A 49,694-nucleotide genomic window follows, 5' to 3' on the forward strand; every position below is an offset into this window, starting at 1 on the left:
AGCCGTTTCTGGATACAATTCTCCAGCAAAATTCCCAATCTTAGGCACTAAAAATATGCACAAAGCGAGAATTGGGATTCCAATAAGAATAACAGCTATCTTCAAAAAGAGTGTTTTTCCTCGTTTCGTAAACTGCACCTCACTTATTTAATGTCAGTTTTTACTTTACAACATAATTTATCGTTTTACAATAAATTAATATCGTTTTTGATAAAAATAAAAAGTATTTCTCATTACAAAGAAATGCTCTTAATTTTAAATGTTAAATTTACAACTTATTCAACAAAACTGCCCGTTAGCGGAGCGAAGGGCTGTAACGCTGCAACGCTTGCCAAATACAACTTATTTCTCTCAGCGACAATCGGTACAACTTTTATGGTGATCCGACAAGCCTGCCAACATATCGCGTTTGTTGGTGAAACCCCTAACCCAAAGAAAATCATTGCATTCGAGTTTACTCGAAGGTATATACTTGGTTCATGGAAAACTTATTAAGCATTCGACAAGTCGCTACTGTCACAGGTCTTAGTGTCCACACACTTCGCTATTATGAGAATATAGGTCTGCTATGTTCCATTGATCGCAATGAAAATGGGTATCGATGTTATTCTTCAGCAGACATTACTTGGATTGAGTTTTTAACTCGTCTTAAAGCCACTGGAATGTCAATTACCAAAATGCTAGAAATCGCCGAACTCCGGAGGCAGGGTGATTCAACTCTAACTGAACGGAGGATACTTCTCGAGGATCACTATGAAAAAGTTCAACAACACATGGTTGAACTTCAGGAAAATCTAAATTTGCTTGCACATAAAATCGTTATTTACAAGGAAATGGAGGACAATTTTGCAAAAGAGCATTAAATAAGTATATTTACGATAAAGTATCATACCATCTCAAGAAATATCATATCGGTGTGGAGCTGCCTGAAACCAGCAACACCAAATGATATTTTTGAGAGCGCATATCAATGGAAACCATTTCATTCCATTTATTGTTTATATAGGATTTAGATCAAATAGAGGAGATGATACCCATTCACATGAAAAAGCCATTTCTTACTTATATCATCGCTCTCGGCATATTTGGAATCATCAATACGGAACTTGGTGTTGTGGGCGTTTTACCGCAGATTACGAAGAATTTCCAAATCAGCGTTTCCCAAGCAGGTTTACTTGTAAGCATGTTTGCTCTTATCATCGCGCTTTCGGGCCCGTTTATGACATTATTATTTTCAGGAATAAATCGTAAAAAAATCTTAGCAGGTGTCATTGCCCTTTTTGCAATCTCCAATCTTGTTTCAGCATTCGCCCCTAACTACACGGTTCTATTAATTGTTCGTGTCCTACCTGCTTTTCTTCATCCCGTTTATTTCTCAGTTGCATTTGCGGCTGCTGCCAGTTCTGTCCCAAAAGAACAAAGTGCCAGGGCAGTGGGCAGAGTTTTTACAGGCGTAACTGTAGGGATGGTTTTAGGGGTTCCGATCACATCATTTATTGGGGATCAGTTTTCACTTGACGCTGCATTTCTCTTTTCCGCAATTATTAATGTTATCACATTTATCGGAATTATAAGTTGGATTCCATCCCTACCAGTAACAGAAAAACTGTCCTACGGGAAACAATTGAAAGTTTTGGTGAAACCTCAATTATGGCTTAGCATTGCAGCCGCTTGTTTCATTCTTGCAGCATTATACTCCGTATATGCCTATTTTGCTGAATATCTTGGAAAAGTAACGAACATGAATGGTAAAACAATAAGTGCCATGTTGATTCTTTTTGGGGCGAGCGGTGTTTTCGGTAACCTGCAGACAGCAAAGCTATTAAGTAAAAATATGATCAAAACTACCATTTATTATCCTTTGGTCATGGGAGTGATTTATTTATTGATATCTTATGCAGGGGCATATATCATTCCAATGACCGTTATTATCATAGTATGGGGGGCTATTTTTACCGGCGGTCTCATTGTAAGCCAAACTTGGTTAACTTCTGAGGCATCAGAAGCACCTGAGTTTGCCAACAGCTTGTTTGTATCCTTTGGAAATTTGGGTGTCGCATTAGGCACCGTAACAGGTGGCTGGTTTTTATCCCAACTGGGAATACAACGGATTATTTTTAGCGGTGCAATTTTTCTAATGCTTGCATTCATCTGTATTGGACTAAAAATAAAGCTTTTTGATCAAAAACAAGAGAAGATCTATCAATCAAACGATTGATAAAATGAACCAGCGGCAGATCAGGACGCAAAATAGTCCTAGACTGCCGCTGTTTTTAACTCGTCCCAATTACCCTTGTACTGCACACATTGTTCTTTCGTAAAAACTGAATGACAACAATTCCGCAAACGTATCCCATCTAGCCTTTGAGTCTTCAGTTCTGCTCCCTTTCTGATTCAATTATCGTTCTCGGTTAGCGTAACGAAAGGCTGCCTAGCGACAGCCCTTCTCAGTGTTGAACTATAGTTTTTCGTTAGTTGAATGAATCAGGAGCCCATGTAGAAATACCATCCCCGGGAGTGGCGATGACAAGCATCTCATTACCGGTGTATCCTTACTGTAACTGTGAAAACACAATGGATTTCTTCCCATAGCTAACTGTGATTCACTAAAAAGACGCTCCTTGCAGGAGTGTCTTTTCTCTTTTTAGACCAATTCTAATTAAGGCTTCATTCCGATCTGAACAAAGAAGAGCCTAAAGACTCAAAAATAGAAAGCAAGTCTAAATGGGGTCCCACCAGCAAAACGCGGATTAACAAAGTTAAGGGGGAATTTACCCAAAGAACATCTATTTTTACCACGATAAGAAGTCTTGCCGTACTGAAAACCCTTGCCAATCCTTCGTTCTCAGTCATTAACGAAATCGATCTGTCTGTTTGAGATATACCCCAAACTGATGTCAGACTGCAGTCTTAAAATCGTCTAGATAGGGTCGTTCTCGTCTTTTTCTGACGCCTCATTCACCGACTCTATGAGCCTAGCTGGACACATTGACGGCTCAGCGTTGTAAATCAGCGTTTTGTTGGCGATACCCCGTTATGATTATAAAAAAAGGGCAGGGTTTAAAAAGATTTAAGATTGTGGATATCTGCACTTATCTTTCATCGTATTGTTAATAATTAAAGACATGAAGGATTGAGAGATTGATAGAGGGGATGGCGGACGTAGCCCACCGGGAGGAGCTAGGAGGAATAGAACACCTTTGTATCCTAGCTGGTTCATGACCGATTTCACACTATCTAATTGACTGCCAACAAATATATGGGTTATGGCTTTTTCTGCGAACTCTTTATTTTCAGCATTCAACTAAATCACCTCAGCTGGCCACCACAATTACTTTATAGAAGTCTTCAATGCTCCACATTAGACTCAGAGGTTAACTGGTACACATGTATTTTAGCATGAAGCTCAAATGCGGTAAAAGCCAATTTATTGAGCTCCTTCGTAACGATCCCACGCTCACTTTGTGTTGCGGTTCTCCACGCTTTCTGTAACTGCAAATTTTTTAAAAACGCCGATCCGCACCTTGCAAAAACAACTTTTCTTGGGTACAATTTCCATAATAAACCTTGTAGGAGGAAATCCAATGCATCCTCAAAAAGTCCCCCGTTAAGCCCGAGGTCCTCCATCCATGTGTTAGTCGCTATTCACCCAAATTAATCAAAGGGAGATGCACGCTAATGCACATGAATGGACCTGTAAATATTACACGAAACGAAAGACTCCAGACCTGCCACGAAATTGCTTCGAGATTACGTGAGGTATACCGAGAACGAATCCTTGCCATTGGGGTCTACGGTTCTGTTTCCAGAGGTACAGACGGTCCTTTCTCGGACATTGAGATGTTTTGCGTACTAAATAAATCAAGCGAATCCGTAGATTTTAGCTATGAATGGTCGGCAGGGCCATGGAAAGCAGAAGTGGACGTCTGTAGTGCGGACATTCTCCTTAATTCCGCCTCTACTGTTGAGGGAAGATGGCCTTTGACGCATGGACCATTCTTTTCTCAACTTAGCCTGTATGATCCAAAAGGCTTTTTCCAAAAATTAAAGGAAGCTGCCTTAGCACCAACAAAGGAAGATTTCAGGCATGCAATCAATGAAGTCCTTGTAGGGGAAGTGTACGAGCTTATTGGGAAACTAAGAAATGTCAGTCTTAACGGCCCTCACACCTACTTGCCGTACTTGGCAATGGAGTTCGCCCAATACGGAGCGATGTTAGTAGGGTTGCACAACCAAAGACTTTTCTCGACTGGCTCAATGGTTCTACCGGAATCACTAGAACTGCCTAGTCGTCCAGAAGGATTCGACAATGTTGTTCGGATGGTTATGTCTGGAGAATTAGCAGAACCTTCAAAGATCGTTGCAGCTTGTGAAAATTACTGGAATGGCCTTGTGAATTGGGCAGCCGAACATGACTACGTAATTAGTACACAACGAATCCCCTTTTGATCTGCAAATGCGACACTTACATTAATATATTATGATTTTGATATGCCAAAGACCCCTTTCGCGAGGGGTCTTTTTTGGATGCGAATCATCAAGACTTGGTAGGATGTCGAATCTCTCCCCATACAGTATTCGCTGAACTACTAAACTCTCGTTAGTTCAACAAAAGGATGCTCCACGCCTTCGCTTAGGCTACGTCCTCCTCATTATATTCCATTTCGAAAATACTTTATTTTCACTTAACAGATTCTTCAAATCTGTTTTAGCATGGTCTCGGATGGACTCGTAAAAGGTTATGAAACTTACATCTCTTGATTTTCCTAGTCGAGGTCGACCATATACAATCATTCATGGAACCCCTTCGACCTTTGTTGGTTACTTGAACGCTTCATCAAATGCGCTTTCCATTTGCTCGGCCTCCTCGGATACTACGAAAAAGATATAGTTTCCTTTCTTTTTTAGGACATGCTTCTCAACGAGAAAATATTGGTCCGGACGATAATCTTTAAATTTGACCTCTTGCGCTTCTATTCTTTTCAATATTTTCTCTTGGATGCTCTCCAGTTGATTTGCATCCTTCACTTTAATGACAGTCAGTTCGTCGGCTTTTATATTGGTTACAGCTGTATAAAGAATAAAACTCTCTACTTCCTGAGGTTTGATTTGATACAACTTTTCCAGTTTATGCGTATCATCTTCTTTCAAGTTATCAAGCTTGACTGTCTGTTTAATATGTTTTCCCACTTCGAGGGCTGAAAGATGACTCTCTCCTTCTTCCTTGCTAGAACAACCTACTGAAGCACCGAAGACAATGATATATACGAATATGCCCATAAACCATTTTTGGTTGATATTTTCAAATTGCTTTATCATTCGATCCCCTCACTTATATTTTTAATTGAGGGATCTTCAAAAAATGTATTTACATTATATAGAAGCAGCATGTCATTAATCTGATTGTCAAATAGGAGCGTATTCAAATTCTTTTCATAGTATCTAAGGTCTACAACATAGATTTCACTAAAATGTGGCGCTAAAAAGGGAATAAAGCAGTTGGCATAAGAATCCTTGACCACGAGCAGCTTCCTGCCCTCTGGATTGCCCGTTGTTATTTTTACGAGCGGATAATTCCCATCTAAAAAGACAGTATATTTATCTTTTTTGCGGATATTATCCATCTCGTAGAGAGAATCCGTGCTTTGATTCTCATCGACATACTCTACTTTGTAAGCTACCTTCTCCTTCGGTGTAAAAAGTTCGATACTATCTGGATTTAAGTGTCTGAATCCGCTTTTGGAATAGAGCGAACCGTAGAATTCATCCGTCACCTTCGTAATGTTGAAATACGCCTCATCCTTAGGAGTAAAGCCCATTTGTTCACTCAACGCCCGATATCCATAATAAGCGCCTCTTGTGGTCCAATGGTGGTCCGTTTGATAGAAAATATACTCTTCTTTTTTAGAACTTAACGCGGGATATAGATTGAGAAATCGAATGTCTCCGCGGAGAGATTGTTTCACTTTATCGATATACATCAACTCATCGCTGTCCGCGACATAATCAGGGAGTTTATTGTCCAATACGCTGGCAGCCGTTGGCACGAGCATCACAAATTTACGTAGTGTAGGTGTGGCTATGTCGAAGGAATTGATCGCTCCTGCCTTTTCTTTCAAGTCCTCCGCTGCAGGTGGACTAAACTTCTGGATCAGGAATCCGTCCTTACCCAAGTAAACTCCGTTACTTTCCTTTTTCCCGAGAACCCGATCCGCATCTGATTTCACTCCGATCCACAAATTTCTTGCCATAAACTGGTCAGATATATATTTTTCATAATTAGAAGTGAATTTCCCAGAGACAAGGCTTTGAAATGAGAATTTCGGCAGCTGCTCCAAATTCCGATTCTCCGAATCTGAAAATATTTTATTCGGATTGAATAAATTGAGTACAAGTATAAGTGCTATAAACAATAAGAGTACTATGGCCATCAAGTATTTATTCAATTTATCATATCTTTTCAGAAAATCACCTCATTCTAAGGTGGCTAGCGTAGCAGCCATACGATTAAAATCTAAAGTATAAGAAAGGGTTGTAGGTTTCATTGACCAAATAAGCTGTTGAAAGAACCATTAAACTGACATAAATCGCCTGAGCCACGATAACGCCTGACATGTTCAACTTGTCTTTGAGGTATTGAAAAGCCCTTTGGGGAAGCGGTGTTGCGCAAATCGCCACAACCAGTAACAATCCGAGATTCGTCGATAAATAATACAGAGCCTGACGATCCGCAAAATCATGCGTGCCGAAACCAAACATCGTTCCGATGAATTCCATCGCTACAAAAAGATCTTCGAATTCAAAGAGTACCCACCCTACAATCACGATTATCAATGTATAAAGATGTCCTACAAAGCTAGGTCTATGCGTAAGCCATTTTAGTAGAAACAGCTTTTCAACCGTTACAAACAAACCAAAGTATAGTCCCCATAGAACGAAATTCCAACTTGCCCCATGCCATAATCCGGTCAGCAGCCATACCACGAACAGATTTCGAAACTGCTTCAGCTTCCCTACTCGATTACCGCCAAGCGGAATGTAGACATATTCACGAAACCAAGAGCCCAGTGAGATGTGCCACCTACGCCAAAACTCCGTTACGCTTTTGGATATATAGGGATAATTGAAGTTCTCCATGAAATTAAACCCAAACATCTTACCCAGCCCCCGTGCCATATCTGAATATCCACTAAAGTCAAAATAAATTTGGAAGGTAAAGGCCAAGATGCCGAGCCATGCTGAAAGCACCGTAAGATCGTCCATCGGCGTTACTTTCACACTCGTCCAAAGCAGTCCGATATTATTAGCAAGCAGCACTTTTTTGGCAAGCCCTCTAATGAATAATTCTGCGCCTTCACCAAACTGATCCAAAGCCACTTTTCTTGCAATCAACTGCTTGGAAATATCGCCGTATTTCACAATCGGACCCGCAACAAGCTGTGGGAACATCGTCACATAGGAACCAAAAGATATCATATTCTTTTGTGCAGCTACTTTATCCCGATAGACATCCACTATATAAGACATCGTCTGAAAGGTATAAAAGGATATTCCTATTGGAAGCGGCAGAGCTGTCACATGAATATTCAAGTGGAATAGTTGATTGATATTATCTACGACAAAGCCATAGTATTTGAAGAAACAAAGTATCCCTATACTAACGACCAAGGAATTGATAAATATCGCTTGAGCAATCCACTTATGACTTCTATACTTCTCGATCAGCAAACCGTTCATAAAGTCGAAACCCGTAGAAAAGATCATGATGAGTATATATAGCGGTTCACCCCATGCATAGAACACCAAACTTACGACGAGCAGGACAAAGTTCCGAAGAACCTTAGGTGAGACATAGTAAACAAGAATCGTCAGAGGCAGAAACAAGAAAAGAAATATAAGACTACTAAATACCAACGTTCATCTACCTCCTAAGCAAAACGCCTATTTCACTTGATCTTTCAAAAAGTCTAATAAAAGCGTGTAATATTCTTTTTTAAAATGGATGCCATCTGTATCGTGCAAGTTTTGATTATTTTGAAATACCGGAGATAAATCAATGAATTTCACCTGTTCCTTTGCAGCTAGCTCTTTCAGTCCCTTATTATAATCCTTGATATTTTTATAACGAGGTTCTTCCTTCTCGGCCTCCGCTGTAACCGGTGTAACCGATACTATCATGATGTTGGCATTTGGCAGTTTCCCCTTGATTTTATCGATCAATATCGCGTATTGCGTCATCGAAAATTCCTTGGGATTGTTAGTCGGCCATAAGATATCATCCGACCCCAAATGGATAAATACATTTTTCGGGTTTTTGCTTGCTAAAACATCGACGTCATCCAATGCGAATAATGCCGTTGCACCGGCTTTCCCCATCACATTCGCGTCATCCAAAATCTCGTGAAAGGACAGTCCTTCGGTAATCGAATCTCCCAAAAATACACTTGTTCTAAAGATGGATTTATAGGATTTATCCACTGTAGTGGTTGATTCATATTGTTGTTCATTTGCCCCAGAGGCCTGTTCGCCGTCTTGATTTCCGCAGGCTGCGAGGGATATAGTGAGTAAACCGATAAATAGCATGGCCATATATTTTTTTAACATTTCAAAATCTTCCTCTCTTTTTTAAGTTAAGCAACTGAATTTAGTTAGGCTATTCGCCTGTACCTTAAATACACATGTAGCAGAAACAAGCAATAGGATAGCGGATAAGGCAAGGATCATACTTTTTTTATAATTGGATCTCCTCTCTATGCAAACTCTATCTAGTTGAAATATTCATTTCATAGAGTTATTTTAATAGAGGCAGATGAAGATAAAGCGGAGTCGAAATAAAGATGAGGTGAAGATTACGCGAAAAAAAACCACTTTTCCAGACGTTAAAAAACACGTCATGAAAAGTGGTTATTAAGTATTTAAACTTGTTTCTTTAACCAGAAGAAAAACAAAACCCCGTCTTCTGTGTTCACCGCGCCGTATGACATACCATGTAACTCCAATATATTCTTAGAAATGGCAAGTCCTAATCCGGTCCCGCCTCGTGCTCGGTTGCGTGCCATATCTCCACGATAGAAGCGGTCCCATACTTTATCTAGTTGATCTGTGGGAATGTGAGCCCCCTTATTTTCAATACACACCTTAACCTGATCTTGTTCTTCATGAATTGAAATGAAAATGTGTTCTTGTTCTGGTGTATAGCGAATCGCATTCGTTAGAAAGTTGGTAAGAACTTGCTCGATCCGATGTTGATTCGCCATGACTTCAACGGTTGCAAGCTTGGTATGCACATGAAGTTGTTTACCGTTGAATTCCACAGATAGTTTTTCACAAATCTCTTCAATGAGTTTATCGATGCTAAAGAGATCCATCTTCATTGAATACGTGCCTGATTCAAACTTGGCCAACTCAAGCATATCCACAATCAACAGATCCATTTTATCCACTTCTTTGTCCATAGCTTCGAAATAATGATCTTTTTTATGTGTAGCAACGCCATCCTTCAGAATCGAAATACAACCTTTCATAACACTAAGAGGCGTCTTTAGCTCGTGAGATACCCCTGAAATAAATTCTCTTCGTGTACGTTCTAATTGCTTTTCTTTCTCAATGTCCTTCTGCAACTGTTCGATATAGGTATGCAGAGTTTGAGAAAGAGAATTGATACTTTGAGACAAGTCACCAATTTCATCATTGGATCGAATTGCAATCGTTTCCGAAAAATCTAAGCTTGCAATCCGTTTAGTCATCTTATTGATTTGCAGCAAGGGTTTCGCGATCTTTCTAGAATAGTAGAAAGCAGCAAAAACAATGAGAAACATAACTATAGCAATCAAGTACACATAATAATCTTGGAGCATCTGTACGGCTTCATCAACAGGTTGCAGCGAAGCTATCGAGAAAATATAACTGAATGTACCATCTTGCTCTTTGATCGGGTCAATGAACAGCTTGTATTTCACTTCGTTTTGCGTGAAATCAAGAATTTGCAAGGAATCATAGCTGTATTTCGTATCATCGAATATTAAAGCGGCTTGAAAATCCTTCAATCTGTCCATATACAAGCTATTCGTATAAATTAAACTTGAGGATTCACTTCCATTTGGGAATTGAACTTTGGTAATTGTACCGTTAAGTAAAATCTCAGGAGATATGGATTTAACTGTATTTGAATTTTCATTTTCCGTTTGAAGCTCGTATATCTTTTTGGAAATTTTCTCATTCTCCCAATACATATTGGATTCTTTTCCCACCAATTGTACAAGATAAGGAATTAACGCAAGGCCCTTCTTATATGCTGAAATAGAAACACGTGCTTTCGTGGTCAGAAGGAGTTTCGCTGAACTTGGAACACTCGTTATAATCTCATTAATGTTTATCAAATGATAGAGCGGAATGGTCATCGTTTTACCAGATGACTCCTTGTTAGATTTAATTGCATCCATCTTGACTTCCACATAGAAATCATTCACATTTTTTAAGTTACCTAGGCTATCTAATGTCGTAATCCATATATTATTTTGCCTATAAAAATCCTGCTCCAGCTTCTGAATTGTAAGTACATTCCCGCCACTTTTTAAATAATCATCTTTAAAAGATTGGATATTGGCTTTAATGTCATTCACTTTTCTGTTTGCGTAGTATTGCTTGAAAAATATCGTTTGCCCTAGATAAATCGTAGCTAATATAAATAGACATAACAGGGTGGTTAGCGTAAATAATTTAGATACAATGCTCATTCTCATGCATTACCCTCGAACTTATAGCCTGTCCTGACAATCGTAGTAATTAGTTTGGATTTATTCCCAAGCTTACTTCTTAGGTTACGGATATGGGTGTTCACTGTGCGATCATCGCCCTCGTATTCATAACCCCAAATTTTCGTGATGATCTGATCTCTTGAAATCACATTGCCTTTATTTTGCATGAGATAGGCTAAGATCTGGAACTCCGTATATGTCAGGTAGACATGCTCCCCCTCAATGGTTAGCGTACGAGAAGGGAAGTGCATCCGAATCCCAAAGGCAGTTAAGGCATCACTATTTGACTGCGATACAGAAGCATCCGATAGTCGCTCTTCCCGATTCCTGCTATCAATCAATCTTTTAGCTCTAGCTAATAAGACAGCTGGGCTATATGGTTTAGTTACATAATCATCTGCACCTAACTCAAATCCGAGCAAAGTATCATCTTCGTCTACTCGTGCCGTCAACATAATGATTGGAACATTGGATGACTTCCGGATTCGTCTACATACAGACCACCCATCTAATTCAGGCAGCATGATATCAAGAATAATCAAATGAACTTCATGATCTTGAAATAACGTTAATGCATCTTTCCCATCTACTGCTTCTAAAACCTGATAGCCTTCATTCAGAAGATAATCTTTAACTATTTCACGCAAAATATCTTCGTCTTCTACGATCAAAATTGTTTTTTGCATATAATTGCTCCTGCTATGTTTTTGGATAACACTAATACTGGGATAACTTATTTATATTTTTTCTTACTGAAAGGTTTTTATAAATTACTTATAACATAGCCAAATAAAGATTGTGTAAAGATAATTTGGGCTAGTTCAAATTTCAACTACAAAAAGGCATCGAAGTAATCTGTCCGTTAGCTCAATAAACAAGAGGACCTGCCGCGATGCTGGCCCCTCGATTATGGTTCTTCATTAGTTTAATGGTATAATTAACTGTAGATAATCTAAATTACAAATAGTGAGGCGGTAATTAGAATGGAAACAGTTAATCAAACAATAACGGTAGAAACCACGGTACATGCACCAGCTGAAAAAGTGTGGGAATATTGGACAGAACCACAGCATATAACGAAATGGTCTTTTGCTTCTGATGATTGGCATGCACCAAATGCCGAAAATGATTTAAGGGTTGGCGGCAAATTTCTTACAAGATTGGAAGCAAAGGATGGAAGCTTTGGATTTGATCTTGGTGGAGTTTATGATGAAGTGAGAATTAATGAATTTATCTCTTACACAATGGGAGATGGAAGAAAAGTTGCAATCACTTTTATTCGTCAAGAAAACGATACTAAGGTAATTGAAGCTTTTGAAGCAGAAACCACCAATTCCATTGAGATGCAAAAAGCAGGCTGGCAGGCGTTTCTAGACAATTTTAAAAAATATAGTGAAATTTCTAAATAAGATTAGGATATAGTGAATCGGACATGCAGCTTTAATCATAATTATTGAAGCATTAATTTAAACCTTCCGAATGGAAGGTTTTTTATGTTAAGAAAATTAAAGTTTAGAGACTAATCGCCGGGTGTTATAAACAATGCTCTGCCAGGACGTTAACTGCGGATCGTATTTGCATATAAAACACAGTATTGCGTTAAACTGCCCGATACTTTAATAAACGAAGAGGAGCTGCCGCGAAGCAAGACCCTCAACCCTCGTTAGATTCCTGTAGATGGATAAATTTCGGCTTTGTAAAAAAACGAGCGCCTCAGTACGATGGAAGTACGCTACGGGTCAAAAGCCCTTTATTCCATCATCCAGGAGGACGCTCTACTATGAAGTTTAAATCACAAGATAAGCAAAATCAACTCATTGAAAACATTACCGTTAATCACATTGTTGTTGGTGTAGACATTGCTCAGGAGGCTCATGTTGCTAGAGCAGTTAACTTTCGTGGAGTCGCTCTCGGTAATCCTTTAGAATTTAGTAATGACGAAGATGGTTTCAAATCCCTCGACAATGGATTCGCGACTTGTTAGCTTCATATAAGCTATCTAAAATAATCGTTGGTATGGAACCGACGGGTCATTACTGGCTCAGCCTTGCTGGTTGGCTCAAAAAAAAGCAATTGAAGCCGTGCTTGTTAATCCTCACCTAATCAAAAAGAATAAAGAAAACCGCGACAATACACGTTCTAAAAAGTGATAGAAAAGATGCTTTAGTTATTGCCGACACGGTGAAAAACGGCTACTATTCCCCCGTCCGTTTCCATTCTTCTGAGTACGAGGAGCTCCGAGTCCTGATAGCTAACCGAGAAACAGTCGTTAAAAGGCTTGTAAGTGCAGTTAATCAGATCCACCGTTGGGTCGACATTGTCTTCCCTGAACTGAGGCAAGTCTTTAAGATCTTAACTTGCAAAGGTGCATTGTTAACCCTTCGGCTTTTTCCTCTCCCAACTGATCTATGTAAACTAAGTCCTGACGATGTCATTAAAGGATGGCAGAAATCCATGAAACGGCATTCAGGTGTGCGTAGAGCCCACCTACTCATCGATCTTGCCAAGCAAACCTAATGTCCAAGTAAAAAAGCTTAAAAAGATGAAATCTATCATGAAGTTATGTGGAAAGTTAGCTCGCCTCTTAGTCGGAATGGCTCGTAGTGATGAAGCCTACAACCCAACTAAAATCTTTGCATTGACAGCTTAAAATAAACCTTACCCTCACGCAAGTTGGCGTATTCGCAGGGTGACATAGAAAGCACGGAGTATCGGGATACGTTACGCAAAAGGGCTCCGACCCGTTCCGTTAGAAAGACCGACCTCCACCCCTTGGATAGATGTGACGAAGGAATGAAAGGGCTATTGACCCGTTGAGACATGGGAGTGAAAATCTCTAAGGGCATCGTGGAGAAACGTGCAGCATTTGGAATGAATTGGGTGAGTCAACTCCACCTCTGTTCCCGTATGCCTTTTAACGACTCGCCCTCAAATATCTAGCTCTCTTTCATTCATTATTGAAATATAAAAGGATGAAATCCTGCGAATAGACGAGCTTACGTGAGGAATTTAAATCATACCGAGGGAGTTACTTTAATTTCGTTTCAGAACCAACTAACATGCCGGGCAGGGTGGGATCCTTGCGAATCATTCAACAAAAGACCGCCCTGTCTCTAGAGCGGTCCCTTGTATTCGCGTATCGCCTTTTCGCTTATGGAACCGGAATTTCTTTTTCCATAATAAAATCATCCATGACAAATCCATTCCCGATATCCACAATTTGTTCCCGTACGGTCCTGAAGCCTTTTTTCTCATATATCGCAATACTGGATTCGTTATGACGATTGACCGTCAGCCAAATATGGCTTAGGTTTCGGTCTTTACATAGCTGCTCCAGGAATGCCAACGCTTGGCTGGCATAGCTGTGTCCCCGGTGCTCCTTGCCTATATAAAACTTGCTCAGGAAGAGCTTCCCCTCTTCTTGTCTGGCCGACATATATCCGACTGCGGAGTTATCGTGATGGATCAAGTAATATTCGTAGCCCTGATGATAGATTTGATCCGTAATCGCTGGAACCTCTTGGAATTTGCCAATCATGTAATCTATCTGCTCGATTGTAATAATGGATACATAATATTCACGCCATATTTCTGCCGCCAATCGAGCAACCTCTGCGATTTCTTTCGCTGCATTCACGTGTAGAAACATTAGCTTCATGACATGTGCCCGCCTTTCCTAGATCTCTCGCTTCATACATTCAATAGAATATCATAAATTTCAGCCGAAGGTTAGTCGCAACTAGCGAAGCATGAAGGTAAGTAACTTTACCAGCTGCTTTTGTTGGCTTCACCCATGACTTAAATTCAATACTAACCACTGCGATAAACTACGCTAAACTCCCCCTTAGCTCAACGAGGCTGCCGTTTCATACCGGCAGCCTCGTCCTGGTGATTGTTAAACTATAGTGTCCCGTTAGCGGAACCCCTTAATGATGCATAGAACTTCGTTAGTGTTGTATGGGAGAGAGGGTGCAGATCGGCTGCGTACTTTGTTTTCTATAATTATGGGCTTCTCTAGTTTTTTTAAGCCTACTTAATTGATATTATAAAAAACCGTTTTGCCTTTAAGCAAAGATTTACAAAGTTAAATCAGACTTGGTATATGTTCACGTATCCACATATGCTTATCTTTTCTACCTACCAGAAATGCGTAGTATTCGCATATATTCAAAAACATCAAGTCCTCTAACTGTGCAATGTCAAGCAGATCATCCCGTAATTCATTTTTAGTAAATAGGACACCCACCCATACCCATAGCGACATCACTTTCGTAATATCCAAACCCCGATAATCCGAAATCAATAAATGAAATTCCCTTTGATGTACTTGAAATTCCACGGTGGTGATAATACCCATTTTTTCGACTGATCGCAATTTGGTCAACATGTTATTTACCCACGCAATCCCCAATTCGGGTCTTATAAAACTTGAACCTTGCTTAAAACTCCGCGAAAACTGATGTAAATATGGAATACAGCGGAAGCCGTAGCGAAGTTCATACAAATAACTATGACTACTTATTTGTATGAACCGGTCACGCAATCGACGATGCTTATCGGGGTCAGGTGCCTGAACGAGCAACGATACCAAGGCTTAAATCATGGACTTAACAGCTGATCTTGTTCCTTCGCGTTCTTTCCGTACTCAGTGTGCTGGAACCCCCATCCACACATATCGCCCATAATCGTACTGAGTGTTTGCCCGTGCTCGGAAACGAAGTATTCAACTTTGGGTGGAATCTCCTGATACACTCTCCGAATGATCACTCCGTCCCGTTCCAGCTCGCGAAGCTGATTGGTCAGCATGCCTTGGGTGATTGTCGGAAGCATCCGTCTCAGCTCTCCGAACCTCTTGGTGCCTTCATTCAGCAGGATGTATAGAATGACTGGCTTCCATTTCCCCCCAATCACTTGAAGGGTAACCATGATTCCTTCAGTTAGGAAGGATTTACTTATATCTTCGGGCATACACTTACTCCTCGCTTGCTTACATTTTTCTTCGAATGCTGTTATTGTAACAAATAATACAGATATAACCAATACGCCGAAAAAACATACTTAGTACGGTTTGCCATACTTTAAGCGAACCCAGGCGTGATCTAAGGTACGCTTAATCTGACCTAGTATGGAAAAACAGCGTACTTTACAGTGCTCGAATTCTCTTGAATAATAGGGGTGTCAGGTGGAAGAAGCCCTGACGCCATCTACTAGCAGAGAGAGGAAGATCTTCATGAAAATTTTAGTAATTGTCGCACATCCGTCCCTGGAGCAATCCCGAGCCAACCGCGCTCTTATTCAGGAGCTGAGTCTGGATGATAACATTGATGTCCACAACCTTTACGGGGAGTATCTGGATTGGACCATCGACATAGACAGGGAGCAACAGCTGCTGACCAAGTATGACCGGATCGTGTTTCAATTTCCTTTGTTTTGGTACAGTACCCCGCCACTGCTCAAAAAATGGTTCGACGATGTGTTGACGCACGGATGGGCGCATGGGACAGGAGGAGATCATCTGAAGGGCAAGGAGTTCATCATGGCGACAACAGCGGGCGCGAGCGAGCGGGATTACCGTTCGGGCGGCAGCAACGAATCCACGATCAGCGAGTTCCTAAGACCGATACAGGAGACCGTCAAGTATATCGGCGGAGTATATCTGCCTGACTTCGTTACGTACAATGCAATGGAGGCTACGGATGAGGAATTGAGCTTGGAGGCCCGCAAGTATGTAGAACATATTCGTGCTTCCACAAAGGTACTCGTTAATTAATCAGAGGTTCTCGCCGGTGTTCTCATTCTTTGTGATTCTGCTAGCGAGTTCCGAAAACACTTACCTGTGAATTATCCAACACCAAAAATTCAATTGGTTGCCCTTACTCATTGGTTAACAGATCGTAATGCACGAAATGTCCCAAATCAACAAACCATATTTTTCTTCTTGATGATTTTCTAGGAGCAGGCGTTACGATGAGAGTTAATAGGGTTAACGACTCTGTTGATAAATGCAAAAACGCAGCTTGAATTCATATCCAATAGTATCTGGTAAAGAACATATTTCTTTGGCTGCTCTCTCAGTAGAGGGGCCTTTTTCTTTTGGAATGGGATATCTTACTACGAGGAGTAAACAAATGCGAATTATTAAAACCCAACAAGACATCACCACGCTACAATTAGCCAACCTCTTCCCAACCCTACTCCCCGACATCCAAATCCACTTCAACCAACTGCAAGACGAAATTGGTGTTGAATGTGACTGTCTCTTTGTGCTGGACAGATACGGCTACATTGTCATTCTAGAAGCTGGCGACAACCTGTACGATTTGGAATGCTTGGGTCTGCACCGAGAGGATTGTGGATTGCTTGGCAGTATGCCGGAGTAAGTAGAAACACTGCAACAGAGTGACATGACCGTATACAGGATTGTCGTCCCCTGTAGCTACCAATGGAACGCTCGCCCTCCGTCAATCAGAGGATGCACAAATAGCCCGAATCATCGACAGAAACGGGATTTTTCGCAAAAAATGACTAAGGGTAAACTCTATCGTTCAAAGTCTCTTTCTAGCAGACCTCGCCAAAAAGCATGCCGTTACTTGTGGTATGGTTCACCGTAACATTTATAGAGCGAAATGAAGGAAACCCTGATTGGGTGTCCTTCATTGTAGAGACAAGGGTTAAAAACGGCATTTCTACTGAGCAAGATCGACCAATCTGGCCGTCTTAGGATCGTAAACCACATTGGTAATCGAGCCATCCCGAATACGTTTTACCGCTTCATCAATCACATGAATTGGCACAAGGAACCATTCTTGCGGCCGTACAGGGTGGCCGAAGCGGTCATGGATAGTGAGGTCGAGCTAGCCCAGACTCGGTACACTCCGTATCACAAAACATTCAGGTAAGTGGATAGCCCAATTTTCTGTCATGATTCCAAAATCTGACAAAATAGGCAAAAGTATTTTAGGCGTTGACTTAGGGCTGAAAGTCCCTGCGGTAGCCATCACAGACGATGATAAAGAACAAAGATGGATGAAAGACAAAGACCACAAGGTTAGTCGTGAAATCGTCAGTTTTGCAGTTGAGAATCAGATTTCTGTCATTCGCTTAGAGCAACTAACGAATATCAGGCAGACGACAAGAACAAGTCGTAAAAACGAAAAGAATGCCCGAAATGTTCAGAAAAGAACAAGGCACACGATAGAACATACAAGTGCCAATGTGGATTTGAGAAACATCGTGATATTGTGGGAGCGATGAACATTCGCTACGCACCTGTGGCAGATGGTAACAGTCTGTCAGCCTAAGATGAAACATGCACTGTCTTAGGAGGGGCGATGAGACGCCCTAATCTTGAGAGTTGTCCAAAGCAGAAATGGATTGAGGACGTTAACTACTCAAGAATCCCAGTCACGTTAGTGACCTTGCGGCTTTAGCCGTGGGAATGTCATGTGAACCATTTTCTCATACATTGAGTTCGTACTAGTAACAAACACTAGATCCAAGTATCATTGGCTGCAGTTAATTCGGACTCAGTACCGTCATTGTTTACTATGCTTCTAGGCTCCACCAACATGATATGGCATTCCTTTTCGGCGGAAGGCTTCATCTCGATCCCCTTCGGGAGAACAATCATCTCACCCTTGGAGATTTTAACCTGACCATCACGAAAATCAATGATCATCTCCCCTTCGATCACCATAAATACCTTATCGGTCTCTTCATGACTATGCCATTCAAACTCCCCGGCAATCTTAATGAGTTTAAATTGATAGTCATTCATTTCACCAATGACTTTCAGAGACCAAAGATCGTTAAGTTCAGATAGTTTCTCATTTAGATTAATCGCTTGGTAATGGATAGTAATCACTCCTTATTTTTTGGCCTTCAAGCTACAGTTACAGAGAACAGGCAAGAGCTAACCATTATCTACTTACGCAAGGCAGTTAATATATTTTGCATAGCGTATTCAGTAGCTAATGGCCCACCAGTAATAGCGGAATTATCCATTAAATAGACATTGCCTTTCTTTACGGCATTCATAGCATTCCATACATTACTTTGTTTTAAGCCATTCATTAATTGTTCCTCTTTTGTAATGTCACCTATAAGGAAAATATGGTCTGCTTGAACAGTTGACATTCCTTCAAACGTAGTAAATTCATTATTAGCACCTGTATATGTATCATCTGGTGTAAGCCCCAGTCCCTTTTCTTTATCAAACGCAATTTTATAGACCGGATTTCCTTCACCTAGAACATTAAAAGTTTTTCCATCCCAAGACAATATAAGTGCTACTGTCTCTCCTTCCATCGACTTTAATACTTCACGCCCAGTTGTGATTTCTTTCATCATTTTATCAATTACTTTTTCTGCTTCGTCTTCTTTTCCAATAATCTCGGCTACTGTACGGAGTCCATATTGCCAATCTTCATAGATGTCCTTGTATTTTAATGTAATGACTGGCGCAATTTTATCTAGTGAATCATACACTGCTTCATGATGCTCTGTTGCTAAAATAAAATCAGGCTTAATAGATAAAACTTTTTCAATACTAGGAGACACTTTATTGCCTAATTCTTCAGCTGAATCCAGCTTTCCTTTTAAATAAGATAAAGAAGATAGATACTCTTTTTCAGTCGAAGCAGCAGGTGGCTCACCTAATGCAACTAATATTTCAGGATAAAAATACCATAGTGAGGCTATTTTTTCTGGTTTTTTCTTGATAACAATTTCTTTACCTAAGGCATCCTTAAATGTTCTCGGCCAATCAGTTGCATCTACATTAACTGCTGATGTAGATGCGCCTTCTTTAGTTGATCCTTTATTTTCAGCAGGTGCTTCATTACAACCTGCTAGTATGCCTGCTAATAATAGCATTGAGACTAGCAGTCCTTTAATCTTTTGCATACGAAATTCCTCCAACATAATGGTTTCTTTAGTTAACCATTATTATAGTAAAGTAATTTTTAGATTAGAATGGATGCATGTTGAAATTAGCATGGATTATTGATGAACTTCTTTCGATATTCAGTAGGAGAAATGCCACATTGTTTCTTGAACACTCTACTAAAATAAAAGGGGTCAGCCATTTCAACCGTTTGCGCAATTTGTTGTACAGGCGCATCACTTGTAAATAGCATTTCTTGCGCCATGTTTATACGATATTTTAATAAATATTCTGCTGGTCCCATACCTGCATGTCTTCTAAATATGTAAGAAAGTCGATTTCGATTAACGTTATGTTGTTCTGCAAGCGATGCGATTGTAAGGCTTTGATAATAATATTCATGAATATAATTAGATACCCGTTCGAATAAAGTATGCGATTCGCAACTATTTTGCCTATTATCAACACATACTAAGGCTTCATTCAGTACGTCACGAAATAGCATTTCGGTCTGAAACATCGAAATGCCTCCACGCTGATTATACACATGCCAAAGACGCATAATTAATTCAATAAGACGAGGAGATGGTCCTGTTGATAATTCAAAATGCGGTATTTAAATACTCAAAATTTCGTCCTATTTATGATACGGTTCCCCTCGATTGATCTTAACTGCCCATAGTTTAATAACAGAGCCTAAGTGTACACAATTATTAAAATCAAATACATTCGAGCAATACTTTCACATCTCATCTATTCTTTGCGAACCAACAAAATTGAGCATTCCACATGTGTCGAGTTCAGTGACCTACGTACCTATTTCACTTTTAACATTGCTGCTTCTACCTTTAACTCAAATCTCAGTTTTACCACTACGTGAGATACGCATCAACGTATCATTATTAAACTAAGTAGAGTAAAGGACTGGGGGGCCCAGCCCCTCCTCATCAAACCGTACATGCAGTTTTCCCGCATACGGCTTTCCGACGTTCTTCATCTTGGGCAGTACGGTTTTTCCAAGTGCATAATGTTTTCATTCCTGTACGTTGAAGCAGAATATGCATCTCCGACCAATTCCGCTTGCGCTTCCTGTGTTTGTTATTCCAGAACTGTCTCAATCTCCTCAGAATGTACCAGTCAACTTTTGTAAGGAAACGGTTTTCCATACTTCGATCCACATCCTGATGAGCGTAGAAGTTACGCCATCCTTGGATCATAGGATTCAGTAGCTCGACCATCAATTTTAACGACCAGTTTAACCGGCCTCTGGATGCCGTTTTTTCCTTCAAACGAGTGCGCATCTTCTTCATCGCTTTCTTCGATGGAAAGCTTCGAAGTCTATACATAACCCTTTTTTATGGAGATGCGGCATCTTCCTGTGGTGAAAACCAAGAAAGTCAAACCCATCCTGATTCTTCCATAGACATACTAACTTTGATTTTGACGTGTTCATGGTTAACTCTAGTTTTCCGAAGATGGCCTTGAGTACATGAATAGCTTCGAGTGCCTGCGGCTTGTACCGGCAGAGAATGACAAGATCATCTGCATACCTGACTAACTTGCCCAGATGAGAAAACCGTTTTTTCCCATATCGTATCGAGGTAGTTGAGATAGATGTTGGCCAGAAGAGGAGATATTACACCGCCTTGTGGGCTTCCAATCTTCGTTTTGTGCCATACGCCATCCTTCATTACACCTGCTTCAAGCCACTGTCTAATTAACTTTAGAATGCGCCTGTCGCAGATGCGTTCTTCGACCAGTTTCATCAGCTTGCTTTGGGAGATATTATCGAAGTAGCCAGTAATATCTACGTCGACCACCCAGTTGACGGCGGCTCCCCAATTGATGCTTTCCCGGATGCTCTTTATAGCCTGGTGAGCCGACCGCTTGGGGCGAAATCCGTAAGAGCAATCTTTAAAATCTGCTTCGAATATGCCTTCGATCACCAGTTTGGTTGCCATCTGAACAGTCCGGTCACGGACTGTTGGAATGCCCAAGGGACGTGTCTTTCCGTCAGGTTTCGGAATCTCTTTCCGTTTGACCGGAGACGGTCGGTATTCCCCATTCATTAGCTGTTGCCTGATCTCTTCGATGAAGAATTCTTCACCAATCTCTCGAAGGATGAATTCGATTGATTGTCCATCGATGCCAGCACTTCCACGATTGGTTTTCACTCTTGTCCATGCTTCTTGCAGGATATCTTTCCGGAATACTTTGTCGTACAGCGCATGAAACTTACGCGTTGGGTTCTCCTTAGCCGCAAGATAGAGGGTATTTTGGAGTCGTCGAGCGTTTTCATTGGTGGCGTTAGCCGTGTAATCGGCATTCACTTGCTCTTACCTCCTTGATATCCCGTAAACGAAGTGGGGTATTGCCTTTCGGCGCCCTTCCCTCCCCGGGGTTATGTTGTCCGCCGGATCGTTGGTAGTATGGCCCCCTCCGACTCCCTTCCCGCAGCTCACCATTTCACCTTTAGGGCTTATAGGTTTGCTCGTTACGAAAAAAAAAACTTCGTGCGGGGGAGGGTCTCCCTAGTTCCAAACACAACTTTCTCTGCATGCCGCTCCCTTTACACCGGAGGGTTCTTCTGCGCTGCATTCCAAGTTCTTCGCGCGTTCCATGGCCTTCGCCGGGGCAGTCGTGGCTCGGCTCCCTCTTGTCCCTTTCGGGTTCACTTTCACGATGCGGTAGGATTCATTTTCATTACGGCCTGCAGATTTGCTTCATCGCGCAAATCGCGACTTTTCACAGGGCTTCAGCCGCCGGATTTCGCCGACGTCTGCCTGCTAGCTACGGGGGCGGCTTGGACCTTACCCCGACTGAACTTGCATCAGTAAGTTGTGCCTAGCTTGGCTAGGCGCGCACTGCCCTTTAGCTTAACAAAACAAGGAGCAGCTGCCGTGGCAAACTGCTCCTTGTTTTGTTGAACTAACGTTCTTCGTTGGCACAACAGGCCTACTTGATCTTTGTTGTGAAGCTATCGTTTTTAGTTACTGAACTCATTCTCATTTGGTATCGAAGTGTGATTTGAAATAGAATCAATTATTAAATCCCAATCGTCATAGTGAAGCTCATGCCCAGTACCTTCCAATGTCAGTAAAACCGCAGCCGATATTTCGTTAACAAGATTTTTTCCGTGTTCATAAGGGATAATCGGATCTTCAGTACCGTGTATAACCAGAGCGGGAACTTTTATTTCACCCGTCCTAACTAGATAGGATTCTCCACCTACCAGCATGCCGTGATTATTCATACTAGCCATATTGTGGCTTCTTTTCACTTCTTCTTTAGCCAAATTATAAATTCTTTTTTCATCGAAAGAATGCTTTGAACCTACTAGAATTCTTGATCTACCAATCGCGAATTCGACAACCGCTTGTTCGTTCGTCCAATCTATTGCTCCCACATTCGAGAAATAATCCATAATCCTTTCCTCCATCAGGGGGAGATCCGGAGCAAAATTGGACGTTGATAGGAGGGTAATCGTTCGAACTCTCCCCGGATGCCGCAGAGCTATGATTTGAGTCAGCATTCCGCCCATGGACATGCCTACGATATGCGCTTGCTCAATCTCATAAGCATCCAATACTCGAATGGCATCATCTGCCATGTCTTCGAAAGTATAGCCCGGTTGACCAAGTTCATAGGTCGTGGAACGTCCTACATCGCGGTTATCATAGCGAATTACATAACGTCCAGCATCTGCCAAGCGTCGACAGAATTCTTCTTCCCACCAAATCATTGAGGATTGGGCACCCATAATCAATAATATTGCCGGATTTACTTGTTTCCCGAAACTTTCAGTGCATATTTCAATTCCATCTATTTTTATTAGTCGTTCGTTCATGTAAGATCACTCCAATGTTTATATAAAATAAAAAAACACAGGCTATTGGCCTGTGTATATAGTAATCGAAAAAAGAATTTGGAAATGAACGCAATATGATGATTACCTTATGATGGACTCGCAGTCCCGTCACCAGATAAATCAAAAGGGTTCATTACATTTTCTATAAATTTAGTCTACACGAAATGAGGGTAGAGCTGTCCCTACCTCCAATCGCATATAACTAAATTAGGTTACCTTGTAGGCAAACCATTCTTCGATTACTATTTACACAACATAGCCGTAAAACACTATTTAATTCATTGTGTAAAGGAAATATCGAAAAATTAGTTAGCCACACGTAACCCCTCCGTCCTTATCAATTAAAGTAATCCTAACACATGATGAATTTCTATGTCAACAATTGGAAGATACCCTTGCGCTAACTGCATAAAGCTCAACTAGTATAATACTAAACTTCCTGTGCGATATAATAAAGGGTTCCACATATTAGTCATGTATAATATGTAGAACCCTTTATGTTTAACCCCCTCGTTACGATACAGTTTTCTCACGCATCATCGCTTATTCGCAGGATTTCACCGTTGTTAGAAGAGAAGAAAGTTAGGAAGAGAGCCCCCGTTAGAGACCTTGGCAACATGAATGCACACTTAAATAGAGGGCGAGGAAAATAACCCATATATTCCCATGTGCTACACGCATTCTCCACGCCGCCCCTGGAGGGTATCACTCCCATGTCTCAACGGGTCATTGCCCTCTCATTCCTTCGTTACCCCTTTCCAAGGGGTGGAAGCCGGTCTTGCTATCGTTACGGGTCGGTGCCCTTAGGTTAAATACCTCCGGTACTCCGTACTTTCTTTCAAATCCTGCGAATATGCCAATCTACGTGCAACCAAACGGTATTTCGGTTATGCCACTTGCTGAAGGGGAAGAGCTTTATGTGGGATGTAAACTTGTCCAGTGCGTGCCATACCGACCAAAATTCGAGCTAGTTTGCAAAATAACTTCATGATGGACCTCATCTTCTTCATCTTCTTTACTTGTACATTGTGTGCATGAATCGCCTGAAACTCTAGATTGTTCCTCACGAGACTCATGGTCATCATAAAGATGTAGCGACGAAGACGTTATCTGCCACGCTTGTTAATCTTCATTTGCCCCACCCATTTTCCTGAACTTGCTTCCGCTAGATTGAGACCGACATGACGCAGCAAGGCATTTCCGTGAACAAAGCCGCTCAAATCCCCAGCCTCACCAAGAATACCAGCTGATGAAATGGGACTAATTCCTTTGACAGCAAGCATGGACTTTGCGAAGGGAATACGCTCAAGTACGGAAACAATCACACGCTCTACGTCCCGTAATGGTTAATTACATTACCCCAAAATAAAAATTTCCACAGCAAGAAGTAGAAAGAGCCAGAGGAATAGTACCCCCTGACTCTTTTGGTTTCTTGCTATTGGCTTAGTTCAACCCGGTCCAACATTGCTTTGATTTGTTGGTTTAGGTTCAAGCGTTCAAGACTACCGTCAACGCTTCAGCACGTGTGGAGGACTCGTCTGGCTTGAAGCTACCCGTTGCATCCCCGTTCATGATACCTGCTTTTGCCGCTTGAGCAATCGCGTCTTTAGCGAACGAGTTGTCAATATCGAAGAACTGCAGCGAAATATTGTGCCTGTTATCAAAGGTCGAACATTCATAAGAGCGAAGCTAAGTAAAGCTAATCGGTATTCCAAAACGAGACGATGGGGCTTAAGCGGGCATAACCTGACAACATTGGCGGCTAGCCCCTGTCCTCTTACAGCACCGTACATGCGGGTAAACGCATACAGCGGTTCCAAAAAAGTTAAGCTTCAGTTAATTTCCCAAGGGTCTCTACCACGAGTTCGCCATCATGCAGGCCGCCTACTCGGGTATACCAAGGATGCGAAATTGCGCAGTCTTGCCTATAGCCGCAACTTAAAAGTTAGGGATTGATTCATAAGAATCCCTGTATTCTAAAATAGAATAATAAATACTCGTCATTTTATACCAAGTTCGGAAGTCTACAATTCCATCTTGCGGTATGGTGAAAATTTTTTGAAAGGCTTCAACGGCTTTTGTCGTTGTTTTACCGAATTTACCGTCTAATTGAAATTTAGGTATTTGATTGTATTTTTTGGATATCTCGTCTAAATAGACTTGAATTTCACGCACATCAGAACCAGATGCGCCTTCTTTTAGGATGGTTGCAGGAGGGGGAGTGGGACGACCTTGGAAAATTACACCGGGAGCTGCTGTAATTTCTATCGGTTTATAACATGGTTCATAAAAATGTTTAAGAATGTCTAGATGCTTAGATCCTTGTTTTGCAAGTTTTTCGCTTTCGTATTGACCTAACTTACAACGACTTGCATACGCTCGATATTCGGTTAGAAATGGTTGCTTTAATTCATGGTTTGGATGTTTAATATATTGATCAAAGATAGTATCTACTACTTCTACTATTTCTGCATAAATCGTTTGTCTAGGAGCGTATTTATGGTCAAATTGGATCCTTGATGTAATATCAAATCCTTGATATGTTTGTGTGTATAGGCGATTTAAAGTAAAAGAAATAATGCAAAGAATATTAGCGATTAAAGCTTCTTTATGCCAATTAGAATAAATTTCTCCACAAGCTACTTTTGTGATATAATCTGTAAATTTTACTTTATAATTAGATGCAGATCTATCTTTGGGTGCTCCATCGTGTACGATAATATATTCAGGTATTAAAAGCCCTATAGCAGGCGGACCGTCAGGACGTGAGTGGTTTTCTAGAATAGTTAGTGGATTTACATCATGTATTATAGGTTCGGGCATCTCTAATTTATGTGGGGGAATTGTGTATTCTTCTGTAGGGCGATAACCCCCTCTATGAGGAGTCATTTGAATTTCTTGTATGCCTGAAGTACTTGGGACAACTTGCACACCATCAATTTTTATAGTGTTGTATCCACGAGCTGAAACAGTAACAGAATATATAGAGTAAGGTTCTTTAGCTGGTAATGTGACTGTTTGGGTTTGACCGGATTCATTGGTTTGAATTGTTATATTTTGATTATTCCCTGTTATTGTTACCGAGGCTCCAACAACAGGTTTGGCTTTGTTTCCCTCAAATAGAAATACGATTAGTTTTCCAGCGGATTGTCTTATATATAAATTATGGCCATACATCAATTTTCACTTCCTTAGCTTAATTGTTTTGCAGGAATATCTCGAATCGTCTCCGATACCCAACTCCCACCTTTTAGTATAGAAACCACTATCGTGACTAATTCCTCACCTGTACTGGTAATTGAAACGTTATGGATAAAAATGCGGGTATTAGCTGGAATTGTGTAACCAGTTGAAAGTGTTACGGGGTGCGGAATCGTAAAGAATTGTCCGATTTTATTTGCAAATTCAGGGGTTCTGTTGTAGTGATAGTCAAGATATTGATTATGATATACATTTGGATATCCGTAAGAATTTTGATACATAGATGCTCTCCTCTTTTCTAAATTAATTATTTTTGTTTTTACATACTATTCATTGAAATTTGTATAGGTGCATGTTCTGGAAATGTACGCTTCAAACAGCCCCCCACCTTGTTCATCAATTTGAGGGCATATCTACGCTGTAATCAGGAATTGAAAAATGCGGCAAGTCAATGGCAGCGAAGGCGACCAAGGCAGCAAGCTGTCAAGCACTGGAACTTTTGGATCGGAAGCTGAGAGAGTTGCTCGAACAGGTACATCATGTATTTGAACGGGTTCCATAATACAATAACCAACACATCGATCATACTAAATACAAGTAACCTTGCGTTTCTCAATTTCCTTCTGAATAGGCTTATAATCGTAGTAGATCATATTAGTTAAATTAACAATACCCAATCCTCGCTCCTCTATGTTCGAGTATATATGCGAACTCATATCTCCGAGTATATGTTCGCATGAAAAAACCTCCACCGCTGTGGGAAGAGGTCACCAAAATGCTTGCTATCTATGCTTAAATGCAACAGAATGGAAACGTAGAATTTTCCCCTGCTCATCACGAATATTCTTATTTATAGTTGTCTTAAGACCTGGTTGAAGATAGGGTTTACCCCTGCAGGCTAATTGTTTGCGGTAACATATCAACTGCCCTGAGGGTTCAAGAATTTTAGTATCCTATCTGCTTGGTTGACAATTAGGTGGCCCGTATCAGGCAGCAGCTCGATCCTAGCTTGTTGTGCAAATTGTTTAAGTCGCTTAATACTCTTGCTTGCAGGTATTAATTGATCAGAATCGCCAAAAAGCATTAAAATCGGCATAGTTAATTGATAAAGTGACTGATCACTAATTAGTGGCATTTTTGCCGTTCGTGGTTTGAAATATTTGAATGTAAGTGATGCGAATGTAAGACCTTCTCCCAATCCGGATAACGATGATGAAGAAATCTTACCACCCACTAATTTGAGTGTTTGTAGCTGACCCCATTTTCCAAGTAGTGAGAAAAAAATTGCTTTCCATAGGAAACTGGCTTTTTCATGTGCAAGCCCTCCGGGACAAAGCAAAACCAAATTATCAACCTTATCCGGATAGGTGGTGGCGAAACTCAATGCCATCCAGCCACCTAATGACATAGCTACAATTGAACACGTGCTTAATCTAAGTGCATTTATTGTTTCATTCAACCATAGAGCATATGCACCGCTTTCGTAGCTTGGTCGGCTTGCCGCTGATAATCCTGCTTCTCCAATAATGTCGATTGCAAAGACATTGTAGGTTTTAGAAAGAGAAACTACATCGCCGTACCAGGTGAAAGAATTCGATACGCTTCCATGCAGGAGGATCAGCGGGGGATTGTCCTTTGATCCAGACTCTATGACAAAAGTCGGTCCAAGACTCGTCTCAACTTCGTATTGGTGGTTTTCCACTGGCCAGCTAGCGAGTATTTTTCGGTACTGTCCTAAAACTTCTTGTTTGCCTACTTCTGACTTATATATATTTCCCATTATATCTCGCCTATCTTTCTATTTCAGAAGCCATTTTTCAGCTTCTTCTTTACTTTCATACAATCTAAAATGATTGCCTGTGTTCGTTTCCATAGCCATTTCTTTAAATCTGCCTTTTTCAATTGTCTCCTGAGGAATAATAGCACCAGCTTTTATACCATAGTTTATAAATTTCTGAATAATATTACCAGCTACTTTGGTTTTAAGTTTGAAGAAGTCTTCTGATAAGGCTGCATAGTGTATCATAAGCGCATTTGTCTCATGTTCCCAGCATAAAGATATTAGATCAAGTGCATCATTCTCTGTATTTAAAGGTTCAGTAGTAGAAATGAGTTCAATATATTTTTTACTCTCTATTTCTCTAATTTGATAGTTCATTTGTCTTTTTCCTCCATAACTTCATTTGCAAACAACTTCTGACGGGTTTCACGGACCCAATTAAGTTCATTATTATAGGTTGAAATAATGTTTTCTGAAATCATTTCCCATATTAAGCTTTCCCTAGTGCTTCTATTAGGTGAATGAAGAGCACGTCTGTATTTCTCATTCTGCATAATCAATTGCAGTTTGATTTCATTTTCATATTTTGAGAGTACCTCACTTAATTCTTGATTACTTAACATATCTGACCATGCAAGCTGCACCAAAAATGTTTTTTTTATCTCAGGAGCTTCTGGTGATGACACAAGCCATTTTTTTAGTTCTTTAAGTCCTTCTTCTGTTATGGTATATATTTTTTTTGAAGGAGAGCTATCCTGATGGACCACTTCACTGGTAACAAAATCTTCATTTTCCATATTCATTAGAGCTTTGTAAATTTGATTATTATTACCGGACCAATACATGAAGGAGGAATCTTCAAAAATCTTTTTTAGTTCATATCCTGTTGAGGACTTCCAACTCAGTATGCCTAATATTGCTAATTGGATTGACATAATTACACCCCGTTATAAATAACATAGGTTAACAGTAACATATGTTATTATGGTGGTCAATCTAATTAACTTTAATTGACATGCTGGTAGCTGACAAACTAGGAACAGCATTAAGCTTAACGGGCAGTATAGTTGAAAAAGGAATTTAAATTTAAATCTCGAATATCTAATGTAAATCGGATAGCTAAAAATTTGATGACAGACAGGAGTTAGATACGATGATAAAAGGCTTCGGAGGAATATTTTGGAGAACTAAGAATCTTGAAGTTATAAAAAAATGGTACAGTGAAGTGTTGAAGATTGAAATAGAAAATTGGAATGGGACTGTGATAAAACCCCAATTAGGAAATGAGACTATCTTTTCTTTCTTTACCGAGAATGACAGTTATTTTCCAACAGAACAACAAGTGATGTTAAATTTCCAAGTACATAATCTAAACGAGACTATTAAGCATCTTGAACATATTGGTGTACCTCTTGCAAAGAAAAAAGAGATTAGTGAATTTGGAAAGTTTATTTGGATTGAAGATCCTGAAGGTCGACTGGTCGAGCTTTGGGAGAAATAACAAGTTGTAATTCATTTGCTATTGAGCTAACGTGGAACGTTAGTTCAATGACAACAGCGGTGGAGCAAGACTTGTTTTTCAAGTCTTGCTCCACCGCTGTTTAATTTTTTTCCAGTATAAAACTTAAAATTAGTTTCATTTAGATCCCCACGCCCTGCCGTTTCAAATAATTGGAGGGCAGTCATCTCAATTCGCGATTTGAGCTGCTCTGTTGGCGTACCGTACTTTATGGACATTTGCTGTTCAGTCTCATTGAACTCTACTTGGGCTCTCATACTTTCGGCTACGAAGCGGAGGGGCACATAGGCATGTCCGTTATAGTTAATAGCTTGAATAGCATCAGATGCATATACAGCCGTAGAACAGGTAATACCGGCACCCAAAACCAATCCAATCACTATTTTTTTCAATGTATACTTCTCCCTTCTAAATAAACTCAAGCCCGACGTGGGCCTTAAGCGTACTCATCATTCATTTGTTCCGAATCAGTGTCATCAAATTGAAATGTTATGCTCGAGTGCGCTAGCCTTCGTACGGCATCATTGAGTTGCCTAAGTGTTCTTATTCGTTAAGCAGAATTGTTATAATTATGACATTCATTTCAATAGCAAAAAATTTATCGCCATAATAATACTCCTGTGGTTTATTAGCCGATCTTTCATATAACGTCATATTCAGAACCTTCACAATACAAAATTAATCGTGAATAAATAATTCGCCAGAAACAGATTATTACTTTTTTTTGTTAAACCGATTACCCCACATTACTGCCCGTTACTTGAATGAACAAAACAGAACTGCTGCGAGGCAAGCTCCTTCACTATCGTTCTCCATAGTCCCGATGGAGTTTAACAACATTTACTGATTTATCTACTCTTAGATAACTCTTCTATTTTGAGGCTATTTTTAATATACTATCTACTGACAATATCTTTATTTATGGAGGGAAGTAGTATGAGAGAATCTGTTGTACAAAGACAATTACAAGCATATAACGATAAAAATATTGACTTATTCATGGGATGTTATAGTGAAGATGTTAAAATATATGATTTTCCTAATACACTTACCATAGAAGGACAAGAGGCCATGAGAGAGCGCTATCATAAATTGTTCGAATCATACCCTAATATGTTAGCAACTGTTGATAAAAGAATATTTCACGGAAAATATGTAATAGACCATGAAGAAATAACTGGAAGATTAGAAGGTGCCATTATAGAAGCAGTTGCAATGTATGAAATAAAGGATGATCTAATTACAACGGTTTGGTTTCTTAAAGGTGATTAGTGAAAATTAAAAAAACAGGTGGAGAAGATGTATACAATGCTTCTTCTCTATTGCTCCCCTTCGGTTGCTATCCTGCCCATTGAGCAAAGGCTGCCATAATGGCAGCGCTCTGTTGCACTATCGTTCCTCGTTAGCTTAATTTAACAGTGCAATGAAAATTTTATTTAAGACGTTCTTCAATACGATGAGTTACATACTCGATCCATTCTAATGGGGTCATTTCAATGTAATGAAAATAGATTTGAGTATTATCCATTACAAAGAGTTCTTTGTCAGTTTGTGTCTTTGTATGGTCATTTAAAAACTCAATACAACAATCGTAAGTGATTTTAATCCATTTCTCACTTTGTTTGTTAAGGTATGAACCTAAAGCCTCTTCAACAGAGCCCATATCTTGGTGGAAATTCCCAAAAAATAAAATTAATTTGCATTCTGAATCCAAATCTTCTAAGACATTATGATCTTGGAAATTATCGAAATTTACCATGTAGACCTTTCCGTTTTTTCCATTTCTTTATCGTTCATATCGCCATTATCCTTGCCCCCTTTATATGACTTGGATCGAAAAATACCGACCCACTTTGAAATCCATTGTCAAGATAAAAATGGATTGGCTGGAGAGGGTGAAGGATGCTTTGGAGAGGATCGAGAGTCCCAAGGAGAAACAGATGATACGAATGGATAGGCATGGCATGTGCCGAATGCGGATTATTAAGTCGAATTTTATGGTTATAAATTACGGAACAATTTCAAAAACAGTACCTAGGTTAAAATCAGTTACTTTCATAGAGCCATAAACCCCTAAATATAGTCTGGATTGGTTCAGATTCGTTCCCAAACTAACATAATAAGCTGATTGAGGCCCAAAATTATAATCAGTTTCAATAACACTAAAATCATTTAGTTTACAATCCGTTCTTACCCTGGTATAAGCTAAAACCCCTCTAACCGGAAGTTGAGATTCTTTAGCCCGAGCTAGATCGGTAAACACAACGTTTCCCGTTAAATCGGGGATTCCATTTCCCATATATGGCTGGACTCCTGTAAGTGCAGTTGCTCCAAACTTATCGGTTCGGGGATCTTTATGAAAATAACTAGTTAGAGGCTGAAGACGCTGCACTGAAGTTTTTACTGCTTCATCGTAATAAGCAATTGTTTTCTCATCCAAAGCCGGATTTGCAGAGCAGCCTGTTATTATCGAAGTAGGAAAAGCGCCTTCCCACCCTCGCCAGCCAAAGTTAATAATTCCTTCTTGGTCAGGTTCAGAATTCATTAAAAAAGCTTGAATAAGCTGAGTAACCGGTATTGGTTTATAATGAATGAATGAAAAAATCGACTCTACGAGATCCTGTCCGACAATTCCTACGTATTTGATATACTGATTATAAAACCTTTGAAATGAAATGCCTGGTATATTGCGAACTCCTTTGGCAATTACCGTAAGCGTTTCCTGAATAGGTACGGGTAGCTCATTAAAACGTGTAACTACGGGCGGACTATCGATAAATGTATTCTTAACGACATCAATTTCAATTATTTTACCTGCGATTTCCATTTCATCTTGACTTAAATTAAATGGATCATAGCCTGATCCGCCATCTCCGGTTGTTAAAACAAGTTTTCCTGTTTCAGGTGAAAAGTTTAAGCTATTGACACCATTATGATTTAAAAATGGTCTTCTTATATTAAGTAATGTCCGCCGTTTTTGAGGTTGACCATTCGATTGTAGAGTCCATTCTTCAACTGTATCAATATGATCATATTGAATTTCTCTATTTATCCACTTTAGGTTTAAGGTTCTAGAATCACACGGGTTAGGCTTAAAAGATTCAAAAGCACCTGGAAGAGCGCCTGGACCTTGGGTTCCAGCTACTGAATAATGGAGATAAAACAGACCGTTATAATAAAATTCGGGATGAAATGCTAGCCCTAGTAATCCCCGTTCATCATATCCACCACTAGAGACACCTAGTTTTATGATTCGTGGACGAATATCTAAAAAAGTCCTTATAACCCCGTTCCCTATGTAAAAGATCTCTCCTACCTGGGTTGCAAGAAATAATCTTTCAATTGAGTCACCCGGAAGTATAGTTGTTTTCATAACAGTTGGTAAATTTATCTTACTTACAATGGGCCGTAAACTAACCTTAACTTTTATCAATTAACTTTACACCCCTTCTTATTGTTTTCATTTATAAGAATATGGTTAGAACTGTTCTATTAGTACCAAATTAGGTTTGGAATGGTTGGGGACAATGATCTCGTATAACAAGCGAAGCTATGATACGACTACAAGGAAGAATATTACGCTAATCTAATCTGCCTTTAGCTTAATAAAAACAAGGAGCAGTTGCCGCAGGCAATAACTGCTCCTTGTTTTATTCAACTATATGTTCTTATGTTCTTCTTCCCTCATTTTAAGGGTTTAACTCACGTAAACTCAGTTATTCGCAGGATTTCATCACATTGTAATGCTACCTGTTATAGGATCATTTTCTTATCACAAATAGGGATTCGGAGAATGTTCTTGATATTGCCAATTTACCCGCGGCTGAGGCATATTCGGAGTTGCAGTTGCTGGCATTTCCGAATAACTCTTTTGACACATCATATTTGAGATACGAGGGATATTGACCGTTTCCCCAAGTCTCAATTGGTTTGGGTTAAGATGCGAGTTAGCTTCCTCTAGAATGGTATGCGGAATGTTATATTTGTGTCCTATTGAAGCTAACGTGTCCCCAGATTGGACTTGGTGCTGCCCGAAGAACATGTCATCCGATTCTCCGTCTCTAAAGAAGGGAAAGAAGAATGGGGTAAAGGAGAAGAATGGGAACAAGAAACGGTTAGGAAAAAAGGGATGGGGAAATGGTCGAAAGAAGGGTCGGCCAAAACCACCGACTGGAAAAAAACCGCGATCCATAAAAAAACCTCCTAATAAAATAGTCATTTGACTATATAGGATATTGCTTTAGATGTGAAATGTGACAATCAAATTAAATATGGGTGAGAAATGGATGGGAATTCTCGTTCTTTTTTTGAGGGAATCAATACCTTCTTCCGTGAAAAACTTCATGTCTTCTCCACTATATAATACCAAAATTCCCGCATCGTTCCTGTAACTTTCATAATACCTCCGTCGGGAATGAGATAATGTTCTTGTCACCCGAAATTAATGTCATGTTCATGTCATGTGTTGTCGGATGACTATTATTTTATAAGGATTCCTATCAGGGGAGTTTTGTGTCGATGTACATCTAACGACTTAATCCATGTAATTTCCCGAATTCCTCATCCAAAAACATAGCAAAAAAGCGACCCTCGCCGTCCTCATCAAGACGGGAGAGTCGCTTTCTCCTTTATTTGGTATTTCCGTTATCGATCAGCTTGGCCTTTTCCAGCATTCGTTGCACAATGGCCGCAGTCTCCGCACGGGTGATGTCACTCGCCGGATTCAGACCCGTCTCGGAGCCCTTCACCAATCCGGTCTTCACCATTGCCCCCACCGCTTGCCTCGCCCATGCGTCTACTTTCGACGCATCTTCGAACGGAGCAAGCAGGGATTCCGCTTCCGAGGCGCTGACGCCGATCTCTAGTCCCGTCAGCTTCATTGCACGCTCGATCATCACCATTGCTTCCGTGCGCGTGATCGTCTTCGACGGACGGAACGTTCCGTCCTCGTAGCCATTAACAATACCGTACTCCAGCGCTTTCGCCACCGCCCCGGTGTACCAGGTGCCGGACGCTACATCGCCGAACGCTGCGGTTTTCCCGTTGGCCGAAAGTCCCAACGACCGTACTAGGATCGCCGCGAATTCCGCACGCGTAATCGCCTTATCCGGACTATAACGCGTCTCATCCGTTCCGTTCACGATCATCCGCGACGCCATATCGTTCACTGCGTCCTTGGACCAATGACTCTCTACATCCGCAAACGTCATCGGATGCCAGATCAGCGTGTACGTGCTGTTCGTCAAACTACTTACGACCGCGTAATACTTCCCGTCCCGAGCTGTAAGGTAGGTCGGTACATGATACACGGTGCCGTCTGCCTCCAGAACGGTTGCCGTTGTCACCTTGCTTGCATTCATGCCGCTTGGCAGCGGTATTTCCCGCTGAACATACGCGCTGAACTTGTCCACGTCCACTTTCTTGCCGTTGTACGAAGCGTTCACCGTGAAGTTGATCGGCGGTAGCGCAACGCTGAACTTTCCTTTTTCCGTCGCTTTTTCAATAAGCTTAACCTGCGCATCGTCGCTTTTCGCAATGTCCACTTGCAATACGATATCCGACAGCTTCACTTGCTCGCCCAGTTGCGCCGATAAGCGGTCGATCGCAATCTGCGACGCCGGAAGCTTGTAATTCCCGTTAGACGTTTGCACTACCAATACCGCCTGCTTGTTTTCCAGCGCTTTCACCGCATCCCCGGTCAATACCACGGACACTTTATCCGCGCTCGTCGACGCAACCGGAATAATCACGACCGGCTTGTCTCCCAGTTGTATGAGCTGCGCCGCCAGCTTGGCTGCGTCCACCTTCGCGGTTAGCACCGTTTTCCCGTTCTCCTTCGTCGTAACGCCTGTCGCAATCTGATCATACTCTTTGCCGTCTACGATCATTTTGAACCCGATTGACGTTTCGGGGCCGGGCGAACCGGACGAACCGGACGAACCGGAAGAAGGATTGGATGGTTTCGATGAGTCCCCTTTCGGCGTTGCGCTCACTTCATTGGAATTGGCGCTGACTCCATCCGCTTTGCCTGCCTGGACAGCGAAGTAATAGGTCGTGCCGTTGGTCAGACCTGTGACGGTATAGGTTATCCCTGTAACCGTTGCTGTCGGGAGAACGTCGTACAACCCAGTTTCCGCTTTTTGATAGATATTGTAATAGGTAGCTCCCGTTACACTATCCCACTTTAACGCCACTTGGTTCTTGCCAGCGATTGCCGTCAGATTCGTTGGGGCTCCCCATTCTCCCGATGACCCGCCTGCCACCATCGCCTTCGCCTGGCCGAATCGCACCATTTTCCCACCGGCGTCCACTTCCACGACGGCGATGTTATCGCCGCTCGCCGCCGCAACAAGGCCGTCTGTAAGCAGAGCGGCGTAGTCCGTTCCGATGCTGCCTCCCACGCTCGGCGCCTTCACCTCTGCGCTCTTAAAGTTTTTGTACTTGAACGTGTTTCCCTCTCCAGCCGTTTCCTTAACGCTCACCTTCGTCTTCCCGTCCGTGCCTGCGCCCGTCGGGCTGCTCGTCGTAACCGTCAAATCTGCCGTCAAACTTACCGCTTCCACCAGATTAGAGGCCATTCTGTAGCCTGTAGCAAAATTGGCGCTCAGGCGGAACTGATAGTGTGTATTGCCTGTCAATGGATAAATCGTTGTCCGCGTTTCATTGGCAGTCAAGGCTTTTTTGCTCCAGATTTTTCCGTCTTGCGACCATTCAAGCTCGAGATCGGTTGCCCCCTCTACCTCAGGCCATGTGACGGTCGCCTGGTCTGCAGTTGTCACAATTTGCGGGCTGTCCAAGGTGAGTGAAAATTTTTGCACACGGCGCAGCATGGAATCATCTACATAGATATTTCCGGCATTGTCGGCGGCAACACCGAATGTAACCTCAAATTCTCCAGGAGCTGAGCCTTCCTTGCCCCACATCCTGATTGATTTCCCGTACGGATCAAGCACTTGTATTCGATAATTCTTGGTCTCCATTACATGCAGATTTCCGTACTGATCAAAGGTGAGCGCTTGTGGAAAACTGAATTTCCCGGGTTCGGCGCTTTCCCCCTCTCCCCATTGTCCAAGATATTGACCCATGGCATCGAATTTCTGGATACGAAAGTTGCCCGGGTCAGCGATAAAAATGGTGCCATTGCGATCGATCGCGATGCCAGACGGCGCATTGAATTGCCCGGGTGCGGTTCCATGCGCTCCCCATGTGAGCAAAGTTTGTCCCATCGGACCATATTTTCGTACCTGATGCAATCCGGCATTCGATACATAGACGTTACCTTCCTGATCGACTGCCATCCCCAATACACCAGCATTTAGAAAATTAGTATCATCCCAATGCCTCAGTTCGATGCCGTCTGGCTGAAATACCCGAATGTTGCCTTGCCCATTATTTACATAGACAAGCCCACTACGATCAACCGCAATCGCCCGTGGCATTCCGAAGATCATTCCGTCAATATCCCATGCTTGGATAAACTTCCCATTTGATGTGAATTTCTGCACACGGCTGTTCATTGTATCCGCTACGTAAAGATTTCCTGCTTGATCAATCGCCATCCCTTGGGGAAAACTAAATTGCCCCACTTCCTCGCCATCTTCTCCCCATTGACTAAACACAGGAGAAGCGAACGTCTTCTCTCCATATCCGACGAACAACGCGGACCCCATCACAGTAGCTGATAAAACACATTTCAAAAATAATGACTTGCTTTTCTTCATTGTCTCACTTTCCTTTTCACTATTCTTGTTGTCATAAATCAATCTGTAGCGGTCAAACCTGAGCCTTGTTGCTCACATCTCCTCTCAAAATGGCTCGATTGATTGATAAAGATGATCATTCTCGACATTCTCAAAAAAAAGAGAGAATGATTTCTCTTTAAATAGCTTTCATTTACGATAATGATATTCATTATCAATTAAGTAATACTGCTTATAGTAGCAATAAAACAAATTTCTTGTCAATTCAATTATTTTATCAGTGTAGTCTTCTGTCCTATTCTGATAGTTTGAATGATGTCCCTATAAGGTAAAAACGGATGTAGGTGACTCGTACCAGTTGGGGGAATTAAGAGCTTGAGCATTACAAAAAACGTGGTCAGTATCTAATGAATCTGCGTTACCTGACACGCCAATATGAGTCATTGACCGGGATGTATGTTCAGGCAAAGCTACAATTCCAGGCTGTACTGGATCAGGTTTTCTCAGAGTATCGTGACGTGTTTGGCGACCTTTATTCGAAGGTGTCTCTTCGTTTCCTGGCTCTATATCCAACATCCCAATCGGTGCTAGCAATGTCACAAGAAACCGTTACAGCAAAAATTCTGCGGCTTGTTGGGCATGTCATCACTAACAGATGGTCGCTAGAGAAGACACAGATACTAATAGCAGCGGCTAAGCGAAATCCCTTCAAGAAGACTGCTTTTCCGAGTCATTTAATCTCGCTCGAGCTGCTCATTAATTTACTTCTTTACTTTCAGAATACCTCCGTCGGGAATGAGATAATGTTCTTGTCAAAATCGGGAATGGGATAAAGTTCCTGTCAATTGGCCGTGACAAGAACTTTATCCCATAACGCAAAAAAACCGCGATTTACGCGGTAAACGACACAAACATTGTCCCTAATTACTTCGTATTTATTTGAGCAATCGTTCCTCGTTTATTTTTAGCTCATCAGCGTAATCGTGAACTGAGTTTCTTAGTGATACTACTTCTTCTCTGCTAATTCCGCATGCTTCTAGCATAATATATGCACTTTCTTTACTTTTTGCCCCTAAGGTCGTTCAGATTTAAACTTTCCTAAATACTACTACCGCTAGACTTTATTTCTCCGATTTTAGATAAAAAGTAATCCTTTGTAATTGCATCGAAACTGAGGGCAGTTCTGCCACGCGGCAAGCTCCTCCAACTTCGTGTCACGCTAGTTCAATGACTTATGGTATAGTTCACCTCGCTGTTTATAACGGCAAGTTTTAAAGATCCCCCCATTTGGCAGTAACAACCGACTCAGTGCTCGGGATAATAAAGTATATCCAAAATTCGATACCATATTAACCCAGAGCCAGTGAGATAAATCACTCCCACTTGGATGCAGAATATTGTATGATTGTCTAGTCGTACAATTTTCGGTGCGACCTACATCTACGACATTGGGGGCAGAGAGTTTCATGCAACAACAATCGCAAACTGTCAAAATTACGAACGCCGATCCGTCCGCTATCGGACTATTTGGTCTTGCAATAGTGACCTTGGTCGCATCATCACAAAAATTAGGGATAACCTCAGGGGTTAGCTACCTCATCCCATGGGCTATTTTTCTGGGAGCCTTCGCCCAACTGTTCGCCTGCATCAATGATTCCAAACGTAACAACGTATTCGGCACAACCGCTTTCGGCGCATATGCTTTTTTCTGGTTTTCCGTGGCCGCGTGCTGGATGATTAAAGCCGGTATTTTTGGAGCTCAGCTCGCCTCCGCTGCCGATCCGAAGCAATTGGCTATCGCATATGCCGGCTATTTGATCTTCACGCTCTTCATGACTATCGGAGCGCTGGAGACGAACAAGGTGCTTTTTACGATTTTCGTATTGATCGATTTTCTGTTCTTCGGCTTAACTCTCAGCACATTAGAAATTGCGACCGAGCTGAACCACAATATAGCAGCTGTGGCCGAACTGCTCATCGCTCTGTTATCGTTCTATGGTTCGGGCGCTGCCGTGCTGAACGCGCACCTCGGATATGTCATATTACCGGTAGGTAAACCGTTCGGAATTATGAGAAAAAAAACGACCTCATCTGCTAAGGAAGTCCTTCATCACTAATCCGTTCGATACGACCTCAACAACTAAAAGGAGCTGTCCGAAAAGTAGTTTTAACCAGCAGTGACAGTAGCGATTTGCAAAAAATCATCTCATAAAGAGCGAGTATTGGTGAGATTTCCACCAATACTCGCTCTTTTTTCTTCACCGTTGCCCTTATAACCAAAAAATCCCGTAAAAGAGTTCTTGTTCTGACGTTCTGGGGATAATTGGCCTATCCCAACCCCATGTACGTTTCTCTCCAAAAAACTTGCCGTTACTTATGATACGGTTCTCCGCGCTGTCTGTAACGGCAAGTTTTAAGGCCATCCTTCTCGGATGGCCCCCTTTGAGTTCGTTTCTTCAACTATAGTTTCCCGTTAGTGCAATGACATATCTTAATCAGCGAGAGCACGTTTTATGTTCGCCTTTGCTTCATCAATTAACCTCTCATCATTATGATCAATTGCCTGTATCATGATTAAAATGGGGATATATATGGCAATCAATCGAGCTAATATCTTTGTTTCTTCATCAACTTCTCCATATTCTTTGAAAAAGTTTGAACGCGCATCCGGAGGTAAAAAGCTATACACAACATTCAGGTCACAAGCAGGATGTCCTATGTTGATATCTCCCCAGTCGATAATGCCTGAAACTTTTCCATTCTCATCTACCAGCATATTTTTAAAATGAAGGTCGCCATGAAGGAATGCATACTTTTGCTTCACTTTTTCAATTTTAAGTTGTTCCAAATAATTCGATAAAGCATGATACTCTTCTTCACTAAAATGAAGGGCAATGTCGGAAAGGAATTTATGCATCTTTTCTTTACGCATCGCAATATCAGTCAGATTTCTATGATCATGTTGAACTCCATTTTCTTGGGCGATTTGCAAAGGGAATGTATGTAAGCTTTTTAGAAATATCGCGAGCGTTGATGCTGAAAGCGCACGTTGCTTGTCAGTTAATCCGATTGGAAACTCTCCTGATAAATAGGGGTAGCCTAGGAAGGGTGCTGGATAACCATAATCCCCTACCCCAAAAAATAACGGTATCGAATATGCAATGGAAAAATAGTCTTTAAGTTTAGGCAGTATCTTTCCTTCCATCCTTAAAGAATTAATTGCAACTTCTCTTCTTGGAAATCGAAATACATACTCGGTCCCAACAAGATAAACCGTGTTATCCCAGCCATAACCTAGTTTTTGTACGCTTTTTGAAGCTAACTGTGGGAACTGATTGCTTATTAATTTATGCGCTAATTTTTCTGATACTTCCCATTCTGCATCCCATTGATTCGAACTTCCCATATCCTTTTTCGACTCCCTTGTAAAATAAAAATCTACTCTCCTGACCTTGACCCATTTACCACATCATACCATGGATTTAATCACTATTATCCTGCCTGTTAGCTTAAACCCGGTTCAAGCAATATTTGGTACATATATTATATTCGTGATCTAGGTCAAGACCCCTTTTCGAGGGGTCATTTTCTATTCCAGGAGGTGTGTAGATTGAGAATCATCAAAACGAAGCAGGACATTCTCATTTTGCGTCGCGCGGAAGTACTTCCGGCGGAATTTCTCGACCAAGTCGAGGACTTTTTCCTGCAACTAAGGGATGAGCTTGATGACGAAGACGAGAACGAATTTTGTTTGAGCAGGCATGGCTACATCGTCGTTCTCGAAACGGGAGACAACGTCCGCGGTCTCGACAGCGTCGGGCTGAACCGCAATAACGGCGGACTGCTGGGCAGTTGCCCCGAGTACGTCGAACTGCTCGACATAGGCGAAGGACTCCAGGCGTACAAAATCGCGGTAATGTACGACAACGATTACCTGATGACGTTCTTCACGCAGACTGGAGCGCACGACGAGGAGGTGGAACAATGGCTGAAAGACCAAGCGGAAAGAAGCTGAAGGAAAACGAACTGGTTCTCCAGAAGCTGAAAGAGACCTTCGATCGGAACGAAAACGTCACCGTCGACAGCAACGGGACGAACGTCTGGGTCATGCTAGTAGCGGCGGAACCTCTCTCCGATCTTCTTGCAGAGAACCTCCCGCACCCACTGTCTGGTCGAAAGCCGACGCACCGCGTCCGCGTCGTCCTGCGAACCACTGACGCCCAAGCAGGAACCAACCCGTACGTTGACGGCTCCGACTTCTTCCTCGCAGTCGACGAGCAGCAACAGACGGCGGACTTTGTTTGGGAAGAAGAAAGTTTCGGGGATGCCCCTCTCTTTCACGGCGGAGACGTAGCAAGCGCCGACCGCTGGGTGAAAGAACTGGGTGAGCCGTTTCACGTACAGCTCAAAGACCCGTTTTTGACCCGTGAGTAACCTCTCGTACGAAAGTTGAAAAAGTTCAACTTTCCCCCGTACCTAGCCCCGAAACGTTCCGCCCTGCTGCACTTCCAACCGCCACAAGGGTTTTCAGCCGCTCTCCTTCCGCCCTGTCCTGCCCTGTCGCCAAAACCAAAAGAAGGCACAAAGTGGCTGTGCCGTCTGAAAAAAACAAGTTTTCACCAAACGTCGCTCACAACTCGAACCAAAAGTGCCTTACTCGACGCACTTCTAAGCGGCTCAAGGCATTTGCACTGCCCTGAAGCCACACTCAACCGCCCTTTCCTTAGCCCGTCCACAAAGTGCGGCTCAGTTCGCCTAAAGGGCGAATGTCGAAACGCTAGAAATGCATACCCTGCAAGAAGTTTACCCAACAGGGCGGCAGGGCTGCTCACAGTCGGAACCCCGACAATGACATGCTTGATTTACTGCACTTCGACCGATCGTCGAGCGCGACTTCGAACACTTTCAGTACAGACAACCGAAAGGAAGATGGAAAATGTTGACCATTATCATTGGAGTTATCATCGTGTTAACGATTGCGGGACTTTGGCTCAGAGGAATTTTCATCATGGCCTGGATTGGGCTTAAGTTTTTGTGGGACGTAATTACATTCCCTATTGCCCTCATCTATAAAATCGTCAAATTTTTCACTAGACGCAAAAAGGAGCAGAAACAAGAAGCCTAAAAGGAGGAGCAAGCACTTTGAAGCTCAAACAAGACACTATCACTAAACTGCTCGCCTGGGTGTACGACAAGTCCGTTCAAGGTGGCATGCCCAAAGCTCAGTCCGCTGCCGAGTTGGCCGCAGAGTACCAGACACGTGACGGGACGCTAACCGAAAAGGTCAACGCCCTCATCCGTGCCCAAAACACGAAGGCAGCGGCAGCAGGCTTTTTGACTGGTGTGGGAGGAGTGGTGACGCTCCCCGTTGCAGTTCCGGCAAACATCATAAGCTCCTTCTACCTCCAGCTTCGCATGGTTGCAGCAATCGCCATCCTGGCCGGTTTCGACCCGGAAGATGACCGCGTCAAGGCACTCTCCATCGCTTGTCTGGCGGGTAACGCAGCCAAAAGCATCCTCAGGAACGTGGGCATCGTCGTAGGTACGAAGCTGACAGAACAGGTTCTTGCCAAAATGTCAGGCGAAGTGACCAAGAAGGTAGGACAAGCAGTTGCCATGAAGCTTGCGGCGAAACTGGGCCAAAGCGGCGCGACCACCGTAGCCAATGTCGTCCCCGTGGTCGGCGGCGTCACGAACGCCCTGTTTGACGGCATCACGACCAACATCGTCGGGAACGTCGCACGTGACACGTTTGTCGGCAAAGCCTAAAGAAGACGCCCTTCGGGACACCCGAGGGGGGCGTTTTATTCACACAATGTTCACATTTTGTTTGAAAAGCCGGGAAGCCGTGGACGTCCAGCCTTAAACCTTCGCGACCTACAGAATAGCATAGGAAAACGAAGAAAATGGAGGAAAATCTAAGATAACCACGTGTTTTTTCGTCACTTCTCCTCACACCTTTTCCAATGAAAATCAGCATTCAAAACTTTTTGCCGTGGAAGTCCACCGCGAAAACCGTTACAAATACCGCCAACCAAACCTGTTGACCTCCGTCTTGAAAGCCGAATTTGCCCGATTTCGGCAAATGACAGTCTCCCTCCGCGTCCCGTACAATGGGAACCACTCCAAACAAAAAAGGAAGTGGTTAACATGGAAACCGACACAAGACAGCTTGTTGCCAAAGCGCTGGAGCAGTTCACGTCCGGCCAAGACAAGGGCGCTCCGTTCGAAAGAGACGTGCTGCAAGCATTTCTGGATACTCGGAACGATGACCCTGCCGAGTTCCAGCGGCTGAAAGCGATGGTCGAGGACAGCGGTGTGTCAAAACGCGACCTCAACGACGCTTTGAGGCTGCACATGGAAGCCGCCGCCAAGGAAGCAACGCCTTCGCCTCTTGGCGGAGCCGCCCTGTCGCCGGAACGAATCAAAGAACTCGAACGCAAAGGCTTTGACTGCAACCCCGTGAAGGGAATCACGGACGTCCACCCCAACCTGTTCGCCAAGCACGTTCTTCGAACGCTCGAGTTGCGAATCACCAAGGGCGAGCGCTTCTTCCTTTACGAGCACGGCGTTTGGCGGCCGTTGCCCGACAAGCAACTGCACCGCATGCTTTTCAGGATGATCGAGGAAGAACAGCCGGGCGTCTGGCGACCGGCGTGGGAGAGTGGCTACATGGCGACGCTGGCGCGGCTCGCCAAGCACGTTGCCGAGTTTGACGCGAACAAAGTCCATCTCAACCTGACGGACGGGATGTTCAACACCGAAACGTTCGAGCTTGAGGAACACAACCCGGACTTTCACTCCAGCATCCAAACCCCCATCGAGTACGGCCCAGACGCGCAATGCCCGAGGTTTCTCAGGTTTCTGAACGAAATTTTTCAAGGAGACCTGCAGGTCATCAAGGTCGTTCAGGAAATCATGGGTTACTGCTGCACGGCAGAGACGAGGGCCCACAAAATGTTCATTTTTGTAGGCATCGGTTCAAACGGCAAGTCTGTGTTGCTCGAAATCATCGAGCACTTGTGCGGCAAACAGAACGTTTCCCACGTGGCGATGAACGAGTTGAGCCAACCGTTTAGTCGCGCCGAACTGGTCGGAAAACTGCTTAACGTGTCGTCGGAAAACGAGTTTAGTGAAAAAGGGCTAAACACGCAGCAGATCAAAAGCATCACAGCAGGCGACATGATTCGGGTAGAAAACAAGCATGAGAAGGGGTTCAGCTACCGCCCGGTCTGCAAGCTGTTGTTTGGCATGAACGCCCTCCCGACCACACTGGACAAGTCACACGGGTTTTTCCGTCGCTTGGTCATCGTTCCGTTTCAACGGGTGTTCAAAGGCGCGGAAGTCGACAAAATGCTGGTGGAGAAGCTGCTGGAGGAACTGCCGGGCATCTTCAACTTCGCGATGGAAGGGCTTCGGCGCTTGAGAGAGCGGAACTTCGACTTCACCGAGTCCAAGGCGATTTCACAGGCGATCAGCAGCTACAAGTCCGAGCAAAACCCGGTCATCCCTTTCGTGTCCGACTTCGTTGTTCAAGGAACCGAAAGCGAAAGGGTTGGGAAAAACGAACTGTTTGACCGCTTTCAGACGTGGTGCAGGCAACAAGGAGAAACGGACTTTGCATCCAAATCCGCGCGTGACCGCAGAGTGTTTTGGTCAGCCTTTCGAAACGCGCTGCTGGAAGCCGGACTTCCCATGCCGGACGAACGACCCTCGGACGGCGTTCGGTACCTTTACGGCTTGACATTGTTGAAGGAAGCAAAACAGGGCATGACTGACTTGTTCGAGGACGTTGCAGGTGACGCACCTCCGGCCACAGCAGTAGTAGACCAAACAGAAAGTGAGGAAACTCCGCATGACCAAACGGAACTGGCGCGAATCACTGTCGGTGGCAAGTTCGAGGAAATTTTCGAGCACGACTCTGAGGAACTGCTGCTTGAAGAAGATGCTGACGACGGTGGAGACTTGATGTTGCGCGGCACGGACTTTGAGGAAGCAGAGCGGGAAGCGCTGGAGGAAGCTTTCGACCACGAAAGCATCCAATTCGATCTCAACTACTTTCCGGTCAAGTTGTTCCATGGACTTGGCTTCAACGAGTGGCTGGACAGCAAGGCGGAGCGTTTTGACTTTGACGACTACCGCTTTGAGCAAACCTGCGTCGGCAAGTACGAGTTTGTCAGCTTGGTAGCGGCTTTTTGACGCACTGCCGCCCTTTTCGCCTTCGGCACAACAGGCTCAAGAAAAGGTCTTGTTCTGGCAAGTGAACTCCTGGCGTACTCCAACGCACTGCCCGGATGTTCGCTTCACCGTCACAGTTCGGGTCAGGGCGACTCAAGTGCGGCTGACTTTCCAAGCGGTGCAACAAAGGGCGACAGGGCGGCACTTTTTCAGTACCGCCCCTCCCCAACCACTTCACGAAAAAAAGGAGAGACACCCGATGCAACTGACCGTTGCCGACAACTACCAAACCACGATCGAGATTCTTGCCGCGCTCGTCAAAGACTACCTTGCCAAACCGGTAAGACGCGTTGCTCTCGCCAAAGTCGACGAGCAGATGTTCCTGCTCGTCAGCGCCGCTCTGGAGCTAGAAGACGACGAACAAGCCGAATTTGAACTGACCGCCGAACTGCTCGGGACGCGGGAGTTCAGACGAATCGCATAGAACAAGGAGGACTTGAAAATGGCTTCGACAAAACAAAAGACACAGCCCCTCAACGTGCTCAAAAATCTCTCCGCTCCGACAGTTCTGCAAGTCGTCTCGTACAGCCGCGTGTCAACCGAGGAACAGGCGGAACTGGGCTTTAGCATCGAAGCCCAAATGGAGGAAATTAGAAACCGCTGCAAAGCTGAACACAAGGTCGTGTTCAAAGAGTTCGTTGACGCCGGAATCTCCGGCAAGTCGATCGAGAAGCGTCCGGCGCTAATGCAGCTTTTGCAGGACATTGAAAGCGGCAAGGTGTCGGAGCTTTGGCTCTGGAAAACAGACAGGCTGTCGAGACGGCTTTCCGATCTCCTGCTCATCATGGAACTGCTTAAGCGCCACAATGTCACGTTGCGCTGCGTGTCCGATGTCGAGTTCGACCAGACCACTTCCTCCGGACGAGCCATGATGCAGATGATGGGGGTCATGGCAGAGTACCAAAGGAACATCATCGTCGAGAACGTCAAGATGGGCATGAAGCAGCGAGCCAGAAACGGGAAGTGGAACGGAGGTCAAGTGCTGGGGTACGACGTCGTTGAAGTTCCTGCAGGAAGCGGAAAAGAGTCGCTCTTGCGCGTCAACCCGATCGAGGCCGAACTTGTTCGGAAGATTTTCCGCATGTACGCCAGCGGCCAAGGCCTGAAGGGGATCGCCAATCAGTTGAATCACGAAGACAAGAAAACCAAGCTGGGAAATGCTTTTAGCAGCGTGGCTGTCAAGACCATCATCAACAACCCGGTGTACGTCGGGAAGATCAGATACAACGTGCGCGAGAACTGGAGCGAAAAGCGGCGCAAGGGCATCAACCCAAACCCGATTGTCGTCGACGGCGAGCACGATCCAATCGTTTCTCAAGACCTCTGGGAAACCGTCCAGGCCCTGTTCGCCAAAAAGTCGTTCTCCCCTTCTCGCGTCTTCGACGGCACTTACCCCCTGACGGGACTCTTGAGGTGCCCACAGTGCGGGACGACCCTGGGAGCGCACCGCGTCCGCGACACGCTCAAGGACGGCACTGTGGTCAACCGAAGGTACTACGTCTGCAACAACTTCCGAAACCGTGGAAGTCGAGTTTGCAGTTCAAACTCCGTTAAAGCAGACATGGTCGAGAGCTTCGTCTTTGAGAGGCTTGCTGAGGCTGTCCAGAAGCCAAAGATACTGGAGGACGTCGTCAAGAAGATCAACAAAGACCGAACGCTGCGTGTGGCACCGCTCCATAAGGAACTGGCAGCGATCGAAAAAGAACTGGCAGCGGTCGATAGCCAGCGTAAGCGGTTCTACAAACTGTTCGAGATGAATGGAGTGGACGACGAACTGTTTGTCGAACGGTTGAGCGAGTTGAAAGTCCAGCAAGAGCAGCTTTCGCGACGAAAGGCCGAAGCTGAGAGGCAACTGTTAGACAGCACTTCCGACCCCGTCCCGCTCCAGCAAGTTCAGCAGGCGCTCGCTCAGTTCCAAAGCCTACTCGAAGAAGCGCCTCCCGAGACGCAGAAGACGCTGCTCCAGACCGTGGTCAAGCAAGTCCACATGAAGGACAGGCGCAAAGTCGCAGGAATTGAGCTAGAGTTCGACCCGACTGTCCAGAAGCATTTTTTTGAACTGGCCCCTTCCGCCAAAACGGCGGAGGGGGCTTTTGCTTTCCGCAGGCAAAAGTCCCCCTCCAGATACCGCATCGTTCTGTGACCTCAAAAAGCTCGCAGAAGCCCGTTTGCGCCGACTTTGACGCCAAGTGTGACACTTCCCCGACCCACGGCCCGCAAAGCGCATTTCCAAGCTTGTTGCGAGATTTTCCAAAAAACTTGCCGCTACTTATAAAGCCGATCCATCCTTCACTCCTCGAGGTTAGCGACATATCCGGCACGGAAACTTTCTCTCGGTCAAATATCAAACTAAACACCTCTGGCAAATCAAAATGCGACACAATCTATCAAATATATGGATTATTTTCCAGCTTGGAAGTAATATATAACTAGGAAAATCATTTAGGAGGTAGGGACATGGCTAGATGCACAGCTCCAGTAAATGGACATCGCTCAGCGAGTGCCGCAGCCAACTGCCCAGCGTGCGCTGGGCGTTATGGCCGCAATAGTGGTTACAGTGGCTTCAGTTCGTACTCGCCCTCGTCTTACTCCCCGTCCCTGAGAAGTGGGGACGCCCGAAGCAGCAGCGGAGGTTCCAGCCGCAGTTCAAAGCCGCGCTGGTCGGGAGCAGGTTCATCCGTGTGGTACACGCCTCAACAAATTCGGGCACTCACACCAGTCCGCGACATCGTCGAAGACCTGGCAAAGAAGCAGCCTAACCTTCGGGACGTCTTCCTCTGCCATGCGTGGGATGACCGGCAGGGGGCCGCCAAGGAGTTGCACGATCTGCTTGAGTCACGTGGTGTCTCCGTCTGGTTCAGCGAGAAGGACGTTGGCCTCGGCGTGCCGTTGCTACGCGCCATCGACAAGGGCTTGGCGAACTCACGAGTCGGGATTGTGCTGGTTACCCCTGCACTTCTACGCCGACTTCCAAAAGAGGGCATCGCCGACAAAGAACTTTCGGCACTCCTCGCCCGTGAGCGGCTCGTTCCGATTGTACACGAGACAACGTATGAAGCTCTCCGCGAAGTCAGTCCCTTGCTCGGATCACGAAGTGGCCTGGACACTGCAGAAGAGCAATGGCAGACGTCGCGGCCAAGCTCGCAGAGCTAGTCGCCCTCTAAGCTCTGTTTGCCTACCTGAGCTGTGGCGATAGGGTCTTCTGTCAAGACAAAAGTAACAAAGAAAATCCACATGAAGGACAGGCACAAAGTCGCTGGAATCGAGCTCGAGTTTGACCCGACAGTCCAAAAGCATTTTTTTGAGCTGGCCCCTTCCGCTAAACTAGCGGAGGGGGCTTTTGCTTTCCGCAAGCAAAAGCCCCTTCAAGGTACCGCCTCTTTCTGTGATCCCAAAAAGCTCGCAGAGGCCCGTTTGCGGCGACCTTGCCGTCTAGCGTGGCCCATCCCAAACCCATGCACACCAAAAGCGTCTTTCCAAGCCTGCTGCGAGATTTTCCGAAAAAACTTGCCGCTACTTGTGGTACGGTTCCCCTCGATTGATCTTCAACAAAACTGCCCATTACTTGAACAGGCTGCCAAGTATGCCGGCAGCCTGAGTTATTTTTGTGCTATCGTTCACCGTTAGTTTAGTAATGTTTGCTTCTTATGTGACTTTAATTCTTGATCGATAATTTTTGAAGTAATAGCTCTCCAGCAGATTTAAATTCTTTATTACTGCTTATAAACTCTTCAACTTCTGATAATT

46 protein-coding genes and 5 pseudogenes are annotated in these 49,694 nt (G+C 43.3%); 21 read left to right on the plus strand and 30 right to left on the minus strand.

Annotated features, from left to right (window positions below):
* Positions 1-138, minus strand: a pseudogene (locus tag GK047_RS27605) (DUF2975 domain-containing protein); the annotation flags it as partial.
* 341 nt (positions 139-479) lie between these two features.
* On the opposite strand from GK047_RS27605, the gene GK047_RS27615 reads away from it, so the two are divergent.
* The 3 genes from GK047_RS27615 (at position 480) to GK047_RS27625 (ending at position 4,449) form a co-directional block, all read left to right on the plus strand.
* Positions 480-863 (plus strand): MerR family transcriptional regulator, encoded by a 384-nt coding sequence (locus tag GK047_RS27615; RefSeq protein WP_163953793.1) that lies wholly within the window; start codon positions 480-482, stop codon positions 861-863.
* 179 nt (positions 864-1,042) lie between these two features.
* Positions 1,043-2,218 carry an MFS transporter gene (locus GK047_RS27620; RefSeq protein WP_163953795.1) on the plus strand — a complete coding sequence of 392 codons (1,176 nt, stop codon included), beginning with the start codon at positions 1,043-1,045 and terminating at the stop codon, positions 2,216-2,218.
* Positions 2,219-3,678: 1,460 nt separating this feature from the next.
* Positions 3,679-4,449: an ANT(4')-I family aminoglycoside nucleotidyltransferase gene (locus GK047_RS27625; protein WP_163953797.1), complete on the plus strand. Its 771-nt coding sequence runs from the start codon at positions 3,679-3,681 to the stop codon at positions 4,447-4,449.
* A gap of 372 nt (positions 4,450-4,821) precedes the next feature.
* On the opposite strand, the gene GK047_RS27630 is transcribed toward GK047_RS27625, so the two are convergent.
* The 6 genes from GK047_RS27630 to GK047_RS27655 form a co-directional block, all read right to left on the minus strand.
* Complete coding sequence (locus tag GK047_RS27630) at positions 4,822-5,319, minus strand: DUF4358 domain-containing protein (protein WP_163953799.1); 498 nt, start codon at positions 5,317-5,319, stop codon at positions 4,822-4,824.
* A complete protein-coding gene (locus tag GK047_RS27635) occupies positions 5,316-6,464 on the minus strand; it encodes a DHHW family protein (protein WP_163953861.1) in 1,149 nt (382 codons plus the stop codon). The genes GK047_RS27630 and GK047_RS27635 overlap by 4 nt, the downstream gene beginning before the upstream one ends.
* A 43-nt stretch (positions 6,465-6,507) precedes the next feature.
* Positions 6,508-7,914 (minus strand): MBOAT family O-acyltransferase, encoded by a 1,407-nt coding sequence (locus GK047_RS27640; RefSeq protein ID WP_163953801.1) that lies wholly within the window; start codon positions 7,912-7,914, stop codon positions 6,508-6,510.
* A 27-nt stretch (positions 7,915-7,941) separates the two neighbouring features.
* On the minus strand, positions 7,942-8,604 hold the full coding sequence (locus tag GK047_RS27645) for a GDSL-type esterase/lipase family protein (protein ID WP_163953803.1): 663 nt from the start codon (positions 8,602-8,604) through the stop codon (positions 7,942-7,944).
* A 311-nt stretch (positions 8,605-8,915) separates the two neighbouring features.
* Positions 8,916-10,742 (minus strand): sensor histidine kinase, encoded by a 1,827-nt coding sequence (locus GK047_RS27650; RefSeq protein WP_163953805.1) that lies wholly within the window; start codon positions 10,740-10,742, stop codon positions 8,916-8,918.
* A complete protein-coding gene (locus tag GK047_RS27655) occupies positions 10,739-11,443 on the minus strand; it encodes a response regulator transcription factor (RefSeq protein ID WP_163953807.1) in 705 nt (234 codons plus the stop codon). Before GK047_RS27655 ends, GK047_RS27650 begins: the two co-directional genes overlap by 4 nt.
* Before the next feature lie 297 nt (positions 11,444-11,740).
* Here GK047_RS27655 and GK047_RS27660 point away from each other — a divergent pair, with 297 nt between their 5' ends.
* The gene (locus GK047_RS27660) at positions 11,741-12,166 is read left to right on the plus strand and encodes an SRPBCC family protein (protein ID WP_163953809.1); all 426 of its coding nucleotides are present in this window, start codon (positions 11,741-11,743) and stop codon (positions 12,164-12,166) included.
* Positions 12,167-12,537: 371 nt separating this feature from the next.
* Positions 12,538-13,271: pseudogene (locus GK047_RS27665) on the plus strand (IS110 family transposase); the annotation flags it as partial.
* 637 nt (positions 13,272-13,908) lie between these two features.
* Here the strand turns inward: GK047_RS27665 and GK047_RS27670 are convergent.
* From GK047_RS27670 to GK047_RS27680, 3 genes are all read right to left on the minus strand, one after another.
* Complete coding sequence (locus GK047_RS27670; RefSeq protein WP_163953811.1) at positions 13,909-14,415, minus strand: GNAT family N-acetyltransferase; 507 nt, start codon at positions 14,413-14,415, stop codon at positions 13,909-13,911.
* 426 nt (positions 14,416-14,841) lie between these two features.
* A complete protein-coding gene (locus tag GK047_RS27675) occupies positions 14,842-15,144 on the minus strand; it encodes a hypothetical protein (protein WP_163953813.1) in 303 nt (100 codons plus the stop codon).
* Positions 15,145-15,356: 212 nt separating this feature from the next.
* Positions 15,357-15,725, minus strand: coding sequence for a winged helix-turn-helix transcriptional regulator (locus GK047_RS27680; RefSeq protein ID WP_163953815.1), 369 nt, complete (start codon positions 15,723-15,725; stop codon positions 15,357-15,359).
* Between the two features lie 262 nt (positions 15,726-15,987).
* On the opposite strand from GK047_RS27680, the gene GK047_RS27685 reads away from it, so the two are divergent.
* The 3 genes and pseudogenes from GK047_RS27685 to GK047_RS27700 all read left to right on the plus strand — a co-directional run.
* Positions 15,988-16,527, plus strand: a complete 540-nt coding sequence (locus tag GK047_RS27685; protein ID WP_163953817.1) for an NAD(P)H-dependent oxidoreductase — start codon at positions 15,988-15,990, stop codon at positions 16,525-16,527.
* A gap of 358 nt (positions 16,528-16,885) precedes the next feature.
* Positions 16,886-17,137: a hypothetical protein gene (locus tag GK047_RS27690; protein ID WP_163953818.1), complete on the plus strand. Its 252-nt coding sequence runs from the start codon at positions 16,886-16,888 to the stop codon at positions 17,135-17,137.
* A 481-nt stretch (positions 17,138-17,618) separates the two neighbouring features.
* Positions 17,619-18,058 (plus strand): annotated as a pseudogene (locus GK047_RS27700) (zinc ribbon domain-containing protein); the annotation flags it as partial.
* Between the two features lie 188 nt (positions 18,059-18,246).
* On the opposite strand, the gene GK047_RS27705 reads toward GK047_RS27700, so the two are convergent.
* From GK047_RS27705 to GK047_RS27735, 9 genes and pseudogenes are all read right to left on the minus strand, one after another.
* Positions 18,247-18,612, minus strand: a complete 366-nt coding sequence (locus tag GK047_RS27705; protein ID WP_026010820.1) for a cupin domain-containing protein — start codon at positions 18,610-18,612, stop codon at positions 18,247-18,249.
* Positions 18,613-18,680: 68 nt separating this feature from the next.
* On the minus strand, positions 18,681-19,661 hold the full coding sequence (locus GK047_RS27710; protein ID WP_163953820.1) for an ABC transporter substrate-binding protein: 981 nt from the start codon (positions 19,659-19,661) through the stop codon (positions 18,681-18,683).
* An 86-nt stretch (positions 19,662-19,747) separates the two neighbouring features.
* Positions 19,748-20,251: pseudogene (locus tag GK047_RS27715) on the minus strand (helix-turn-helix transcriptional regulator); the annotation flags it as partial.
* A gap of 337 nt (positions 20,252-20,588) precedes the next feature.
* Positions 20,589-20,951 carry a group II intron maturase-specific domain-containing protein gene (locus GK047_RS29930; protein ID WP_240344320.1) on the minus strand — a complete coding sequence of 121 codons (363 nt, stop codon included), beginning with the start codon at positions 20,949-20,951 and terminating at the stop codon, positions 20,589-20,591.
* Complete coding sequence (locus GK047_RS30255) at positions 20,948-21,253, minus strand: reverse transcriptase domain-containing protein (protein WP_346010400.1); 306 nt, start codon at positions 21,251-21,253, stop codon at positions 20,948-20,950. Before GK047_RS30255 ends, GK047_RS29930 begins: the two co-directional genes overlap by 4 nt.
* Positions 21,180-21,971, minus strand: coding sequence for a group II intron reverse transcriptase/maturase (gene ltrA, locus GK047_RS29935; RefSeq protein WP_346010399.1), 792 nt, complete (start codon positions 21,969-21,971; stop codon positions 21,180-21,182). The genes GK047_RS30255 and ltrA overlap by 74 nt, the downstream gene beginning before the upstream one ends.
* A 656-nt stretch (positions 21,972-22,627) precedes the next feature.
* Complete coding sequence (locus GK047_RS27725) at positions 22,628-23,488, minus strand: PBB family alpha/beta fold macrolide esterase (protein WP_163953822.1); 861 nt, start codon at positions 23,486-23,488, stop codon at positions 22,628-22,630.
* A 908-nt stretch (positions 23,489-24,396) separates the two neighbouring features.
* A pseudogene (locus GK047_RS27730) lies at positions 24,397-24,852 on the minus strand (transposase); the annotation flags it as partial.
* Between the two features lie 145 nt (positions 24,853-24,997).
* Complete coding sequence (locus tag GK047_RS27735; protein WP_163953863.1) at positions 24,998-25,156, minus strand: S-layer homology domain-containing protein; 159 nt, start codon at positions 25,154-25,156, stop codon at positions 24,998-25,000.
* Between GK047_RS27735 and GK047_RS27740 the strand changes: the two genes are divergently transcribed.
* Positions 25,100-25,465 (plus strand): hypothetical protein, encoded by a 366-nt coding sequence (locus tag GK047_RS27740; RefSeq protein WP_163953824.1) that lies wholly within the window; start codon positions 25,100-25,102, stop codon positions 25,463-25,465. The two genes, GK047_RS27735 and GK047_RS27740, sit on opposite strands and share 57 nt — an antisense overlap.
* Here the strand turns inward: GK047_RS27740 and GK047_RS27745 are convergent.
* The 5 genes from GK047_RS27745 to GK047_RS29945 all read right to left on the minus strand — a co-directional run bounded on the left by GK047_RS27745 (position 25,448) and on the right by GK047_RS29945 (position 29,425).
* Complete coding sequence (locus GK047_RS27745; protein WP_163953826.1) at positions 25,448-26,686, minus strand: peptidoglycan-binding protein; 1,239 nt, start codon at positions 26,684-26,686, stop codon at positions 25,448-25,450. The two genes, GK047_RS27740 and GK047_RS27745, sit on opposite strands and share 18 nt — an antisense overlap.
* A 14-nt stretch (positions 26,687-26,700) precedes the next feature.
* Complete coding sequence (locus GK047_RS27750) at positions 26,701-26,991, minus strand: NADH:ubiquinone oxidoreductase (protein ID WP_163953828.1); 291 nt, start codon at positions 26,989-26,991, stop codon at positions 26,701-26,703.
* Positions 26,992-27,629: 638 nt separating this feature from the next.
* Positions 27,630-28,490 (minus strand): alpha/beta fold hydrolase, encoded by an 861-nt coding sequence (locus tag GK047_RS27755; RefSeq protein WP_163953829.1) that lies wholly within the window; start codon positions 28,488-28,490, stop codon positions 27,630-27,632.
* Positions 28,491-28,508: 18 nt separating this feature from the next.
* Positions 28,509-28,868 carry a DUF4180 domain-containing protein gene (locus tag GK047_RS29940; protein ID WP_163953832.1) on the minus strand — a complete coding sequence of 120 codons (360 nt, stop codon included), beginning with the start codon at positions 28,866-28,868 and terminating at the stop codon, positions 28,509-28,511.
* Positions 28,865-29,425 (minus strand): PadR family transcriptional regulator, encoded by a 561-nt coding sequence (locus GK047_RS29945; RefSeq protein ID WP_163953834.1) that lies wholly within the window; start codon positions 29,423-29,425, stop codon positions 28,865-28,867. The genes GK047_RS29940 and GK047_RS29945 overlap by 4 nt, the downstream gene beginning before the upstream one ends.
* 218 nt (positions 29,426-29,643) lie before the next feature.
* Between GK047_RS29945 and GK047_RS27770 the strand changes: the two genes are divergently transcribed.
* Complete coding sequence (locus tag GK047_RS27770) at positions 29,644-29,991, plus strand: VOC family protein (RefSeq protein WP_047685110.1); 348 nt, start codon at positions 29,644-29,646, stop codon at positions 29,989-29,991.
* Positions 29,992-30,035: 44 nt separating this feature from the next.
* On the opposite strand, the gene GK047_RS27775 is transcribed toward GK047_RS27770, so the two are convergent.
* Complete coding sequence (locus tag GK047_RS27775; protein ID WP_163953836.1) at positions 30,036-30,401, minus strand: stalk domain-containing protein; 366 nt, start codon at positions 30,399-30,401, stop codon at positions 30,036-30,038.
* A gap of 544 nt (positions 30,402-30,945) precedes the next feature.
* Between GK047_RS27775 and GK047_RS27780 the strand changes: the two genes are divergently transcribed.
* Positions 30,946-31,281, plus strand: a complete 336-nt coding sequence (locus GK047_RS27780; protein WP_163953838.1) for a nuclear transport factor 2 family protein — start codon at positions 30,946-30,948, stop codon at positions 31,279-31,281.
* Positions 31,282-31,441: 160 nt separating this feature from the next.
* Here the strand turns inward: GK047_RS27780 and GK047_RS27785 are convergent, their stop codons facing one another.
* The 4 genes from GK047_RS27785 to GK047_RS27800 all read right to left on the minus strand — a co-directional run bounded on the left by GK047_RS27785 (position 31,442) and on the right by GK047_RS27800 (position 37,730).
* A complete protein-coding gene (locus GK047_RS27785) occupies positions 31,442-31,768 on the minus strand; it encodes a contact-dependent growth inhibition system immunity protein (RefSeq protein WP_163953840.1) in 327 nt (108 codons plus the stop codon).
* A gap of 249 nt (positions 31,769-32,017) precedes the next feature.
* Positions 32,018-33,442, minus strand: a complete 1,425-nt coding sequence (locus GK047_RS27790; RefSeq protein ID WP_163953841.1) for a PQQ-dependent sugar dehydrogenase — start codon at positions 33,440-33,442, stop codon at positions 32,018-32,020.
* 339 nt (positions 33,443-33,781) lie between these two features.
* Positions 33,782-34,201 (minus strand): LysM peptidoglycan-binding domain-containing protein, encoded by a 420-nt coding sequence (locus tag GK047_RS27795; protein WP_163953843.1) that lies wholly within the window; start codon positions 34,199-34,201, stop codon positions 33,782-33,784.
* A gap of 436 nt (positions 34,202-34,637) precedes the next feature.
* Positions 34,638-37,730 (minus strand): S-layer homology domain-containing protein, encoded by a 3,093-nt coding sequence (locus tag GK047_RS27800; RefSeq protein WP_163953845.1) that lies wholly within the window; start codon positions 37,728-37,730, stop codon positions 34,638-34,640.
* 386 nt (positions 37,731-38,116) lie between these two features.
* On the opposite strand from GK047_RS27800, the gene GK047_RS27805 reads away from it, so the two are divergent.
* Together GK047_RS27805 and GK047_RS27810 are read left to right on the plus strand one after the other, a co-directional pair.
* Positions 38,117-38,542, plus strand: a complete 426-nt coding sequence (locus GK047_RS27805) for a hypothetical protein (RefSeq protein ID WP_205517015.1) — start codon at positions 38,117-38,119, stop codon at positions 38,540-38,542.
* Positions 38,543-39,175: 633 nt separating this feature from the next.
* A complete protein-coding gene (locus tag GK047_RS27810) occupies positions 39,176-39,826 on the plus strand; it encodes an acetate uptake transporter (protein ID WP_163953864.1) in 651 nt (216 codons plus the stop codon).
* A gap of 374 nt (positions 39,827-40,200) precedes the next feature.
* Here the strand turns inward: GK047_RS27810 and GK047_RS27815 are convergent, their stop codons facing one another.
* The gene (locus GK047_RS27815; protein WP_163953846.1) at positions 40,201-41,115 is read right to left on the minus strand and encodes a phosphotransferase; all 915 of its coding nucleotides are present in this window, start codon (positions 41,113-41,115) and stop codon (positions 40,201-40,203) included.
* A 204-nt stretch (positions 41,116-41,319) separates the two neighbouring features.
* On the opposite strand from GK047_RS27815, the gene GK047_RS27820 reads away from it, so the two are divergent.
* From GK047_RS27820 to GK047_RS30465, 8 genes are all read left to right on the plus strand, one after another.
* Positions 41,320-41,724, plus strand: coding sequence for a hypothetical protein (locus tag GK047_RS27820; protein ID WP_163953849.1), 405 nt, complete (start codon positions 41,320-41,322; stop codon positions 41,722-41,724).
* Entirely contained in the window at positions 41,694-42,143 is a 450-nt protein-coding gene (locus GK047_RS27825) for a hypothetical protein (RefSeq protein WP_163953851.1), read from the plus strand. The genes GK047_RS27820 and GK047_RS27825 overlap by 31 nt, the downstream gene beginning before the upstream one ends.
* Before the next feature lie 502 nt (positions 42,144-42,645).
* Positions 42,646-42,834: a hypothetical protein gene (locus GK047_RS27830; protein ID WP_163953853.1), complete on the plus strand. Its 189-nt coding sequence runs from the start codon at positions 42,646-42,648 to the stop codon at positions 42,832-42,834.
* A gap of 17 nt (positions 42,835-42,851) precedes the next feature.
* The gene (locus tag GK047_RS27835; protein WP_163953854.1) at positions 42,852-43,478 is read left to right on the plus strand and encodes an EcsC family protein; all 627 of its coding nucleotides are present in this window, start codon (positions 42,852-42,854) and stop codon (positions 43,476-43,478) included.
* A 381-nt stretch (positions 43,479-43,859) separates the two neighbouring features.
* Positions 43,860-45,908, plus strand: a complete 2,049-nt coding sequence (locus GK047_RS27840; RefSeq protein WP_163953855.1) for a DNA primase family protein — start codon at positions 43,860-43,862, stop codon at positions 45,906-45,908.
* A gap of 238 nt (positions 45,909-46,146) precedes the next feature.
* Complete coding sequence (locus GK047_RS27845) at positions 46,147-46,371, plus strand: hypothetical protein (RefSeq protein ID WP_163953857.1); 225 nt, start codon at positions 46,147-46,149, stop codon at positions 46,369-46,371.
* Between the two features lie 18 nt (positions 46,372-46,389).
* A complete protein-coding gene (locus GK047_RS27850) occupies positions 46,390-48,090 on the plus strand; it encodes a recombinase family protein (RefSeq protein WP_163953859.1) in 1,701 nt (566 codons plus the stop codon).
* A 536-nt stretch (positions 48,091-48,626) separates the two neighbouring features.
* Positions 48,627-49,100 carry a toll/interleukin-1 receptor domain-containing protein gene (locus GK047_RS30465; RefSeq protein WP_481856063.1) on the plus strand — a complete coding sequence of 158 codons (474 nt, stop codon included), beginning with the start codon at positions 48,627-48,629 and terminating at the stop codon, positions 49,098-49,100.
* Positions 49,101-49,694: the final 594 nt, after the last annotated feature.

Source organism: Paenibacillus sp. SYP-B3998 (assembly GCF_010820665.1).
In the GTDB taxonomy this organism is placed as follows: Bacteria; Bacillota; Bacilli; order Paenibacillales; family NBRC-103111; genus Paenibacillus_E.

What these genes read in the sequence shown, in the direction of transcription:
- GK047_RS27615 (WP_163953793.1), top strand. Translation starts at nt 480, where the DNA reads ATGGAAAACTTATTAAGCATTCGACAAGTCGCTACTGTCACAGGTCTT.
- GK047_RS27620 (WP_163953795.1), top strand. Translation starts at nt 1,043, where the DNA reads ATGAAAAAGCCATTTCTTACTTATATCATCGCTCTCGGCATATTTGGA.
- GK047_RS27625 (WP_163953797.1), top strand. Translation starts at nt 3,679, where the DNA reads ATGCACATGAATGGACCTGTAAATATTACACGAAACGAAAGACTCCAG.
- GK047_RS27630 (WP_163953799.1), bottom strand. Translation starts at nt 5,319, where the DNA reads ATGATAAAGCAATTTGAAAATATCAACCAAAAATGGTTTATGGGCATA.
- GK047_RS27645 (WP_163953803.1), bottom strand. Translation starts at nt 8,604, where the DNA reads ATGTTAAAAAAATATATGGCCATGCTATTTATCGGTTTACTCACTATA.
- GK047_RS27650 (WP_163953805.1), bottom strand. Translation starts at nt 10,742, where the DNA reads ATGAGAATGAGCATTGTATCTAAATTATTTACGCTAACCACCCTGTTA.
- GK047_RS27655 (WP_163953807.1), bottom strand. Translation starts at nt 11,443, where the DNA reads ATGCAAAAAACAATTTTGATCGTAGAAGACGAAGATATTTTGCGTGAA.
- GK047_RS27660 (WP_163953809.1), top strand. Translation starts at nt 11,741, where the DNA reads ATGGAAACAGTTAATCAAACAATAACGGTAGAAACCACGGTACATGCA.
- GK047_RS27670 (WP_163953811.1), bottom strand. Translation starts at nt 14,415, where the DNA reads ATGAAGCTAATGTTTCTACACGTGAATGCAGCGAAAGAAATCGCAGAG.
- GK047_RS27675 (WP_163953813.1), bottom strand. Translation starts at nt 15,144, where the DNA reads ATGTTGACCAAATTGCGATCAGTCGAAAAAATGGGTATTATCACCACC.
- GK047_RS27680 (WP_163953815.1), bottom strand. Translation starts at nt 15,725, where the DNA reads ATGCCCGAAGATATAAGTAAATCCTTCCTAACTGAAGGAATCATGGTT.
- GK047_RS27685 (WP_163953817.1), top strand. Translation starts at nt 15,988, where the DNA reads ATGAAAATTTTAGTAATTGTCGCACATCCGTCCCTGGAGCAATCCCGA.
- GK047_RS27690 (WP_163953818.1), top strand. Translation starts at nt 16,886, where the DNA reads ATGCGAATTATTAAAACCCAACAAGACATCACCACGCTACAATTAGCC.
- GK047_RS27710 (WP_163953820.1), bottom strand. Translation starts at nt 19,661, where the DNA reads ATGCAAAAGATTAAAGGACTGCTAGTCTCAATGCTATTATTAGCAGGC.
- GK047_RS29930 (WP_240344320.1), bottom strand. Translation starts at nt 20,951, where the DNA reads ATGAAGAAGATGCGCACTCGTTTGAAGGAAAAAACGGCATCCAGAGGC.
- GK047_RS27725 (WP_163953822.1), bottom strand. Translation starts at nt 23,488, where the DNA reads ATGAACGAACGACTAATAAAAATAGATGGAATTGAAATATGCACTGAA.
- GK047_RS27745 (WP_163953826.1), bottom strand. Translation starts at nt 26,686, where the DNA reads ATGTATGGCCATAATTTATATATAAGACAATCCGCTGGAAAACTAATC.
- GK047_RS27750 (WP_163953828.1), bottom strand. Translation starts at nt 26,991, where the DNA reads ATGTATCAAAATTCTTACGGATATCCAAATGTATATCATAATCAATAT.
- GK047_RS27755 (WP_163953829.1), bottom strand. Translation starts at nt 28,490, where the DNA reads ATGGGAAATATATATAAGTCAGAAGTAGGCAAACAAGAAGTTTTAGGA.
- GK047_RS29940 (WP_163953832.1), bottom strand. Translation starts at nt 28,868, where the DNA reads ATGAACTATCAAATTAGAGAAATAGAGAGTAAAAAATATATTGAACTC.
- GK047_RS29945 (WP_163953834.1), bottom strand. Translation starts at nt 29,425, where the DNA reads ATGTCAATCCAATTAGCAATATTAGGCATACTGAGTTGGAAGTCCTCA.
- GK047_RS27770 (WP_047685110.1), top strand. Translation starts at nt 29,644, where the DNA reads ATGATAAAAGGCTTCGGAGGAATATTTTGGAGAACTAAGAATCTTGAA.
- GK047_RS27780 (WP_163953838.1), top strand. Translation starts at nt 30,946, where the DNA reads ATGAGAGAATCTGTTGTACAAAGACAATTACAAGCATATAACGATAAA.
- GK047_RS27785 (WP_163953840.1), bottom strand. Translation starts at nt 31,768, where the DNA reads ATGGTAAATTTCGATAATTTCCAAGATCATAATGTCTTAGAAGATTTG.
- GK047_RS27795 (WP_163953843.1), bottom strand. Translation starts at nt 34,201, where the DNA reads ATGGATCGCGGTTTTTTTCCAGTCGGTGGTTTTGGCCGACCCTTCTTT.
- GK047_RS27800 (WP_163953845.1), bottom strand. Translation starts at nt 37,730, where the DNA reads ATGAAGAAAAGCAAGTCATTATTTTTGAAATGTGTTTTATCAGCTACT.
- GK047_RS27805 (WP_205517015.1), top strand. Translation starts at nt 38,117, where the DNA reads ATGAATCTGCGTTACCTGACACGCCAATATGAGTCATTGACCGGGATG.
- GK047_RS27810 (WP_163953864.1), top strand. Translation starts at nt 39,176, where the DNA reads ATGCAACAACAATCGCAAACTGTCAAAATTACGAACGCCGATCCGTCC.
- GK047_RS27815 (WP_163953846.1), bottom strand. Translation starts at nt 41,115, where the DNA reads ATGGGAAGTTCGAATCAATGGGATGCAGAATGGGAAGTATCAGAAAAA.
- GK047_RS27825 (WP_163953851.1), top strand. Translation starts at nt 41,694, where the DNA reads ATGGCTGAAAGACCAAGCGGAAAGAAGCTGAAGGAAAACGAACTGGTT.
- GK047_RS27830 (WP_163953853.1), top strand. Translation starts at nt 42,646, where the DNA reads ATGTTGACCATTATCATTGGAGTTATCATCGTGTTAACGATTGCGGGA.
- GK047_RS27840 (WP_163953855.1), top strand. Translation starts at nt 43,860, where the DNA reads ATGGAAACCGACACAAGACAGCTTGTTGCCAAAGCGCTGGAGCAGTTC.
- GK047_RS27845 (WP_163953857.1), top strand. Translation starts at nt 46,147, where the DNA reads ATGCAACTGACCGTTGCCGACAACTACCAAACCACGATCGAGATTCTT.
- GK047_RS27850 (WP_163953859.1), top strand. Translation starts at nt 46,390, where the DNA reads ATGGCTTCGACAAAACAAAAGACACAGCCCCTCAACGTGCTCAAAAAT.